This window comes from Pseudomonas sp. Sample_9, assembly GCF_004307535.1.
GTDB classification, from domain to species: domain Bacteria; phylum Pseudomonadota; class Gammaproteobacteria; order Pseudomonadales; family Pseudomonadaceae; genus Aquipseudomonas; species Aquipseudomonas mercuritolerans.
This window is the reverse complement of the sequence record NZ_RAZO01000213.1, coordinates 17,557-74,516: the sequence shown is the minus strand read 5'-3', so window position 1 is coordinate 74,516 and position 56,960 is coordinate 17,557. Positions and strand designations below refer to the sequence as shown.

Below are 56,960 nucleotides of genomic sequence, written 5' to 3'. Positions count from 1 at the left end.
TTTCAGTGTCGCGGCGTACGCCAGGACGAAGTGCACAGCACGTGCTCGGGGAAGCGCCAAGGCGCAGAATCCATATCGTGGGGGCTTTTTACCCCCTGAGTACGGAACCGAAAAGGGGGCATTTTCGGTTATCCAACTTGACGCAACTTTGACGCAACTTTGAGGAGACTTTGAGGTAAAGCGCCCCGACCAACGGTCAGCCACTTACGTGCGTCCTTGCGCTCGGCCAGCACCTCAAAGAGTCGGACATGAAGGCGGTGCACAAGATCGTAGTAGGTTTGCTTCGCCTTTGAGACGTAACCGAGTTCATGCATCTGCGCCGCCCATGTCGGCGCAGGGTCAAAGCCATAACGCAAAACCGCCAACTGTTGCAGCCTCTCACCCCGACCATCTTGACGGGCAATCTCGGAAAGAGCGGCACCAACTTCCTGAGCAACTGCATCTGGACCTGCGCCACCGCCAAGAAGGATCCGTGATCCGGGCGTGCCGCGCGGCGCACAGCCGCCCCACTCCATGATCGTGGCCATCGGGCTGCCCATGCCACCAGCCTCACCGCCTTGTCGGCATTGCTCGCCCCAATGTTTCAGCAACAACTCCATTGACTCAATCACAGCCCTGCCCCCCGCAAAACCGAACCCAACACAGAAAAACCACAACCCGACACAAACCCAACACAAATAAATCCCTTTAAATCCAATGCTTTAATCGAACTTGAGTTGAGTGTGTTGGGTTTGTTGGGTTTATTAGTCTTCGCATAAGAAAAAAATCGTTCTATTGAATTCGATGCAAAGAACGTCATGCATGCGCGTGCGCGACACAAAACCCAACACACCCCACACAACACCCGCGAAGGCATGTAATTAGGGCACTCAAATTGTGTGGGGTATTCAAAATCAACCCGACACACACTCAACACACCCAACACACTTTTGAAAATAGTCATGCTGCAAGCGCCTTGATGTGATCCCAGCTGTCCACGTGCCAGCCCGCCAGCTTGGCCTTCGCCCGCCAATTCTCCACCTGCTTGCCCAGCTCTGCCGCCTTGAGTGATGGGGGCGGGGAAGCATCCAGATCCACAGGAAAGAAAAACGCGCCGAAGCGACGGTTATTGCCATCTGTCCAAGGTATCGCCCGCGTTTTATCCACTTCGGAACTGATAAATAGAGAGAACTTGGTCTGACTCATTACGTGCTCTTTGTTGCGCTGGCACCATTCGAGAAACAACGAATAGAGGTCGGTCGATAGACACGGCCCCCAAAGCCCATGCCCCAGCTCGCTGTACTTCCACAGATGCAAGAATGTTTGCCAGCCGGCCCGACTCAAGGCCACCAAACGCTCACGCGCCTCGGTCGATGGCGGCCGCGTGCGCTGATTGAAGTCCCCTAGATCGACCGACAGTAACCAACCGTAGAGCGCCGCCACCCCACCCTGCTCCAGTTCACGACCAATCGCCTTTTGCCGTGCGACTGGCAGAGTCTCCATAGGCCACATGACTAGCATTCGTCGATCACTGTCGCTGATTGGCCACGGAAGAATCTCGTTGCTGAGAAACACCGCATTCATATGGTTGGCCTCTTCCCAGCCATTAATGAATTTCGACTCCATCCGCACCGTTTTACCAGTGATCAAGTGCTTGATCTTGCCCACCTGGTTGTAACGTTGATCGCGACTGACTACCTCTTCAAAGACCGACCACAATTTGCGGCTTTGCCACGCGTTGAAACTGCTTTCCAACTGCGTCTGACCAACAGTCGCCGCGTATTGGCCATAAAGCATGCCGAGCGCGTCTGCGAACAACAGGCTCTTGCCCGAACCTTCCATAATCGAATGCATCAACACAGCGGTGTCCATCTTGGCGCCCAAGTGCTGCAGCGGATACGCCAGCCAGCGAGTTAGCCAATCGGTTGCCGCTTCATCATGGTTACAAAGAAATGAGATCAGCCAACGCAGGTTGGCACACGCTGCATCATCCCTGACTGGCTCAAGCGGCAACCCGTCAAAGGTGTTGATGTACACCGCAGGATCCTTCGTCATGGTCGGATCAAACACGATGTGTTCAACATCAACGGTGCGGCGCTCGCTGCTGTTCAGCCACAGCGGGTAAGTGTCACCCAGCGCCATCTTCACCGCGCCCTCGGCTATGCGCCGCTTCTTTTCGCGATCCCAAACGTCTTTGGTGCCATCGATGTAAACGTAGCGATCGGTTGGAGACATCCCGAATGCACCGCCTTTCTTCCCAGCCATGCGGCGCGCCTGCTCGATCTCGCGAACATGGTCGTCAGAAATCAGCCTCTTTCCGGTGTCATCCAACCAGGCTTTGGCCAGAGGCTTGCCCACACGAGCTTCGAAGGCGGATTTCTTCATTACCTTCGATTGGTCGCAATCCCACACGTGCGTGGTGCCCTCGACCAACGCAAAACGACGCAGAATGTGGTCCAACGTTATGACCTCCCCCGCCCCCCCGTCAGGAGCAGGAGCGGCCTCGCTGGACGGGCATGTTTCGCCAGAGATCGGCCCGCTCAATTCACCGGATGGGGTGGGGGGAAGATCATTCGGATCTGGACGGGCAGCGTGTTGCATGCCCAACATTCGCGCCGCATCCTTCACAGCCTTCAACTGGTCGCCGCCGTGCTCGAGTAAGCAGAACACTTCAAAGGCGTCATTCTGATGTCCGTTCGCGAGAGGGTCAGCACCGTGGTGTGAATAAACCTTGCCTTCGTCGCTGATTGTCACCCCCGGCAGACCGGTGCTGCTTTGAGGGTACAACCACTTGCTGCCGCGCTTGATATACCCATGAGTTCGCAGAAGCTCTGCAACATCGTGACAACGGTTGAATTCATCGATCACCGAGGGCCGTTTACCGCCACCGAGTGCAGCACGCTTAACGGCTTTGACTGGTGGCTTTGGTAGCGCAACCGCCCATGGACACGCAGCTTCAGCATCCCGCTTAAAAAGCTCCCAATTCTGCCAAATGGTTAGCAGCTCGTGAGTCAGCGTCGGCAGCCCCTCAGTGGCACTCGGTGCGGTTTTCCAGATGTAAGGTTTGCCGGTACCGGGATGAATTGATGGTGGAAATACGTCTTGCACCAACCCCGCACGTAGTTCAAAGACCGTGAAGCGTTTGAACGGCTCGGCTTCGGTCCGTGCAGCAGCTTCTGCGGCAAGATCACCCTGCTCTTTCGCAGACTTGGCCTTGTCCATCAACCCTTTGAAAATCGAACCGTCCGGGTCTTTTTCATTCGGCCATGAAAGTGAATGACGCGTGAGTTCAACGCCTTCCGGAACCTTGAACACTACCCGGAATCGCAGCGGATTCCCGACGATAGTCGGGAACACCACTGTCATCGCATCAAGGTCAAGGCCCAACAGTTCATACAGAACATGACGCGTCCATTGGACGTCATCAACATCCAATGAACAAACGCGGCTCGGCCCCAGCACGACGCCAAGGTTGTGATTTGGGTTTCGTTGCCAAAACGCCTCGGCCGTGTCGGCGTCGGTGATATAGCCTCCGGGCTTATTCCACCCTATGCCTTTCGGAGCCTTCTCACCTGGATCAATCGACACGAGTGCCAAGTCGAAAGTCCTGATGTAACGCTTTGCCCATGTGGCGATGGCTGTTCCTTTGCCCGATTCACTCATCGCCGGGCCTCCCGCAACTCCTGACAAGAGACGCAGGTCTCGCAACCTTCAACCTTCTGCTGTCGAAGCAAAGGGATTGGTTCGTCGCAGTCGTCACAGAACTGCGCGCTAACGCGGCTCGATGGCACGCGGCGACTGCGATGAATAGCAACATCAAGCAAGTATTGCGCCTGCTCGTTTGCGCGGTCGATATCATCAGCCATTGATGCGATCCTCCATCGCCTGACGAGCGCCCGCCATGATCCCAAGGACTTCGCGGATCACATCCATTCCGTGTTTTTCGAGATCCACGACTTCATGAAGCTCCCAGACGTTGTCCGCCGCGCCGTCGTGCATCTTGGCCACGAATTCACCGGTTTCCCCGAGTAGCTTACCAACCGCTTTCAAGGCATCACGGGTTGCCGGTACGGCCACGGGCCGGTACCAAACCGCACCTGCTGGACGCATCAACGCATCCAGCAAGCGTGGATCAGCGGTCAGCCTGATCACTTCCTCAAGCTCATCTGGATTCAGCCAGCGGCGTTCTTCATCGAGCTTGAGTTTCTTCTGAAGGGTGTCGTTGTCCAACACCATTTCAAAGGCAAGGGCGGTGATTCCGCCCTTGTAGTCACGACCAGCGCGATAAATCGCTTGGCGTAGTGGCAGGACCGGACCAGCGTCCGGCAAAAGATCTGTGCGACTCATAACCGTAAATCCCCTGTTTACGGTGTAGCCATAGCCCAGGGTAAACCCTATCCTACGACCACGACCGATGTGCATGTGCTGTGTATCGTCGTAGCTGGGCTGGGGGATTCTTTGGTGAGAGGCCCCAGCTCAGCACCTTTTAAGCTGCCGACTTAAGATCGGCCGCTTCTTTCTCTTGGGTGTATAGGCATTCGATTGCCTTACCCGTTACGTACCGAACATCTGCACCTTTCGCGGCGCGATTGATAGTCGGCTGTGTTGTTCCTACGCGATCTGCAATAACCCTCTGGGACAAACCAGACCGAAGCAGCTCCGCAAGCATTTCTTGGATAGTCATATCGTTCACCGATGCGCTTTTGCATTGGTCGTCACAATACACAAACGTATTGAATGATTCAATACACTCGGCGATACGTTTTTGAATCAAGGCAGAGAAAAAGTGATCGGAGACCGCATCGCCCAACGCATGCAGGAATTGGGGCTGTCGGAAGGCGAGCTCGGCCGACGCTCCGGCGTTCCGCAACCGACGATTCATAGAATTGTGACGAACGCGGTAACCAGCCCACGCCATGAAAATATCGAAAAGATCAGCAAAGCCTTGAAGGTCAGCAGCAACTGGCTTTGGAAGGGAGGCGAACACAAAGACCCGATGATTGATCAGGGCGCGCCATCTGCGAATGAGACCAACGTTGAACCTGGACCAGCTATTAAAGGCTATGTCCCTCTCATCTCTTGGGTTCAGGCCGGCGCATGGTGTGAGATTGAAGACGTTAGGACCCTTGATGATGCGGAGATATGGCTGCCATGCGCAGCATCCCATAGCAGCCAAAGCTATGCCTTGCGAGTACGTGGACTATCCATGTTCAATCAACATGAACGTAGATCCTTTCGAGACGGAGACATCATCTTTGTTGATCCCGCGAAAGATGCGGAGAATGGTTCTCTTGTAATTGCCAAGCTCATGGATAGCCAAGAAGCAACTTTCAAGCAATTGGTGATGGAGGGCAGCCGCCGGTTTCTGAAACCGCTGAATCCAGCATGGCCAGAGCCGATCATTGAGTTAGGGGCCGACGCAATCATTTGTGGCGTAGTATTTTCGAAGCTTGAAATTTTCTAGTACATAACCCAAAACAGGCCCGCAGCGATGTGGGCTTTTTTTGCTTCGTGAAAAAATCAATTCAAATACGTATTGACTGAATCAATACGCATTTGTATCGTTTGCATTGTAAATCTCTCACCAAAGAGTACGAACATGCAAACAACACAGCACAGCAACACTCGTTGCCCGGTGTACCTACACCCATCAGCTTGCACTAACCCAGAAGCCGTAAAAGAGATTCAAAAACTCACCGGCCTACTGGTAATCGTCGCGCCTGGCAATCGCTTAGCACCGGCAAAAGCAAATGTCATCACTCACGGATGCGGACCGTTCGGGGGTGATGCAGCATGAAGCCTCTATTAATTGGCATCGCTGGCGTCGCCCGCTCTGGTAAAGACACCGCCGCGCAGCATCTGGTAAGCCACCATGGATTCCAGGCTTACGCGTTCGCTGACCCACTGCGTGACGGTCTGATGCACATCCTCAACTTGAGCCCTTGTGACTTCGACGGTGCCCAGAAGGAACTGCCGCTGCCATGGCTCGGCCGATCCCCTCGCCAGTTAATGCAATCACTTGGCACCGAGTGGGGCCGTAACAACGTGCATCCCGAACTCTGGCTGCTGCTTGCGGAACAGAATCTCGACCTACTCGCTCGCACCCACGACGAAACACGCGGCTTTGTCGTCAGCGACGTGAGGTTCGAAAACGAAGCGGACTTCATCCGTAAACGTGGCGGCGTGGTGATTCACATGGAGCGGATAGCTGCTCTCACCGTCAACCAGCACAGCAGTGAAAACGGTGTCGCGCGCGCGCCCGGAGATATCTGGCTACCGAATGATGGGCCATTCGAAGAGTTGTTCACCAACCTAAACCATATTGTGGACACCCTGCACACCCGTGCTGCGGCGGCCTGAGGCTGCGTTATGACAAACCGCACCCTGGACGAATCCGCCGCATTGCTCGGACTCAAGCCCCGCGCCTTCCGCACCAGGTTGCGCGAGCTGGGCATTCTCAATAGCAGTGGCGATCTAGCCAGCCAGCACCGTGATCGCGGCTATCTGTATTCGGATCCGCGCAGCACCGTGATTCCGTCCCTCAACAAATGCCGTCATTACTCCGTGGTGATGGTGAAGGAAGAAGGGATCGAATGGCTGGCCAAGAAGCTAGGAATCATCATTACCAAAAAGGACGCCGCTGCATGAAAACCAACAACCTCAATGCCTACACGCAAGCCCTCGGCGCCCTGAAGCTGATCCCGATCTACTTGAACTGCCCGGGGGTAGTCAGCCGCGCAACGCTCGTTGGCGCCTCGACGGAAGCCATCCAATTACTGGAAAGCATGCCCGTACTAAGCACCGAGTTGGCCGAGGTATTCCGCTGCGTAAACAACATGATCCTTGACGGGCAAGTCGCCTACGTTACGCCGACCAACTCGCCTGAGTACCCATTCGGCGCGGTAGTGGCTGACGCCAAGGGCAACATTTGTGCGGCTGCAATGGGCAAAAGTAAGGAAGGCCTCGCCGAGCTGATTCGCCTCAAGTTGCTGCCCCCATTGGAGGGGTTCGGGGAGAACGCAGCGTGAGCAACACACTTGAACAATTGCGACGTCAGTTCGCTACTCCATGCCCGACCCTGGCCGCTGTTCGGGAACAGTACTTCGCACACATTCGCACCGACCGCTACCTACTGGCCGAGATCAAGGCAGGTCGTATCGCGCTGGTCGTGAAGCGTTTGCACGGGTCGGCTCGCGCACAACGAGTGGTGTACCTGCACGACCTGGCCGAGTTCCTCGACGCCCAAGCGGCAAAGCAAGCGGCTTGATTTCAACGGTCGCCTCTGCCGTCCAGGGGCAAACAAATCGCACATCAATAGGCACAGCACATGAAACCTACGGATACGGCCGAATTCATCGGCGAACTCAACGCAGGCGTCTTCGCCAATCAGATCGGTCACGCCCTTTCTGAAGTGGCATCAGGAGTAGTTGATAACGGCAAGGTCGGCTCGGTCACTCTGACCTTCACCTTGAAGCAGATCGCCAACAGTCATCAAGTCACCGTCAATCACAAGCTCGCCTACAAGGTGCCTACCAAACGCGGCAGCCGTACCGAGGACACCACCCTCGATACCCCGATGCACGTTAATGAGGGCGGTCGCCTGACTTTGTTCGCCGAAGCCCCCCGCGCCGGTCAGCTATTCAACCGCGACGACGCACCGATTCACGCGAAGTCCTAAACCGTTCGATTCCAAACCTCTCACCAAAGGAAGTCGATTCAATGGAAGCCAAAGCAATTCAGTTGATTCAGGACACCGCCGTTCTGGCCTATGCCAAGCCGCTGGATACTTTCACCCCAGCGCTGGTATTGCCGTCTGACCAGAAGATCCACAGCATCGAGAAATTTCAAGCCGCTCGTAGCCGGTTCCGCGGCGCGCTCACTACTCACTCGCTGCTGGACTTCGGCAATTACGTTATGACGCAAAGTGCCGAGGTTGTCGCGTCTGGTTTTGTGGACGCCGAAGCAATGTCGTGCACAGTCATTTTCAACCTGGGCGACACCAAGTCACCAGGGCACGGCGACTTCACCGCCACCCTGAACTTGAGAAAAACTGCTGCGTTCCGGGCGCTGGAGCGTGCGGCCTCCATTCAGTTCGCACAGAAAGACCTCAGCGATTGGATCGAGGATTGGGCATCGAATCTCCAAGCCCTCGCGGCTGATGACACTCCCATCGATTTGCGTAAAGCCGCGAGTGCCATCCGCTCCATCAGCATCGAGCAAGCACGCAAGAGCGAACACATCGTCGGCGACCTAAGCGCCTCCCGTTCAGCGATGGACCAGATTGAGGCGAAGTCCTCAGAAGGGTTGCCTGCTGAATTCCTGTTCACCGTCGAGCCATATGAAGGGCTGAAAGTCCAGATCATCCGCCTGCGTGTAGCCGTTCTCACCGGCGGGGACAAACCCCTGTTGCGCCTGCGCTGGATTGGAGAAGAACAGCTTCGCGAAGACTTGGCACAAGAATTCAAGGAAGTCGTGCAGCACGAAGTCGGGGGCGGCGCGCAATTGACTATCGGCAATTTCAACTTGGGCTAACCCATTCATCCGCCCCCCCTCCGCCGGCCTCTCACCAAGAATCCCTGCGGAGGGATCTACTGAGGTACACAGCACATGACTGCAATTCAAATCTGCGCACTCATCGCCCTGATCGTCTTGGCCGGACTACTTGTCTGGGCCGGTTATTTCATGGGGCATAACGACGGTATGTCCGCAGGCATGAAAGAAAGCGATGCGATCCAACGCGCCGAAAGCGCAAAGACCATTCGCGAATTGAAGGCTTCCCTCGACTTCATTAAGGCTGACCACGCCCGACTGGCGCGATTCAGCATGCGTCTTCAAGAAGGACTGTCACTCGGCGAAACCGAACGCCAGACGCTACTCAACATCGCCGAGAAGCTTCGGATTGCCGCCGAGACGTTCGCCGCCTTCCGCACTGGTAAAAAACTCGAAAGAGACACGATTGAGCTGCGTGATAAGGCGCTTGCCATGGCAGCCATTCTTGCTCCGGTGAACACATGACAGCGCTACGCCGAACGGTTCGAATTCGCCGAGGGCAAATGCCACCTCTCGACTTACAAACCATCTGCGACAAGTGCGACACATCGCGAGCACATGGCAACCATCAACAATGCAGCAAGCAGCGCCAAGCCGAAGGTATCGCCCGGCGAGCAGCGGAGAAATCACAATGAGTGCAGCAGAGAAAATTGACTTTCACATCACACCGGGCGCCTGGTTCCGCCAAGACTTGCTGTACCCGGTTTTCGGCCTGAGCACCGAAGCAGTCCGCAAGTACCGCTCCCGAGGCCTGTGGCTTGAAGGCAAGCACTGGCGGTATGACCCTGCCAATGTAATCGTCTACAACCGCGCAGCCATTGAGCGCTGGATGGAAGGGAAACCATGAGCGATAAGATGCCGACCGGCGTTGAGATGAACGGCAAGCAGCTGCGCATATGGTTCATCTTCAATGGCCAACGGTGCCGGGAACCGCTGGAAGGGATCTCGAAAGTAAACAAGGCTGCTATTGCGTATGCGGATAACAAGCGTCGGACCATCCTCACCGAAATCAAAGAGGGTCGCTTCGACTACGCGGCGCACTTTCCGAAATCACCCAGGGCTGCAATGTTCACAGGCACTGGTGGCCCTTCGCTGAAGCGTACAGTGAAGGAAGGCATTGATCGCTGGCTAGAGGTTCAGCGGGCGCTCAAAGCTTCAAGTACCGTCGTCAACTACGTGAGCAAAGCAGTCCACGTCGAGAAGAAATTCGGTAAGCGCCGAATTGTCGACATCAGCAAGAGCGACATCGAGCTGTTTCAAGCTCAGTTGCTGAAGCAAGGTCTGGCCCCGAAGACAGTGAACGACATTTTCACTGTCGTTCGCGGAGTCTGGGCCGACGCATTCGGGGACGGAATACTGAAAGCCAACCCGCTCGACCGGATCAGCAACGTCGGGTCAGACGTCGACCTCGAGCATGCTGACCCCTTCAGTCGCACCGAGATCGTGTTGATCGGTAAAGCGGACCCTGGCCGGCGAGCTGACACCCGAATGATTGAGTTCAACTGCTGGACCGGGCTGTCTCTGTCCGAGCTTATCGGACTGGCTGCTGAAGACGTAGACCTCCAAGCCGGCCTGGTACACGTCCGGCGGGCATTGGTAGTAGGAGAATTCAAAGTTCCCAAGGAACGCTCAAGGGTACGAGTCATTGAGTTGATAGACCCTGCCCTCGAACTTATGAAGGAGATCGTGGCCGCCGCTAAGGACGCACAAGCCGAAGAGATCACGGTTATCCAACGCGACAACATCACTTCCAAGAAAATGAAAGTGAGGTTCCTTTTCCGCAGCTCCACCAGCGGCTTACTCTGGAGCGGCAAAACATTGAGCAACTGGTTTACCGCCCACCTGAAAAAGGCCGAAGTCCGCCACAGAGGTGCCAATCAGTGCCGCCATACATTTGCTAGCCAGATGCTGTCGAGCTATGTGCCAGTCGAATGGGTGGCCAGACAGCTTGGGCACGCCGACACAACAATGGTGAGAAAACATTACGGTAGATGGATACCGAAGGACACCAAGAGCATGGCGGGTATCGTTTCGAAAATGCTTGGCTTTAGAAAGGAATGAAAATACAGGCCCATTAAAAGGGCCTGATTTTATACTAGCAACCGAAAAGAACTGCCAACACTGATCATCTCATTGATACACAGATAATCAGCCTATGAAAAGTTGGCATTGTTAAAAAATTATTTCACTCACATTATCGGTCATTCTTTGGCGCTCACTGGAATTATGCACCAGTAGGGGGTGCAGCCATAAAGTTGAACTCTTGTGAAAGCACTCCTCCGCCAGGGACTTCCCAATTTCTTCAAGCGACTTTCCGCAGTCCGCTCTTAGAGGCTCGGGTTCGCTAGACGTTCCTAACAAAAAAACTCGGTCTCGTACATCTTCTGGAAACCCATCAAAAAAGAGGCGTTTCCTATGGTCAATCCGCCCATCAAAGTCGATCAACAACACCAAATGCCGCGAGCTGTATTGTCGAAGTTTATCGACGTGATCACTGACGAAGCTTTCTAGCACTTTACCCCACCCTCCTACAGATGGAAGTACTTGGATGTTACGAGTTTTTATGTTTGGGTCTAGCAGAAAGCCGTTGGCGATCTGGCGATTGGCATCATCTTCCGCTAACACAAGAACGTGAGGCCTGTAGACGTTCACGCTCATATATTCAATTCTCCACGCATAAGAGACTGTATTACGTCAGTACCTAGATTAAGCTCATCCAGCAATCGTAACTGTGTAGGCTCTAAATGACTCGCCCGACCAATCAACCAAGTATTTTCGTTGGAAAATTTACGAATAGCCTCCTCGTTATGTGTAGTCATCATGATCTGCCCCCGCTGCTCGAAGGCACGGCGTAGCTGAAGAACAAAATGCCCCACTTCCGCTAACGACAGATAGTTGTCCGGTTCGTCCCAGAAGCATAAAAGCGGACCATACGATTTATTTGCAGCAACAATCACAGAGCAAAGGAAGAAACATTTTTCTCCATCCGATAGCTCTTCGAAGTTTACGGGCAACGTGCCTGACTCTGTAGCGAAGTTAACGATAAGACGTTTGTTCTCTTTACCTAAATTCTCGTAACGAAAATCCCTTAGGTCAGGCATTACATCTTGCAAATAAGAAGATATAGACGTGTAGGCTGCTGGATATTGCCCCAGTAATCCAGCTAACCAGTCCACCACATTGTTGCCAGTGGCTGTTGGCCATAGAGTTTCCTCTGATGATTCTCCAAACATCATTTGAGGGATCGGTGAGATGATCACCATTTGTGCCAACCATGCTTTGAAAATATGAACTGGATCGGTCAATGACTGTTCTTGGATGAGCGGCAATGCAATAAGGTGCCAGTCTACAAGAAATCGCGCACCTTCATCAGCTGCTTGATTCTTACGAAGTGAGACTTGCGCCTGTTCACGCCAGTACACAGGCACACCGTCACACTCAAGCTTTTCCTCATGTACCCGCAGCTCTTTGAATTTTTCCGGCAGTTCTAAAACCAGAATATAGCGATAAGTCTTTTGTTGAAGGCGAACCTCGACTTCGAATCGCATAGGTTGACTGGTTTGTGCTGCGAAAAAATCTTGCGGCTTTACCAACAGACCGACACGATTCACACCTCGCCCAATCCCCTGTAAAACCGACAGAGCCTTAGCGATAGAAGATTTTCCAGCGCCGTTCTTACCAACTAACAAAGACGAATGCTTGCCTTCAAACTTCAGCTCAAAGTTTTGAAAGGTTTTGAAATTATGAATGTATAAACGCTGTAACATGTTGAGATCACTCTAAATCGGCGTCGACAAGATTTTCGACTAGCAGGCTCACTCTTGTCACCATACCACTACCTCATGCTGAGTGCATGTTAGGTGAAGGTATGTAGCTTCACAACGAGGCTGTTTCCAAACGACACTGCGAGCAGCAACGCATTAGGTCCGCGCAGCTCGGTGGTAAGTCCATCTGCCGGTATCAGAAGCTTGGGCGTAGGGCAGCCATAGCGGCCATGCGAACGCATTATTTGCCCTAAAAATGCCCTATTCCAAACATCAGAAACGAAAAAGCCCCCGCAATCAGCAATGATTACGGGGGCTTCATCTTTTTCAATAATGGCGGAGAGATAGGGATTCGAACCCTAGGTACCGGTGAAGGTACAACGGATTTCGAATCCGTCCCATTCGGCCACTCTGGCATCTCTCCAACGGCGCGCATCATAACAACACTTTCGTCGGTTGCGAACCCCCCAAACGAAATTTTTTCCGTGCTATCAGATGCTTGCGTCGATTAAAGCGGTACGCCCAGACGAGCGGCGACTTCTTCGTAGGCTTCGATGACGTCACCAAGGCCCTGGCGGAAGCGGTCCTTGTCCATCTTCTTCTTGGTGTCCTTGTCCCACAGACGGCAGCCGTCCGGGCTGAACTCGTCGCCGAGGACGATGGAGCCGTCGCTGAACACGCCGAATTCAAGCTTGAAGTCGACCAGCAGCAGGCCGGCGTCGTCGAACAGTTTGCTCAGGACTTCGTTGACCTTGAGCGACAGTTCCTTCATGCGCGCCAGTTGCTCGGCGGTGCCCCAACCGAACGCCACGACGTGGGATTCGTTGATGAACGGGTCGCCCTTGGCGTCGTCCTTCAAGAACAGTTCGAAGGTGTACGGGTTGAGCTTCATGCCCTCCTCGACGCCCAGACGCTTGACCAGGCTGCCGGCGGCGTAGTTACGCACGACGCATTCGACCGGGATCATGTCGAGCTTCTTCACCAGGCATTCGTTGTCGCCCAGCAGTTTGTCGAACTGGGTCGGCACGCCGGCCGCTTCGAGCTTCTGCATGATGAAGGCGTTGAACTTGTTGTTCACCATACCTTTGCGATCGAGCTGTTCGATGCGCTTGCCGTCGAACGCCGAAGTGTCGTTGCGAAACAGCAGGATCAAGCGGTCAGCGTCGTCGGTCTTGTAAACCGATTTGGCTTTGCCGCGGTAGAGTTCTTCACGTTTTTCCATGATGGGCTCCGCTTGCTAAGTAGGTGGGCTAGGCGATGTGGCGCCAGTCGAGCCCTGAATCTTGATCGGCCAGTTGCAGCCAGTCCGGGTCGCACCCGAGGGTGTCGACAAAACATTGCCGGGCCAGCTGCGGCAGGTTGTTCTTGCTGCTCAGATGGGCCAGGACCAGGTGTTGCAAACCCTGCCAGCCCAACTCGGCCACCAGGAATGCCGCCTGATGGTTGTTCAGATGTCCGCGTTCGCCGCCTACCCGTTGCTTGAGAAAGTACGGGTAGTGACCACGGGCCAGCATGTCGCGGCAATGGTTGGACTCGATCATCAATGCATCGAGGTCCCGATAGCCGTCCAGCACCCGCTCGCAGAACGACCCCAGGTCGGTCAACAGGCCGAAGCGCCGCTGTTCCTGATCGCTGAAAACGTACTGGGTCGGCTCCTGCGCGTCATGGGCCACGGCAATGACCCCGACGTTCAGTGCGCCGATCTGCAGTTGCTCGCCGCCGGCCAGAAAACCAGCCGGTTCAAGCGGTTTGCGCATCCCGCGCAACGTGCCGCGACTGAGGTAGACCGGCAGATTGTAGCGCCGAGACAGCAAACCCACGCCATGCACGTGGTCGGCATGTTCGTGGGTCACGAGTATCGCGCTCAGTTGCGCCGGGTGCACACCCAGGCGCAAGAGACGTCTTTCGGTTTCCCGCAGGGAAAAACCACAATCCACCAGCACGTACGTATCAGCACTGGCGATCAGCGTGCCGTTCCCTTGGCTACCGCTGCCGAGAACGGCAAAACGCATATCGAATCAGCCCAGGTTGTCCTGAATCACGCTCAACACTTTACGCGCGACATCGGCCGGCGCGACGGTGTTGATGTTCTTTTCGACGGTAACCTGGATGTTCTCGCCCACCTTGCTCAGGCGAACCTGATAACGCTCGGCGCGGGCTTCGACTTCTTCCTTGCTCGGCGCACTGCCGAACAGGCTGCTGAAGAAGCCAGGCTTGTCGTCTTTCTTCTCGGCTTTTTCGGCCAGGTTGATGTAGTAAAGGCCCAGGCTGCGGTTGATGTCTTCAACGCGCCATTCGCCCTGTTCCAGCGCACGGCCGACGCTCGACCAGGCGCGGTCCAGATCGGTACCGACGTTCAACACCGGGTTGCCGCTGCCGTCTTCGTTCAGGCTGACACGGCTCGGCGCATCGAAATCACGCGAGGCCAGCATCGACACCGAACCGCCCTTCTCGGAGGTGCGGCTCATGCTCGCGAGCATGTCGTCGACCAGCGCAGCGTCCAGGCCAGTGTTGACCGAACGGTTGGTGAAAGCCACGTCGGCCGTGCTGCCGGCAGGACGCTCGGCGCTGACCACGTAGATCTCACTGGTGTTGCGCTGCACGCCCGGCTCGATGCGCACACGCACGCGGGTTTCGCTGTCGCTGGCGATACCGGCCGCACTCAGGCGTTTGGCCATCGACGCGGACAACTCGTCGGAGTGCTGCCAGGTGGTGGTGAATTCACCGGTCTGCGGACGCTGTTCATCCAGACGGAAACCGTTGTCCTGGAAGAACTGCAGCGCCACTGGCCAGACTTCGGCCGGTGGGTGCTGGGCCACGACCCAACGCGAATCACCGCTCTTCTGCAGCGAGTAATCAGTTGCGTCGGCAACCGCCGAAAGCGGCTGAGGACGCGGCACAACGTACTCGCCCGTCGCGGTGTCATCGGCCACGTTGCGCGGGATCGGCAACAGCGGATCGAGACGTTTGGCAGTACTCACATCCGGTGGCAATTGCATCGGTGCAGTCTGTTGCGCTTGCAGGTAATCGCTTCCACGGTCGCGGAAATAACCTTCCGGCCCCCAGACCCATCCGCAGCCACTGGTGCTGGAGATAATCAAGGCAAGTGCGGAAAGTCCGGCCATTCGCTTCATGCGTTGTACTTCCTCAATTAAACCAGGACGTTGCACTGGCGCAGGGCCGAGCGCAGCGTTTCATGACAAGGGGTGCTCAGCCAGGTCAGTGGCAGGCGGATGCCTTCGTGCATCAGGCCCATTTCGACCAAAGCCCACTTCACCGGAATCGGGTTGGCTTCGATGAACAGGTCCTTGTGCAGCGGCATCAGTTTTTCGTTGATTGCGCGTGCGGTATCGGCGTCGCCCTTGAGCGCGGCCTCGCACAGGTCAGCCATTTCGCGCGGGGCGACGTTGGCGGTGACCGAAATGTTGCCTTTGCCGCCCAGCAGGATCAGCTCGACAGCGGTCGGATCATCGCCGGACAGCACGATGAAATCCTTGCTCACGCCATCGATGATCGCTTTGGCGCGCTTGAGGTCGCCGGTAGCTTCCTTGATGCCGATGATGTTCGGCACGGTGGACAGGCGAATCACGGTCTCGGCCTGCATGTCGCAGGAGGTGCGGCCGGGAACGTTGTAGAGAATCTGCGGAATGTCGACCGCTTCAGCGATGTGCTTGAAGTGCTGGTACAGGCCTTCCTGGGTCGGCTTGTTGTAGTACGGGACAACCAGCAGGCAGGCATCGGCGCCGGCGGCCTTGGCGTTGCGGGTCAGCTCGACGGCTTCGCGGGTCGAATTGGCGCCGGTGCCGGCGATGACCGGAATGCGCCCGGCAACCTGTTTGACCACGGCTTTGATGACGGCGATGTGCTCTTCTACATCAAGGGTGGCCGACTCGCCGGTAGTACCGACGGCGACGATGGCATGGGTGCCGTTCTTAAGGTGGAAGTCCACGAGTTTGCTGAGGCTGTCCCAGTCAAGACGCCCTTGTGCATCCATGGGAGTGACCAGTGCCACCATACTGCCCGCAATCATGAAACCGCTCCTGCCGGAAAAAGAGAGCGGTAATGGTACTGGCGCCAAGATGCTTGCACAAGCGAAGTACTGCGCCGCCGCCATTCCCCTTGGCGCCGCTTTTCGCTACCCTTCAGACTTTGATCGGTACAGATCAGCTTGTACGCCGGGTTTCAGCCTCCCCTTTCGGCCTCCCAGGCCCCGTTCCTGCGTCGCATCGACGCGCTCCCGCACAGTGGAGCGAGCCGCGATCGCTGGCCGGGTCTCTTTTTACGGACCGCCAGAACAGGCACTCCCGGCTACCAATGCCCGTCAACCTACCGACCGCTCATCGCTTTAGGAATGCTGCATGTCCACCCCCACAGTTCGCGAACAATTCCTTGTCATCAGTGCCCTCGGCGCCAACCCCATGGAGCTGACCAACGTCCTGTGCCGCGCCAGCCATGAAAACCGCTGCGCCGTCGTCACCTCTCGCCTGACCCGCCACGGCGAGTGCAGCGCCCTGGTGCTGGAAGTTTCCGGCAGCTGGGACGCCCTCGCGCGCCTCGAAGGCAGCCTGCCGTTGCTGGCCAAGCGTCATGCTTTCACTGTCAACGTGGTGCGCAGCGCCGCTCTGGAAAATCGCCCTCAGGCCCTGCCTTACGTGGCCTACGTCAGCTCGGCTTATCGCCCGGACATCATCAATGAGCTGTGCCAGTTCTTCATGGACCACAACGTCGAGCTGGAAAACCTCACCTGCGACACCTATCAGGCGCCTCAGACCGGCGGCACCATGCTCAACGCCACGTTCACCGTGACCCTGCCGGCGGGCACCCAGATCAGCTGGCTGCGCGATCAGTTCCTCGACTTCGCCGATGCGATGAACCTGGATGCCCTGATCGAGCCTTGGCGCCCACAAAACCCAATGTAAGGAAGCTTTCATGGCCGTTGTCATCGACCAACCGGTTGCGGATTTCACCGCGCCTGCGACCAGCGGGCAGACCGTCAGCCTGTCCGAACTCAAGGGCAAGCAAGTGGTGATCTACTTCTATCCGAAGGACAGCACCCCGGGCTGCACCACTCAGGGCCAGGGCTTTCGCGATCAATATGCGGCGTTCAAGGCTGCCAACACCGAAGTCTTCGGCATTTCCCGCGACAGTTTGAAGTCGCACGAAAACTTCAAAGGCAAGCAGGAATTTCCGTTCGAGCTGATCAGCGACAAGGACGAGGCGGTTTGCCAGTTGTTCGACGTGATCAAGCTGAAGAAGCTGTATGGCAAGGAATACCTGGGCGTTGATCGCAGCACTTTCCTGATTGATAAGGACGGCGTGCTGCGTCAGGAATGGCGTGGTGTGAAAGTGCCGGGGCATGTTGATGCCGTGCTGGCGGCGGCTGAGGCTCTGAATAAAGCCTGATGTTTTTGCTGCGTCTGTAAAGACGCCTTCGCGAGCAGGCTCGCTCCCACAATTGAAATGTAATCACCGTGGGAGCGAGCCTGCTCGCGAATAGCCTCTCTGTAAAATCCGGATCAACCGCTAAAGCAACGGCGCCACCACCGGCTCCTTGCGCGGCCACGCATCGAGCACAGCCTTGAACAGCGTCGCCAGCGGGATCGCAAAGAACACGCCCCAGAATCCCCACAACCCGCCAAACAACAGCACCGCGCAGATGATTGCCACCGGATGTAGATTCACTGCTTCCGAAAACAGCAACGGCACCAGCACGTTGCCGTCCAGCGTCTGAATGATCCCGTAGACCGCCATCAGGTAGATGAACTGATCGCTCCAGCCCCACTGGAACAGCGCAATCAGCAGCACCGGTACGGTCACCACCACCGCACCGACATACGGCACCACCACCGACAAGCCGACCAGCAACGCCAGCAGCGCCGCGTAGTTGAGGCCCAGCGCGATGAAGGCGATGTAGGTCACGCCGCCGCAAATCACGATCTCGATGCCTTTGCCACGTATGTAATTGGCGATCTGCCGGTTCATTTCCTGGGCGACGCGGGTGATCAGTGCGCGCTCGCGAGGCAGATAGCCGCGCACCCACTCGCCGATCATCGCCCGATCCTTGAGGAAGAAGAACACCAGAATCGGCACCAGCACCAGGTAGATCATGATGTTCACCAGCAGCGGCAAACTCGACAACGAGAAAGTCAGAGCCCACTGACCGAATTTGCCAATCTCGCCCCGCGCCGCTTCGATCGCTTGCAGGACTTGCTCGTCAGACACCAGATGCGGATAGCGCTCGGGCAATAGAAGCAGCAGCGATTGCCACTTGGCGAGCATGCCCGGCAACTCGTTGAACAGCGTGATCAACTGATGCCACAGCAATGGCAGCACCACCACGATGAACAGCATCAGCGCGCCCATGAACAGCGCAAACACCAGCCCCACCGCCACCCCGCCCGGCACGCGCAGCCGCTCGAGCGTCACCACCAGGCCCTGCATCAGATACGCCAGCACCATCCCGGCCAACACCGGCGCAAGCATGCCGCCGAGGGTGAGCACGGCGGTGAAGGCAAGAAACAGCAGCACTGCCAGCACCACGGCTTCTTCATCGGAGAAGTAGCGCTGAATCCAGTCGCGTAACACTTTGAACATCAATAATCCCTTCGATTTTTAGCGCGGCGCTTCAGGCTTTTTTCAACCAGTAACGGTAGACGCCAGCCTCGTCTTCTTCGCGCAACAGCGCATGACCGGCGAGTTTGGCAAAGGTACGGAAGTCGCGTTGCGAGCCGGCATCGGTAGCGATCACCTTGAGCACAGCGCCACTTTGCAGTTTGTTGAGTTCCATTTTTGCCTTGAGCAACGGCAAAGGACAGTTCAGGCCACTGGCGTCCAATTCTACGTCATGGGCTACAGCGTCAGTCATTGCGTCACTCCGGTTCGGGTTGTCGAGCTGCCTAGAATATCTGGTCGCGGCTTCGGTGTCCGGCTACAGTAAGGTCTTTGTCCTCCAAGGCTTTGTGCATGACTTTTCTGCGCCCTACCCTGCTGACGCTCGCTTGCCTGCTCGCCTCACCAGGCTTTGCCGACGATCTGCCGTCACTCGGCGACGCCAGTTCTGCCATCGTCTCACCGCAACAGGAATACCAGCTCGGCCGCGCCTGGCTGGCCATGCTGCGCAGCCAGGTTTCCCAGCTCAACGATCCGCAACTCAAGGATTACGTCGAATCCAGCGTCTACAAGCTGGTGGAGACCAGTCAGGTCTCCGACCGACGTCTGGAATTCATCCTGATCAACAGCCCGCAACTCAACGCCTTCGCAGCGCCGGGCGGCGTGGTCGGGGTCAACGGCGGCCTGTTCCTCAACGCCCAGACCGAAGGTGAATACGCCTCGGTGCTCGCTCACGAATTGGCGCACTTGTCGCAACGCCACTTCGCTCGCGGCGTCGAAGCCTCACAAAGAATGCAGGTGCCGATGATGGCCGCGTTGCTGGCGGGTATCGTCATCGCGGCGGCAGGCGGCGGTGATGCCGGTATCGCCACCATCGCCGGCACCCAGGCTGCGGCGTTGCAGGAACAACGGCGCTTCTCACGGCAGAACGAACAGGAGGCCGACCGTATCGGCATCCTCAATCTGGAAAAGGCCGGGTACGACCCGCGCTCGATGCCGACCATGTTCGAGCGTCTGATGCGCCAATACCGCTTCGATGCCAAGCCGCCGGAATTCCTCCTGACTCACCCGGTCACCGAATCGCGTATCGCCGACACCCGCAACCGCGCCGAGCAGGCGAAACCGGGCGGCATCGAAGACAGCATGCGCTACCAGTTGATCCGCGCGCGGGTACAGTTGATCTACGAGGAAACCCCGGGGCTGGGCGCCAAGCGTTTCCGCGCCCTGCTCGATGAGAATCCGAAAAACGACGTGGCGCGTTACGGCCTCGCCATCGCCCAGATCAAGGGCGGCCAGCTCAATGAAGCGCGGGAGAACCTCAAGCAACTGCTGGCCAAGTCACCCAACGAGATCATCTACAACCTCGCGCAGATCGATCTGGACATCACCAACAATCGTCTGCCCGATGCGCAGTCAGGGGTCGACCGCATGCTTGCGCAGTTCCCGGGCAACTATCCGCTGAATCAGGTGCGCGTCGATCTGCTGCTGAAACAGAATCGCGCCGCCGATGCCGAGAAGGCACTCGACAGTCTGCTCAAGTCACGCCCGGATGATCCGGACGTCTGGTATCAGGTTGCTGAAACCCGCGGTCTGTCGGGCAATATTATCGGACTGCATCAGGCGCGCGCCGAGTATTTTGCACTGGTCGGCGATTACCGCCAGGCCATTCAGCAGCTGGACTTCGCCAAGCGCAAGGCCGGCAACAACTTCCCGCTGTCCTCGCGCATCGATGCCCGCCAGCGCGAACTGATGGAGCAGGAGCGTATGGTCAAGGACATGATGGGCTGAGTCTTTCCCGACTAAGACAAAAGCTGCAGACACAAAAAAACCGCCTCTTTCGAGGCGGTTTCGTTTTACCTGCCTGCTGGCTTATTCCGCCAGTTTGAAGGTGATGAAGCTGGCACGGCCCTGACGCAGCACGCGCATCGACACCGAACGGTTCTTCGGCAACGCCTTGGCGATGTCGGTGAACTCCTTGGCCGAGCCGATGGCCTGGTTGTTCAGGTGGGTGATCACGTCACCCGGTTGCAGACCGATCAGGGCCGCAGGACCGTCCTGCACTTCCTTGATCACCACACCACCTTTGAGGTCGTAGGTTTTCTTCTGCTCGGCGGTCAATTCACCGACCGCAACACCGAGGCGGTTGCTGCTGCTTTCAGCGCCGGATTTCGGCAGCGTGTCCAGCTCTTTGTCTTCATCCGGGATCGCGCCGACAGTCAACTCGACATTCTTGCGCTTGCCTTCGCGAATCACTTCCAGATTGGCTTTGGCGCCAGCCTTCAGCGCGCCGACCAGATGCGGCAAGTCGGCCGACATGACGATCGGCTGACCGTTCATGCTCAGGATCACATCGCCTACCTGCAGACCGCCCTTGGCAGCAGGGCCGTCATCCTGGATCTGCGCCACCAGCGCACCAGCTGGCTTGTCCAGACCGAACGATTCGGCGAGGTCCTTGTTCACTTCCTGAATGACCACGCCCAGCCAGCCACGGCTGACTTTGCCACCGCTCTTGAGCTGATTGGAGACATCCATCGCCACGTCGATCGGGATCGCGAACGACACGCCCATGAAGCCACCGGAGCGGGTGTAGATCTGCGAGTTGATGCCGACCACTTCACCGTTCAGGTTGAACAGCGGGCCACCGGAGTTGCCCGGGTTGATCGGCACGTCGGTCTGAATGAACGGCACATAGTTTTCGTTCGGCAGGCTGCGACCGACGGCGCTGACGATGCCTTGGGTCACGGTGTGGTCAAAGCCGAATGGCGAACCGATTGCGACGACCCACTGGCCGGCCTTCAGGTCCTGGGATTTGCCGAGCTTGAGCACCGGCAGATCCTTGCCTTCGATTTTCAGCAACGCCACATCAGAGCGTGGATCGGTGCCGACCAGCTTGGCTTTCATCTCACTGCGATCAGCCAGACGGACGAGGATTTCGTCAGCATCGGCGATCACGTGGTTGTTGGTGAGGATGTAGCCATCCGGCGAAATGATGAACCCCGAACCCAGCGATTGCGCTTCACGCTGGCGGCCATCGCCACGTGGCGAGCGCTGCTGAGGCGGCATGCCGCGCTCGAAGAACTCGCGCAGCATCGGTGGCAGGCCTTCCAGATCCGGCATCTGCTGATTCACGCGACGGTCCGGCAGTTTCTGCGTGGTACTGATATTCACTACCGCTGGCGACGCTTGTTCGACCAACTGGGTGAAATCAGGCAGATCGGCCGCTTGCGCAGCAGGAACCGCCTGACCGAGCAACAGCACGGTGGCGAAGATGGAAAGGTAAGACTTCAAACTTGGTATCGACATACAGCTCCCGTTACGACGAGCAGGGTTAAGCGATATGGAGCAAAGGAACACCGGAAACCACAGACCGGCATTTTTGTTCCGGGAACAACAAACAAGGCCAGAGCCGTGAGGCTCTGACCTATAAAAAATTTTCAGGGGTTTTGCAAATGAAAATGCTCAGCAAACATTTCGACGTCTCGACGACGAAGTGGAAATGACTGAAATCAGCTCACTGCTTGCTGGTCGCAGCGCCATCGTTGTTACGCATCGATAGGGCGATTCGTTCGGCGGTGCCAATCGGAATTTCACCGACCACCGTGACCATCATTTCACCCTGCGGCGTGGTCAGGCGACGGGATACCGCGACGGTCGGGCCCAACTGAGTGCGGGTGTCAGTGACGGTTGCGCCATTCAACGGTTCAAGGAACACCGAGAAACGCGCCAGACCATCGTCATACATCAGGCTGCTGACTTGGGTCTTGGTCTGCGCATCCTTGTGCGAACTGCTGCTGGTCAGCTCAAAGCCTGGCGGGAGCCAGTCCGAACGCCAGTTTTGCACGGTTTTAGCTGCAGAAGCCTTGTCGCTTGCAATGTTGATCGGCTTGCAATCAGGGTCCGCCAACAAGTCCTTGTCCGACGGGATTTCATCCGTGTCGAGGCTGGTGAACTGGAAACGCTCGAGCAACTGCCCTTTGTCATTCAACAGCAACGACTTGAGTGGCAGCCCGGTTCTCTTGTCCAGATGCAACTCGAAACCGTAACGGTGCTGATCACGAGGGGTCAGCGAGACGATCACTGCCTCACGGCCAGCCACGCGCGACTTGCCAATGACGGCAAGGTCATACCAATTCTTCAGCTTTTTGGGATCCAGCGCACGGGCGGCAGCGTTGGGTGAGTCACCCAATCCCGCAATCAGGGTGCCGCTGACGCATTGAGTACGTCCATCAATGCGCACGACTTCCTGAGCCGAGCCGTCGAGCTGCAATAACCGCTCGCGGACCTGGCCATTCTGGACGCGATGCCAGATGTTGTGCGTGGAAAAACTGCCGTTGCGCTCGTAAACGAAAGTGCCGTGGAAGCTTTGCTGCTGCTCGGCCTGGCCCAGACGGGTCAACCAGTCCTGGGCCTCGTCAGCGTGGGCTGGAACAACGAACCAGCCACTGAGCAGAAGCGAAAGTAGAGGGATGGCGCGCATGATCCTCCTTAACGGTTTTCCAGGCTTGCGGCACGTGCGTATGGCAGCGCGCTTTCAGTTCCTTTGAGTGCAGCCTGCTGAGCGTGCTGACGCAGGTAGCCTGGCAGACGCTGATCATGCCAGCCTGGCTGACCTTGCAGAACGCCGTTAGCCATAGGGCCAGTCGCTTCCGAGCTTTCGCTGTAACCAGCCAGAACTGCCGGACCTTTGACCTGTGGAGTGGCCAGAGTAGGCTGATTCGACTGTTGGGCCAGCTCAACACCAGCAATTTCGTTCTGGTTGTACAGGCGAACACCGGCCAGAACGGCCACGGTTACCGAAGCGGCAACAGCGAGGCGACCCAGGTTACGCCATGGGCTGCGGGATACTTTGGCCGGAGCCGTTTCGTCTTCCAGCGCAGCGGACACTGCCGCAGCGATATCCAGACGCGGAAGCAGCAGATCCTTGTGCATGGCTGCCCGAGCGATCTGGTAACGAGCCCAGGTCTCACGGGTATCTACATCATCCAGTGCGCTGAGCACTCGACGCAATTCCAGTTCGTCCGCTTCGTTATCCATCACTGCGGACAGCGATTCCTGCAGGGCTTCACGACTCATGGCGTTCCTCTCTTGGCTGTCGCCGCTGTCTCAGTTTTCCTGCAACAACGGTTGCAGGGCTTTATCGATGGCCTCCCGAGCGCGGAAAATCCGGGAGCGCACGGTACCCACCGGACACTGCATGACGCTCGCAATGTCCTCGTAACTCAGACCATCGAATTCACGTAAAGTTAAAGCCGTACGCAAATCCTCTGGCAGTTGCTGGATGGTCCGATGGACAGTGCCTTCGATCTCATCCCGCAGCAATGCACGTTCCGGTGATTCGAGATCCTTGAGGCCGTGATCGCCATCGTAGAACTCTGCATCCTCTGAACTTACATCGCTATCCGGCGGCCGACGGCCGCGGGAAACCAGGTAGTTCTTTGCCGTGTTAATGGCAATACGGTACAGCCACGTATAAAACGCACTGTCACCGCGGAAATTTCCAAGTGCCCGATACGCCTTGATAAAGGCTTCCTGAGCAACGTCCTGGGCTTCATGGGTGTCGTGCACAAAACGCACGATCAACCCGAGAATTTTGTGCTGATATTTCAGCACCAGCAGATCGAAAGCTCGCTTGTCGCCACGCTGTACGCGTTCGACCAGCTGCTGATCCTCTTCCTGGGTTAGCATGAACACTCCTCGATAAGCCCGGAGGAGACTTGCATTACTAAACGACCAGACTTGCAAACATAGACTCGGGCTTTTCGCAAAAGTTCTCCCCCTCCAAGCAAGTTTCCTGCGGGCTCTGATTTGGCACGCACGAAAAACGCAGCGCGGGTTGAACCGGCTGCGCGAATAATCTTGTTATCGGTTTCGCCGGCAGGAATCCAAACGCAGATTCCGCACTGAAGCCGACACTGTCCCTGGTTTCTGGCACCGTCTATTGATCTTGGGCCTTTGGCAAAAGTTCCAATTATTTATAGCCGTACCCACCTGACATTGCGCAACCCTGCTCGGAAAAGACTGTTTCAGCGCCGATACAGGTGTCTATTCCCGAAACCGCCGAAAAAAACTTCCGACGAAGCACAGCGCTTTTTACTGCGCAGTAGTCTCACAATGCCATCTGGGCCCGGCTATTGTGCCGCCCAACCCCTCTATATACTAGTGGGCTGTGTGGCTGTCTTGACTCGCCAATCCAGCTGTCTTGCGCCAACCCCTTCCCGGGTCGCTTTGAGCGGAATCCTGAAATGAGCCAACAGTTCCAACACGATGTTCTGGTGATTGGCAGCGGTGCTGCCGGTTTGACTCTCGCTTTGACCTTGCCCGGTCATCTGCGCATTGCCGTATTGAGCAAAGGCGATCTCGCCAACGGTTCGACATTCTGGGCCCAGGGCGGCGTCGCCGCGGTGCTCGACGATACCGATACTGTCGAATCCCATGTCGACGACACCCTCAATGCGGGCGGCGGCTTGTGCCATGAAGACGCCGTACGCTTCACCGTCGAGCACAGCCGCGAGGCCATTCAATGGCTGATCGACCAAGGCGTACCGTTCACCCGCGACGAACAGTCCGGCACTGAAGACGGTGGTTTCGAATTTCACCTGACCCGCGAAGGCGGCCACAGCCATCGACGCATCATCCATGCTGCCGACGCCACCGGCGCGGCGATCTTCAAGACCTTGCTGGCCCAGGCCAAAGAGCGTGAAAACATCGAATTGCTGGAACAGCGCGTCGCCGTCGATCTGATCACCGAACGCCGCTTGGGCATGGAAGGCGATCGTTGCCTGGGCGCTTACGTGCTGAACCGCACCACGGGCGAAGTGGACACCTACGGCGCACGTTTCGTGATTCTGGCTTCGGGCGGCGCGGCCAAGGTCTACCTTTATACCAGCAACCCCGACGGCGCCTGCGGTGACGGCATCGCCATGGCCTGGCGTTCCGGTTGCCGCGTGGCGAATCTGGAATTCAACCAGTTCCACCCGACCTGCCTGTATCACCCGCAAGCCAAGAGTTTCCTGATCACTGAAGCGTTGCGTGGCGAAGGCGCGCATTTGAAGCTGCCCAACGGCGAGCGCTTCATGTATCGCTTCGATAAACGCGCCGAGCTGGCGCCTCGTGACATCGTCGCGCGGGCCATCGACCATGAAATGAAGCGTCTGGGTGTCGACTGCGTTTATCTGGACATCAGCCACAAGCCTGAATCGTTCGTCAAAAGCCACTTCCCGACTGTTTATGAGCGCTGCCTGGGCTTCGGCATCGACATCACCAAACAACCGATCCCGGTGGTCCCCGCCGCGCACTACACCTGTGGCGGGGTGATGGTCGATCAGTACGGTCGCACCGATGTACCCGGCCTCTACGCCATCGGCGAAACCAGCTTCACCGGCCTGCACGGCGCCAATCGCATGGCCAGCAACTCACTTCTGGAATGCTTCGTTTATGCCCGTTCGGCAGCGGCGGACATTCTTGCGCAACTCGACGACGTTGCGGCGCCAAGCGCCCTGCCCGTCTGGGATGCCAGTCAAGTCACCGACTCAGATGAAGACGTGATCATTGCGCACAACTGGGACGAATTGCGCCGATTCATGTGGGACTACGTCGGCATCGTGCGCACCAACAAGCGTCTGCAACGGGCGCAGCACCGGGTGCGTCTGCTGCTGGATGAGATCGATGAGTTTTACAGCAACTATAAAGTCAGCCGCGACCTGATCGAGTTGCGCAACCTGGCACAGGTTGCCGAATTGATGATCAGCTCAGCCATGGAACGCAAGGAAAGTCGCGGGCTGCATTACACCCTCGACTATCCGGACATGCTGCCCGAAGCGCTCGACACTATTCTGGTGCCGCCCACCTACGCCGGCTGAACTTGAGCCGCACTCGCAGGCGTCGGTGCAGATCCGCCGCCTGCGAGTCACGTGGCACGCAGATCGACCTGACCCGCCACTCTCCGCGCAGGCGAAAGCGCAGCACCACGATCAATGGCAGCGCCAGACTGTCCGGGCGCAGTTGCACCGCTTGCCAGCCATCAGCCTGATTCCACACCTGCCAGCCATCGCCGTCGCGCCGCAAGCCGCAAAATGCTTTCGGATGATTCAACAGAATCTGCCGTGGCAGCACCCAAAAACCGTGCAGCGCACAGACGCAAGCGCCGAGCAGGCTGGCCCAGAGTGGAATCGACAGCAGAAACAACGAACCCATGGCGAACGCCTGGGCCGACAGATACGCCGCCAGCAACTGCCGTGAGGCATGCCAGCGGCATTCGAACGTATTACTTGGGCTGGACACGATCCAGAATCATCCGGACCATGCGTTGCAGCTCGGGGTCTTCCGACTCGCTGCGCTCCATGAACCAGCCGAACATGTCCTGATCCTCACAGGTCAGCAAACGCACGTACAGATCGCGATCCACTTGATTCAACGTCGCGTAAACCTCCTGCACGAACGGCACCAGCAGCACGTCAAGCTCAAGCATGCCGCGACGGCTGTGCCAAAAGAGGCGATTCAGTTCAACTTGTTCGACCATGGAGCCCTCCTCGAATTTGCCGGGCAGTATACAGCCCCGGCGCGGGCCGCACAGTCGGCTTTGGTCGGGGACCCCTGATCCTTTATCAACTACCCATTTCAACCCTGCCCCCTTATGATGTGCCCCAGTCTATTTACCCTGCGATGACCCATGGCCGATTCTGCTTTTTTCTGCACCCTGTCTCATGAAGGCGTACTCGCGGTTCGCGGTGCGGACGCCGGAAAATTCCTGCAAGGCCAGTTGACCTGCAATATCAATTACCTGAGCGACACCCGCGCCAGCCTCGGCGCCCGCTGCACGCAGAAAGGCCGGATGCAGTCGAGCTTCCGCATCCTGCTTGAGGGCGACGGCGTGGTGATGGCGATGGCCAGCGAGCTGCTCGAGCCGCAACTGGCCGACCTGAAAAAGTACGCGGTGTTCTCCAAATCGAAACTGACCGATGAAAGCGCCGCCTGGGTGCGCTTCGGTCTGGCGCATGGCGATGCAGCCCTGACCAGCCTCGGTCTGGCACTGCCCGCCGAAACCGACAGCGTTGTGCGCCATGAAGGCCTGATCGCAATTCGCGTCTCGCCCGAGCGCGCCGAACTCTGGGTGCCTGCCGCTCAGGCGCCAAACATTCAAAGCCAACTGTCCGCCACGCTGGCTGAGGGCGAACTGAATCAATGGCTGCTGGGCCAGATCCGCGCCGGTATCGGCCAGGTCATGCCTTCCACTCGCGAACTGTTTATCCCGCAGATGCTCAATCTGCAGGCGGTCGGCGGGGTGAGTTTCAAGAAAGGCTGCTACACCGGCCAGGAAATCGTTGCGCGCATGCAGTACCTGGGCAAGCTCAAGCGTCGGCTGTACCGCTTGCGCCTCGAAGCAGCAGAGTTGCCGGAGCCCGGCACTCAGTTGTTCGCGCCCAGCCATAACAGCTCGATCGGCGAAGTGGTGCTGGCGGCCAATGCCGAGGGAAACATTGAACTCCTGGCCGTGTTGCAGGCCGAAGCTGCCGAAGCCGGTGATTTGCGTCTGGGCGCCCTCGAAGGCCCCGCGTTGCACGTGCTCGACCTGCCTTACGAACTGGATCGCGACCGCGAAATCCAGCGTTGATCGCAGCATTGTTGCAACACCCTAGAGAGTCCAAATGAGCGAACTGGCGGAAAAGGTCCAACAGGATTTGGTTGCGGCCATCGATAACGATGACCTGGTCCTGCCAACGTTGCCGGAAGTGGCCCTGCAGATTCGCAAGGCCGCCGAGGATCCGGAAATCAGCGTCAGCGATCTGAGCAAAGTCATCGGCCGCGACACCGCGCTGTCGGCGCGCCTGATCAAAGTGGTCAACAGTCCGCTGCTGCGCGCCGCGCAGGAAGTCACCGACCTGCACACCGCCATTACCCGTTTGGGCATCAACTACAGCAGCAACCTGGCGATCGGTCTGGTGATGGAGCAGATCTTCAACGCCCGCTCCGAGGTGGTCGAACAGAAGATGCGCGAAGTCTGGCGCAGCAGTCTGGAAATCGCTGGCGTCAGCTATGCGCTGTGTCGTCGCCACACCCAGCTCAAACCCGATCAGGCGGCACTCGGCGGGTTGGTGCATCAGATTGGCGTGTTGCCGATTCTGACTTACGCCGAAGACCACAATGAACTGCTCTCCGATGCGGTCAGCCTGACCCATGTGATCGAGCAGATTCACCCATTGCTCGGCGAGAAATTGCTGCGGGTCTGGGAGTTTCCCGAGCGCCTGGTGCATTTGCCATTGCTCTATCAAGACTTCAGCCGCGACTCGACGCGCATCGATTACGTCGATGTCGTGCAAGTAGCCAATTTGTATTGCCGCAAGGACACCGATCATCCGTTTGCGCGGATTGACCCGTTTAGCGTGCCGGCTTTCAGGAAGCTGGGGATTGATCCGGAGAACAAGCAGTTCTGCGCGGATCTGGAAGAATCGCGGTCGATGTTCTACTGACCTGTGGTGAGGGGATTTATCCCCGTTGGGTTGCGAAGCGACGCTGAACTCTGCGACCCGTTTTTTTCCAGACAGATTGTGATCGCTGAACTGCGACTGCTGCGCAGCCGAGCGGGGATAAATCCCCTCGCCACAAAAAACCCTTGCCACAAAAGTATTACCCGGCAATAAAACTGACCCGCACCTTCAACCCCGCCTGCTCGCCATCATGCAAGGTGATCTGCGCCAGATGCGCGCGACAGATCTCGCCGACAATCGCCAGGCCCAGACCTGAACCGGCAACCTGCTGATTGCGCCGATAAAACCGTTCGAACACCCGATCACGCTCGTGCAGCGGGATGCCCGGCCCGTCATCTTCAACCTCAAGCACCGCCGGGGCCATCACCCGCAGAATCACGTTGCCGCCCGGTGGCGTATGCGCCAGCGCGTTGTCCACCAGATTGCTCAGCAGCTCATTGAGCAGCGTCGGCTCACCGCGCAGCCACACCGGTTCATCCGCCTCCAGCGCCAGCGCCACGCCGCGCTTGTGCGCCAAAGGCGCCATGGCCATGCCCAGCTCTCGGGCCAACTGGCTCAGATCGAGCAACTGCGCGCCGCCCTCGGCAATCGCCCGCGCACCGTTTTCGACCCGGGCCAGCGACAGCAGCTGATTGGCCAGATGAGTCAGGCGATCGGTGCTTTGTGCGGATGATTCCAGCGTGGTGCGCCAGGTTTCCGGCTCGTTCGAGCGCAGGCCCAGTTCCAGCCGTGCTTTCAGTGCAGCCAGAGGTGTGCGTAATTCATGGGCAGCATCGGCAATGAACTGCGCCTGCCGTTCGAACTGGCCGCGCAGACGCTCGGTGAAATGATTGAGCGCGCGCACCAACGGCCCCAATTCATGCTGCACTTCCACCAGCGGCAGCGGCCGCAAATCGTCGGGCTGGCGTTCCTCAACAGCGGTTCTTAACCGCTCCAGCGGGCGCAGCGCCGCACTCACCGCGAACCACACCAGCAGCAATGCACCCACGGCCAGCATGCCCAAGCGCAACAGGGTGTCAGCCGCCAGACTGCGCGCCATACTGACCCGCGCTTCGTCGGTTTCAGCCACGCGGATTTCCGCCATGCCGTTCATGTTCGGCTCGCTTACCGCTTTGAGCAGGCTGACCACACGCACGTTCTGGCCGTTGTACTTCGCGTTGTAGAAGCGCGCGAGCGCCGGATAGCTGTCGGTACGCGGCGTGCCGGGCGGTGGTCCGGGGAGGTTTTCGTAACCGGAGATCAGCTTCTGGTGAATGTCGTTGACCTGGTAATAGATGCGCCCGGCGCTGTCATAGGCGAAGGTATCAAGCGCCACGTAAGGCACGTCGGCGCTGAGGCTGCCGTCGCGTTGCGACAACCCGGCAGCGATGGTCCGTGCCGAGGCCAGCAGCGTGCGGTCATACGCGGTGTCGGCGGCCTCGCGACCGTTCCAGTAAGCGCTCAAGCCACTGGCGAGCATCAGCACCACCAGCAACCATCCAAGGTTCCACAGCAACCGCCAGCGCAGGCTGCTGGGCTTATGCATCGCGGCTTTCCAGCAGATAGCCGAGGCCCCGGAAGGTGACGATGGCTACGGGCTGGCCGTCGAGTTTCTTGCGCAAGCGGTGCACGTAGATTTCGATGGCGTCGGGGCTGGCTTCTTCGTCGAGGCCGAACACCTGCGCGGCCAGTTGTTCCTTGCTCATCACTCGCCCCGGCCGCGCGATCAACGCTTCCAGGACAGCCTGCTCGCGCGAGGTCAGGGTCAGCAGTTCGTCGCCGAGGGTGAAGCGCCGCGTATCGAGGTCGTAAGCCAGCACGCCACAGCGCTGCTGACGCTCGCCGCCAAGGACACTGCGGCGCAGCAAGGCTTTGACTCGCGCTTCCAGTTCCGTCAGTTCGAACGGCTTGGCCAGGTAGTCGTCAGCACCGAGATTGAGGCCATGCACGCGATCCTTGACGTCGCTGCGCGCGGTCAGCATCAACACCGGCAGGTTTTTGCCGCGTGCACGCAGCCGCGCCAGCACCTCGAAACCGTCCATGCGCGGCAGGCCTACGTCGAGGATCGCTACGGCGTATTCCTCACTGCCCAACGCCAGGTCGGCGGCCACGCCATCGTGCAGCACATCCACGGTCAGACCGGTGCTCTTGAGCGCCTGAGCGACGCTTTCGGCCAGTTGCAGATGGTCTTCGACAAGCAGGACACGCATGGATTTGTACCTCGTTCAGGGTTGGCCGACGCCGCGCTTTGCCGCGGAGTTTACAGCCGCAACCGCCGCTGTGAAGCCCGAAAACCGTGAAAGACAACTGAAAGGTTGTTGAAAGGTTAGCCGGTTAGAGTCGGCCCACGGACAGTTTCGACTGTCGCCGCTGCTGCCACACAGCGCAACGAAAAACGCCATGAAGCGTTTTCGACTCATAAGAACAATAACGGAGTACCCCAGCATGCCCTCCATGCGCACCAAGGCTTTAATGCCTGCTCGCCTTGCTCGATTCCACCATTGCACTGTCGGTTTCTCGCCGCAGTCCTATATCCCCTCCGTTGTTTCAGTCCTTGCGCGCGCGCCGCGAGAAAACTGCGCCTGCCGCTAAGCTTTAGCGTTGCCCTTTGGTCATTCGGTCCATCCATAACAACAACTCCTCTGGAGACTCAAATGAACGTATCACTGCGTAAAGTCGCTCTCGCCGCTGGCGCGATGCTGTTTGCCGGCCAACTCATGGCCGAGCCGAAACGTCCGGAATGCATCGCCCCCGCCTCCCCCGGCGGTGGTTTCGACCTGACCTGCAAACTGGTGCAGAGCGCACTGGTCAACCAGAAGCTGTTGAGCAAACCGATGCGCGTCACCTACATGCCCGGCGGTGTCGGCGCGGTGGCATACAACGCAGTAGTGGCGCAACGTCCGGCGGATGCCGGAACGCTGGTGGCGTGGTCGAGCGGTTCGCTGTTGAACCTGGCTCAGGGCAAGTTCGGTCGCTTCGATGAAACCAACGTGCGCTGGCTCGCTGCCGTCGGCACCAGCTACGGCGCCATCGCAGTGAAAAGCGATTCGCCCTACAAGACCCTCGACGATCTCGTTCAGGCGTTGAAGAAAGATCCAGGCTCGGTGGTCATCGGCTCCGGCGGCACCGTCGGCAGCCAGGACTGGATGCAGACCGCACTGATCGCCAAGGCTGCCGGGATCAACCCGCGCGAGCTGCGTTACGTGGCACTCGAAGGCGGTGGTGAAATCGCCACGGCCCTGCTCGGCGGCCACATCCAGGTCGGCAGTACCGACATCTCCGACTCCATGCCGCACATCCAGAGCGGTGACATGCGTCTGCTCGCGGTGTTCTCGGACAAGCGTCTCGACGAACCGGAAATGAAGGACATCCCGACCGCTCGCGAGCAAGGCTACGACATCGTCTGGCCAGTGGTGCGCGGCTTCTACCTCGGGCCAAAAGTCAGCGACGAAGACTACGCCTGGTGGAAAGACGCGTTCGACAAACTGCTGGCTTCCGACGAGTTCGCCAAGCTGCGCGATCAGCGTGAGCTGTTCCCGTTCGCCATGACCGGCCCGGAACTGGACACCTACGTGAAGAAGCAGGTCGCCGACTACAAAGTGCTGGCCAAAGAGTTCGGCCTGATCCAGTGATCGTCTCTGTCTAGTGGCTGCGTCTCCTACGCGGGGACGCAGCACAGGAGCTCCCATGCTTATTCAACGCATTTTCGCCTCGGTGTTGCTGCTGGTGTGTGCCGGCCTGGCACTGATGGCGTGGCCGTACCAAGCGGCTTTTTCCTATGAACCGGTCGGCCCGCGCGCCTTTCCGCTGCTGATGCTCGGCCTGATGGGGCTGGCGCTGCTGTACATGGTGTTTCGCCCGGCGCCGATCAAACACAACCCGGATGAGCCGCCGCTGGATCGCGAAACCCTGACCAAGATCGGTCTGTGCGTGGTGTTGCTGCTGGTGTTCGCCGGCACCTTCGAACCCCTTGGCTTCATCGTGGCCAGCATCATTACCGGCGTACCGATGGCCCGTCTCTATGGCGGCCGCTGGCTGCCGAGCGTGGTGATCATCAGCCTGATGGCGGTTGGTCTCTATCTGCTGTTCGATCGCTTGATGGATGTTCCGCTGCCCCTCGGCCTGCTCAGCGTCCTGGAGAACTGATATGGATACCCTTGGCTATTTGGGTCAGGGCTTCGGCGTCGCGCTGAGCCCGTACAACCTGGTGACCGCACTGTGCGGCACCCTGATCGGCACCGTCGTCGGCCTGTTGCCGGGCCTTGGTCCGATCAACGGCGTGGCGTTGCTGATTCCGATCGCGTTCGCGCTCGGCCTGCCGCCGGAGTCGGCGCTGATCCTGCTCGCGGCGGTCTATCTGGGCTGCGAATACGGCGGCCGGATCAGCTCGATCCTGCTGAACATTCCGGGTGAAGCCTCGACTGTAATGACCACCCTCGACGGCTACCCGATGGCCCGCAAAGGTATGGCCGGTGTCGCGCTGTCGCTGTCGGCGTGGAGTTCGTTCATCGGCGCGTTCATCGCCACCTGCGGCATGGTCCTGTTTGCCCCGCTGCTGGCGAAATGGGCGATTGCCTTCGGGCCTGCGGAATACTTCGTGCTGATGGTGTTCGCAATTGTCTGTCTCGGCGGCATGGCCGGTGATCGACCGTTGAAGACCTTTATTGCGGCGCTGATCGGTCTGTTCCTTTCCACCGTCGGCATCGACGCCAACAGTGGCGTGTACCGTTTCACCGGCGACAACATTCACCTGACCGACGGCATCCAGTTCGTTGTGCTGGTGCTGGGTCTGTTCTCGATCAGCGAAATCCTTCTGCTGCTGGAAAAAACCCACCACGGCCAGGAAGCGGTGAAAGCCACCGGCCGGATGATGTTCAACTTCAAGGAAGCGGCGTCGGTGTTCGTCGTCAACGTGCGCTGCGGCGTGCTCGGTTTCATCATGGGCGTGCTGCCCGGTGCTGGCGCAACGCTCGCCAGTGCCGTGGCCTACATGACCGAGAAGCGCATCGCCGGCACCAGCGGCAAATTCGGTGAAGGCGATCCCCGTGGTCTGGCCGCGCCGGAAACCGCTATCGGCGGCGCGGCGTGCGGCGCTCTCGTTCCGATGCTGACCCTCGGCGTTCCGGGTTCGGGCACCACGGCGGTGATGATCGGCGCGCTGTCGCTGTACAACATCACCCCGGGTCCACTGCTGTTCCAACAGCAACCGGACATCGTCTGGGGCCTGATCGCTTCGTTGTTCATTGCCAACGTGATGCTGGTGATCCTCAACATCCCGATGATCCGCGTGTTCACCCGCATCCTCGCCGTGCCGAACTGGGCGCTGGTGCCGATCATCGCGATCATCACCGGTATCGGCGTTTACGCGGTGCACGCGACCACCTTCGATCTGTTCCTGATGATCGGTATCGGCATCTTCGGTTACATCCTGCGCAAGCTGGATTTCCCGCTGTCGCCGCTGCTGCTGGGCTTCATCCTCGGCGGTCTGATGGAGCAGAACCTGCGTCGCGCCCTGTCGATCTCCAATGGCGCGCTGGAGATTCTCTGGTCGAGTCCGATCACCTTCGGTTGCTGGATCCTCACCGCGATCATGCTGCTGATGCCGCTGATCCGCATCTGGCGCAAGCGTTCGGCGGCACGGCGCGTCATTGCCGATGTCTGATCGCTTGTCCCTGAAAGCCTGGTGGGGCACCCCGCTGGTCGGTCTGCTTGGCGGTTTCATCGCCAGCCAGATCGGCTGGCCGCTGCCGTGGATGGTCGGCTCGTTGCTGGCGATCATCCTGGTGCGCTGCCTGACGCCGTGGCAACTGGCGGAAATCCCTGGCGGGCGCAAGTGCGGCCAGTGGATCGTCGGCATCGGCATCGGCCTGCACTTCACCCCGTTGGTGATGGAACAGGTGCTCAGTCATTTCGGTTTGATCTTCTTCGGTGCATTGGTTACCAGCCTGTCGGCGGTGGTCGGCGTGTGGCTGATGCGCCGCACCGGCGAGGACCGCGCCACGGCTTTTTTCTCAAGCATGCCCGGTGGTTCCGGGGAGATGGTCAACCTCGGTGCGCGCAACGGTGCACTGCTCAGCCATGTCGCGGCCGGGCAGAGTCTGCGGGTGTTGGTGGTGGTGTTGTGCGTGCCGGCGGCGTTCAAGTATCTGCTCGGTGACGGCACGCCGATTTCTCACGCCGGCAGTGTCGATTGGCGCTGGCTGGCGATTCTGTTTCCGGCGGGCGCCCTGCTCGCCTGGCTCTGGCAGCGTCTGCGCCAACCCAATCCATGGCTGTTCGGGCCGTTGCTGGTCAGTGCGGCGGTGAGCATTACGTGGGATTTGCACATCGGTTTGCCCAATGGCGGCAGTCAGATCGGCCAATGGCTGATTGGCAGCGGTCTGGGCTGTCACTTCAATCGGCAGTTCTTCCGCCGCGCGCCGTCGTTCATGGGCCGGACGTTGATCGGCACCGCGCTGACCATGTTGATCGCGTCGCTGGCGGCGTTGGGCTTGAGTGCGTTGACCCATCTGGATCTGCGTTCGCTGACCCTGGGCATGATGCCCGGCGGGATTGCCGAAATGAGCCTGACCGCGGAAACCCTGCAATTGTCGGTGCCGCTGGTGACGGCGATGCAGGTGATGCGGCTGTTGTTCGTGCTGTTTCTGGCGGAGCCGTTGTTCAGGTATTGGAACCGTCATCCCGCGTAAGACTGAAAACCGAGTTGCCCTTTTCGCGAGCAGGCTCGCTCCCACGGGGTTTTGTGGCTTGCACACAATTGCTGTGGGAGCGAGCCTGCTCGCGAAGGGGCCAACCCGATCGAGACATCAAATCGGTGGCAAGCGCCAGTCGATCGGCGTTTCGCCATTCTGTTCGAGAAACTTGTTGGTCCGGCTGAAATGCCCACAGCCCAAAAACCCGCGATATGCCGACAACGGCGACGGATGCACCGAGGTCAGCACCAGGTGCTTGGTCGCGTCGATCAGCTTCTGCTTGCTCTGCGCATGGGCGCCCCAAAGCATGAACACCAGATGCGGCTGCCGTTCGCTGACCACCTCAATAATGCGGTCGGTGAAGTGTTGCCAGCCCTTGTCCTTGTGCGCGTTGGCGTTGGCGCGCTCAACCGTCATGGTGGTGTTGAGCAGCAGCACGCCCTGTTCGGCCCAGCTCTGCAGGTAGCCGTGGTTGGGAATGTCGATATTGAGGTCGCGCTTCAGCTCTTTATAGATGTTGACCAGCGACGGCGGCGCCGGCACGCCCGGTTGCACCGAGAAGCACAGACCGTGGGCCTGGCCCGGGCCGTGGTAAGGGTCCTGGCCGAGGATCACCACTTTCACCTTGTCCAGCGGCGTTGAGTTCAGCGCATTGAAAATCATCGGTCCCGGCGGATAGATCTCCTTGCCGGCCGCCCGCTCCTGCTGCAGAAAGCTGCGCAACTCTGCCATGTAAGGCTGGTCGAACTCAGCACGCAGTGCCTCCTTCCAGCTCGGTTCGAGTTTGATACGGTCGTCAGCAGTCATGGTCATTTCCGGCAAAAACAATGGGGCGAACCCTAGGAAAGCCGACCACGCTTGTCAATTGATCTGACGCAGATCCGGCACTTTCCCCCATAGCGATCATACTGTTCGCTCAAATTCCCGATCGAGGTCACGATGAATCTGCACTTCGAAGAACTGACCGGCACCGACGGCGCCCGCATCGGCATCGCCAGCCTGGATGCCGAAAAATCGCTGAACGCGCTGTCCCTGCCGATGATCAACGCGCTCAGCGACAAATTGAACGCCTGGGCCAATGACCCGCAAATCGTCTGCGTGCTGCTGCGCGGTATCGGCAGCAAAGCCTTCTGCGCCGGTGGCGAAGTGCGCAGCCTGGTCGAAGCCTGCCGCGCTCACCCCGGCGAAGTCCCGCCGTTGGCCGCGCAGTTTTTCAGCGCGGAATATCGCCTCGATTACAGCCTGCATACCTATCCGAAGCCGCTGATCTGCTGGGGTCACGGTTATGTGCTCGGTGGCGGCATGGGCCTGTTGCAGGGCGCGAGCACGCGGATCGTCACGCCGAGCAGCCGTCTGGCGATGCCGGAAATCACCATTGGTCTGTATCCGGACGTCGGCGCCAGTTGGTTTCTCGCCCGATTGCCGGGCAAGCTCGGCTTGTTTCTCGGCCTGACCGGCGCGCACATCAACGGCCGTGATGCGCTGGATCTGGATCTGGCCGACCGCTTCCTGCTCGACGAACAGCAACCGCAATTGATCGAAGGCTTGCTGCAATTGAACTGGCAGGAACAGACCGCCATGCAGCTCAACAGCCTGCTCAAGGCTCTGCAGCAGGAGGCACTTGGGCAAATGCCCGAAGCGCAGTGGCTGCCGCGTCGTCAGCAGATCGACGAACTGCTCGATGTCAGCGACGTTGCCTGTGCGCGGAAAGCCATCAGCCTGCACCGCGACAGCAGCGATCCGTTGATTGCCCGCGCGGCGAAAACCATGACCGAGGGCTCGCCGCTGACCGCGCATCTGGTCTGGGAACAGATCAGCCGCGCGCGGCACATGTCGCTGGCCGAAGTATTCCAGATGGAATACACCCTGAGCCTCAATTGCTGCCGTCATCCGGAATTCAGCGAAGGCGTGCGCGCGCGTTTGATCGACAAGGATCAGAAGCCGCACTGGCACTGGCCGGATATCAATAACGTGCCGGATGCGGTGGTCGAGGCGCACTTTCATAAAGTCTGGGAGGGGCGGCATCCGTTAGCGGATCTGCCCCAGTATTGAGGTGACGCGAGGCCCGCGATGGCGACTGGAATGCCATCGCGGGCCGGCTCAATCGGTCATCTTGTCAGACATTCAGTTCGTAGAACTCAATGATTTCCTTCATGGCCCGCTGCGCTTCATCGTCGCCCTTTAGCAAAATATCCTCGACATCCCTTAATGGCGGGAGAGGATGCAGACGCTCGGCAATCTGCGTCGCGCTGTAGTCTTGAATCGCTGTTCCTTCGCTGACTCTTATGAAGCCAATAGCGCTTTCACCAGCGGCAAAATGACTGGAAACCCGGATTTTCGGCGCCATGCCGTAATCCACCACAATCACCAGATCATCGCGCTCACGATGAAACTTCAGGTTGTCGATCGTCAGCCTGCGTTCGGAAAAATCGATCCCGTCCCGGCCGCCTCCGTTGTTGATGATCACGTCTCTGCCGAGGCCATCGTATCGGTAGATATCATTTCCGGCACCGCCGGCCAGCGTGTCGTTGCCCGGCCCACCCACCAGCAGATCATCACCGGGGCTGCCCGTGAGCACGTCATCCCCGTGCATGCCTCGGATCTCTCCCGCGCCGCTTATGGTGTCGTTGCCGCGACCGCCCACGAGTGGCAGCGCTCGTCCGTCTCGCAGGGAGGTTGAACGGGTGGGATGGTTGACGATGACACCCGTATGAAAAGTCTCGGGCGCAGGGCCGAGCTGACTCGATTCCAGCAGTTGCTTCAAACTTGCGACCGACCCATCGGCGAACTTGACGAGCTCAATACCGGCCCCCTCAAGTTCACCGTTGTGGGGCAAGACGATGCGGACTTTTTGCGTCCCGCCCCATTGGATATCGAGTGTCGGATGAAGCATTTTCGCTCTCGGCGGGTTGCGGTAAGTCGCGCGATCCGGGTTGGGCTCCAGCTCGACATGGGTGGTCTCTATCAGCGCAGCACCCCAGCTCAATTGCAGTGCATCGCGCTGCGCGCCTGCTGGAAGAACGACCGTGTCCTGATCGATCAATCCGTACTCGTCTTTCCACCCCGCTGCGCCAACTTCTGCTCGGTGGAAAACAGGGTTGAGCACGTCCGCAATCGTGGTTGTCGCCCCGGCATGCGCTTGCACGACGTAGGTGTCGGCGCCGTCTTCGCCGTAGAGCCAGTCATCACCCGATCCGCTGAGCAGATAGTCGGCGCCCTCGGAGCCGAGCAAGGTATCGTCACCTGCACCGGCGGATAAAAACGCGCCCGGTGTTCTGTCGCCGACAGTGCCGTAGTCAAGTGGGGAGCCTGCATAAGCGACGATCAGATCGTCTCCCGCGCCGCCGTGGAAAACGTTTTCCACTTCGACGTTGATTCGCCCGCCGGCATCGTCGCCATGGACGACTTTGCGTTTGATCGTTTCAGTTGTGACATCCCAGCGAAACGCCTTGGGGACTGTTGCGCCCGAACTGAAGCTTGCTGCCGGGTAGACGTACCAGCCTTCAAGCGCGCCGGATTGCTTTCGGTCCTCAACCAATACGTCGCCCGTATTGAAGGAAAACCCGTTGGCCGAGCCGGATCGATAATAGCGAGGCGCCTGACTTGAGGAGGCGACTGCTCCCTCGGCTTTCACCGGTTTATGTTCGACACGGGTTGTGGTTGTCGACTGCCTTTCACTGACTACGGCTTGCCCTGCATCCGCCTTCATCCATGGCGGCGTTTCAGACAGTGTCCCCGCTTCGACGCTGCCATCGATCAGCTCGGTGTGAGTGGTGTAACCGGTGTCGCTGGTGGTGACATGACTGCGCACCCAGACGCCTTGCTCATTCAAGGTAAAACCTGTGGCGTGTTTGCGGGCGGAGCGTTTTGACTGGATTTGCGCGAGGAACTCATCGGTCCAGTTCACCGTTTGAACAGATGCCACCGGGCCTTGCGCCGCAGCGGTGACATCGTCTGGCTGAACCGGATCCTCAACTTTGCTTTCAGGGGTTGCCGAGGCGGTGACAGGTTCCGGTACGGGTGGCTCGGCCGTCTCTATCGGTGGCAATGTTTTGCGCAGGACATCTGCGTAATCAAGTACCACGCCGTCGTTGAAACTGAATGTGGAAGACTTCCACTTCTCGTGATTCTTGATGAGTATCGCGTCGCCCGTTCCATTGGCCAGTCGCAACACCGTACCGACGGAAACTTCGATAACGTCGGCCTTAAGGCTTTGCGCGCAAAACCCTGCACCGAACCTGATGATGTTGCGGCCGCCGGCATCGGTGACGATATCCAGGCCGTCGCCAGCGCCGAAATAGTAGATGTCGGCGCCATCCATGCCATCCAGCACGTCAGCACCGGGACCGCCATCAAACACGTTGTCGCCAGAATCGCCGCGAAGGTAGTCCGTCCCTTCCCCGCCCAGCAGGGTGTCGTTGCCACCACCTCCGAGCAGCGTGTCGTTACCTGAGCCACCGTGCAGATAATCGGCATTCTGCTCGGCCTCAGCGCTGTTTTCGTAATCGCCGGCAAGAATGTCGTCACCCGCACCGCCGTCCAGCGTGTCGGCACCGAAACCACCCTGTAACGTATCGTTTCCTTCGCCGCCCTGAAGCAAATCATCGTTGATGCCGCCCGGCTGCAGGTCAGACACATCGCCATCGAGAAAATCAGCCCCTGAGCCACCCGCCAGCGTATCCGCGCCACCCATGCCGCGCAGGGTGTCATCCCCCGCGCCGCCATCGAGAAAGTCGTTGCCGTGATAGCGAACCGGATGCTCAGGGCTATCGCCGATCAGATCGTCATTACCTTCGCCGCCGAAAAGCAAATCATCGCCAGCGCCGCCCCAGAGCGTGTCATCGCCGGAGCCACCGTCCAGCAGATCATCGCCAAAAAAATGCGCGGCATCGCCTTCGACGCCATCCAGTACGCCGTCATCACCCTGCAAAATGTCGTTGCCAGGGCCGCCATACAAAGCGTCGCTGCCACCGTTACCGCCGAGTGAATCATCACCACTGCCGCCGTCCAGCACATCGTTGCCATGGTGTCTGCTGGGCAGGCCACCGCCCCAATCGAGGTTGTCACCAAGCATCACGTCGTTGCCGCTGCCACCGGCCAGGGTGTCGTTACCTTGATCGCCTTTGAGAAAATCGTCGTCAGCTCCGCCGTCAAGCAGGTCCTCCCCCCAGCCGCCGTCGATAAAATCCCTGCCACCCTGCCCGTACAGCACGTCGTCACCGCCCTCGGACGCACTGTTTATCGAGGCCTTTGAAAAGACCGTTCGGTGACTGGTGACACCACCAGCTATGGGGACGTCAGCGCGTTTGACCGCCCAACCTTGTTCCAGCGCACCGGTGGTTTCGTCTCCTGACAAGACATCGTCACCAGCACCGCCGATCAAGGTATCCCGGTCATTGCCACCGAGCAGAACATCTCGGGACGCCGTACCGATAAGCAAATCGTCACCTTGCCCGCCGTCGAGCCAGTCGCCACGATTCGCCTTGCCCTTGGCGTCACCGTCGGCCATGGCCTTTTCGATTGTCGTCTGCTTGTCGCCGAATAACCGATCGTTTCCAGCCTTGCCGAACAATCGATCAGAACCACCCAGGCCGAGAATGACGTCGTCTGCGGCGGAACCGTAAAGTACGTCGGCCTTGTTGCGCTGTTTGACCTTGGGCAGCAGCACCACGTTGCCCAGCTCATCAAAGGAGGGCTGATCGCCAGGGACGGTGGGATCAGCGTCTTTGGCTTTCCAGTCGCCCTGAAGCGTCAAATCCGCAGCAGTGAGCGGCTGCCCCTCGTATTCAGGGAGGCGGATGCCAAGCATTCCGGGCTGGAAGTTTTTGATCACCACCAGATCGCCCTGGCCGTATTTGATGTTGAGGGTGTTTTCAACAAGCGTCAGGGTGATGGACCGATCCTCGGTAGACCAGATATTGCTCAGAGGCGCGCGGCGTTTGAGATGGGGAATCGGCGCGCCGTTGATCCACAGTTGCCCATCGGCGTTGGCATCAAGAATCTCGTCGATGCCATCGCCGCTGGCGAATTCATAACGGTCGTTGCCTTCGCCTCCGATCAAGGAGTCGTTACCCTTTCCTCCGATCAGAACATCGTCACCGGCCATTCCGTACAACCCATCATTGCCGTCACCTCCGGTTAGCGAGTCATTGCCGCGACCACCTTCAATGACATCGTGACCGGCCATCCCATCGATGGAGTCATTGCCCTCGCCGCCATACAGATGATCGGCATTGGCGCCACCGGCGAAAGATCGCCCACCGTCGTCACCGAACATGGCCAGCGGATTCAAAACGCCGGTGGTCATCGGCGCCTGTTTGCCTGAGGCGAGATCGGAGTAGGAAAACTGCTGCAGCGAGTGTTCGCCAAACGAGCCTTGGGTTCGCGCAATCAACCGCGCCAGCATTTGCGCTCGATCCGCCAGCCACTGCGCGGTGATAAAACCTTCGCCAGTGTGCGGATCGTAAAGCTCGAGGTTGCGATCGGGATAACCGTCGGCTCGTTCTATGACGACTTCACTGAGTTGCTGCAAAGAGTTGCGCAACGCCACACCGAGCGGCGTCGCCTCGCCTGCCAGTTTCGCCCATGCATTGGCATTGCCGAACTCGCTTATTGTCCGGGTGACGATGCTTTGCGACTGCTCTGGGGAGAATGCCGAGAAGAAGGCGTAAGCGTTGCTGGCGAAGGTTTCGTTGGTGGTGGGTATGGCAGCAGAATCGCCGTCGTAAGTGCGCTTGAACATGTCGAGAAATTCGTTCTGGCCGTAGCGCAAGATCAGCTCGACCACGGCGGCAACAGGCGTGCCTTTGACTACATGTTGAATCAGCGGATTCACACTGCCACTGGCCAGCGCGATATTGATTTGCTCCGGCACCACTGAAAGCAGACTTTGCAGTGGATTGATGCCGAAATTATTGATCGCCGCTCGCAGGCCGACGCTATAGGAATCGATGGCGAAGAGAATGTTTTTATAGTCGTCGAGCCGGTTGGGTTTTGCCTGAAGGGGTGGGCCGTCATCTTCCCCGTTCGAATCACCGGCGGAGATCAACCGCCAGGTTTCATAGGGAGGCTTACCGCCCAACAGGCTGAAACCGATCGTTCCAGACCAGCCGGCGTTACGCTTGACGGCGGTGTCGTCCTCCCCGCAGACCTCCTTGAACAGGGCCTCGCCAATCGCGCTGGCGTCGATTTCTGCGATCTGGCTGATTGACGGAACAGTCCAGGGTGCCAGTTGACCGGCAAGGGATCCGTTGATCAGGGTATTGATGAAGTTGACGGCAACCTGGTTGGATGAAAGCTGCATCAGGTCTTCACTGAAAATTGTATTCAGTCTCAGTTCACCTTGGCGGGAGGTGTAACCACGAATCAGGGCAGAGTAGGCACCGTTTCCACCGTTGGCATCAATGGCCACGGCAAGCCAGAGTCTGGCGCTTTTCAGCACGTCTCCAGCCTCTTTATCGGCAGCTGCAACGTCAGAAACTTTCTCACCAATAATATCGAACAGCTTTTGGTACAGGGGGGCGCAGCTTGCCCCTGCTAATTCCAATGCAATGTACTCCACACCCTCAGAATTTAATGTCATGCCTTTGCAATTATTTGCCGCATTGAAAATTTCCGATTTTTCCATATCGTTACAAACATAACTCATTGTTACTTCCTTGTAATAACAGAGCGTGAAAGATAATCACTGAGATACTTGAGCATCTCAGGTGCTTCGCGTAATGACGACAGACCAAGACCTACACTACCGTGCCCTCCAGCGAAGTCGAAGTTATCCAGATTGACCGTGCAGAAGAAATTCAGCTTGCCGAAATCCAGATTCTCCAATTCAGCCCTACCAAAACCTGCCAGCTTTTTGTCAGTCAGTTGCTCTTCGGAAGCCGGGCGAATCAAGCCGTCACACTTGATCAGCCGAGGGGTTCCGTCTCGCCGCGGCCAACCTGCAATGACAAAATTTCGTACGGATGACACATTCTTGAAATGCGGTGGCGGAGCATTCAGCCAAACTTCCAGCCCCGGATAATTCTTTAGTTTCACAATCAACTCATCCGGCCAGTTGACGTGCCGATAACCGCGCTCATGGGGTTCGGTGGTTTCTTTTCTGGTAAAAAGCCCGGCATTCAATTTATAAAGCCGCCAGCTTTCGGGGATCGGTTCCAGGCGCTGATCCTGATACCGATGCAGCCCCGTCCCGGTCCACCAGAAAAGCCCCTTCAGAGCAATCGCCAGACACGCTTTCTTGTTCACCATCTCAGGCATGCCAACGTAAAACTCGGGGACTAGCGTCTTATCTATATAGGCGCCGCCTAATATCGGCACTTGCTTCATGCTCGCCAGCTTGCTCTGACAAGCTTTTTCGTCTGCCTGGTGAATAGCCGCCGACTCGGCAGATTGTTCTTTGCGAATATAAAATTCCGCTACGCAATAACAGACATAAAAGAACAACCCACACTTCAATAACCTTTTGACCCACTTGATCGCCTGCTTACGCGACTTCCTGGACATTTCAAACCTCCCGCTCAAACTGCGGAACGGTTGGTATGTCGTTATGCCCGGATATCGCGCTTGCGAAAACCTCAAAATATTGGCTCACGCCTGATTTCACACTGAACCGACCTGCCGTCAACTTCGCAGCGCTGGCAAGACCATCGTACTCACCTGCCGACTTCAAAACCTTGCTTACACTTCTGGCAACTGCTTGATGGTCGAAGAAATCCACCAATATTCCATTAGCCCCATCGGCAATGACTTCCCTTACCGGAGCCGTATCCGACGCAACAACCACACAACCAGACGCCATCGCCTCCAGTAACGACCAGGACAAGACAAACGGATACGTCAAATAAACATGGACTTTGGAACATGCGAGAACCGCGCGGTAAGTCTGGTAAGGAAGTTTCCCTGTGAAATGCACTCTGGAGTGATCGAAACTGACCTCCGCCTCCATCCTGCTGCGCCAATCCGGGTACCCGACCGGCTTACTCCCATAACTGACACCATCACCGCCAACCACTATGATCTGCGCATCGGGGCACTCGGCCTGAACAAGCGGGATCGCTCGCATGAAACTGTGAAAGCCGCGATAAGGCTCAAGGTTTCTGGCGATATAGGTAACGATCGGCTGTCCGGCTTTGAGCTCGATTCCATTGGGCAATCTGACTGCCCCGACTTTCGCCAGGTCAGAACTTTGAACCACACCTTCATGGATGACCCGAATCGCCGACCGGTAAGCGGCCGGAAACAGGCTGCGCTGCCACTGGGTCGGCGCGATTGCGATATCACATTGTTGAAGATTCAACAGATGCAGCGAGTTGAGCACGCGCAGCCGTGACGACTCCCTTGCGGCTCGGCGGAATTCAGGGTCGAACCCGCAATCGGCGCCCTGCGCTCGATAGTAATACTCGCAATAGTGAACAAGCGGCGTATCGGGGTAGACGTCCTTGGCGAACAGCGTTTCTCCCCATCCGGGATGAGCAAGAATTACATCTGGCTGATAACCCGAACGTTTCAGCCGGCCCAGAATTTCAAAAACCTCGTGCCCGTCAATCACTGCTTGTTCGTAGCGGATCAGATACGGGTGAATATTGCCGGGCGCTCGCCCCGTCGCTCGATATCGATGGGTGTTCACACCGGCGACGCCCGGTGCCGTGTCCCGGCCTATCGCCACAACCTCATCACCGCGCTCCAGCGCCGCCAGCACCACATGACGGAACTGACCGGGAAAATTTTGATGAATAACCAGTAGCTTCATAGCGCTGAACGTCCATTTTTCGCCGCTATCGAGCTGAGGATTGCTCGCCTCGTTCGGCATCCACGAACGCTAACAAACACCACGAAATGAAACTGTAGGACGCTTCCGGGATTGCCTTGGGAGATGGCCCACGGACCCCTTTTTTGCCGGGCAAAAAAAAGCGGCGCTTGATGCGCCGCTTGTTCGTTGCGGTGATTTACCAGCGGTTGCCACGGCCGTTGTAGTCACGGCGACCGCTGTGACGATCATAGTTGCCGCGACCCCGGTGGTCATTGTCCCAACCGCCGCGACGGTGGCCGTCCCAGCGTCCGCGATCGTTGCCGTGCCAGCGACGGCTTTCGTAATAACGCGGGGCCGGTTGATAGTGCCTTGGCGCCTGGTAATAACGCGGTTGCTGGTAGTACCGCGGCGCTGGCTGGTAGTAGCGCGGCTGAGTGTAATAAGTGCCGCCGCTGCGGTAATAGGAGCCGCCACCGCTGTAATAGGCCGGTGCGGGTGATGTGTAGACCTCTGACCTGTAGTAGCTGTCTCCGTATGAATAAGGGACGCATCCGCCAAGGGAAAAAAGCATCACGGCAAGCAATAGGATTCGGCGATACATGGCGGCCTCCTGGACCGCGGGTTGGCCACACCAGCGACGCTGGCAGGCGACCGTCAGCAATTGCGTGACTGTCGAAGAATCAGACAGCGATTTCGGAATCTGGTGCGTTCCTGCAACAAGTTGAAACAAGTGATTATGAAATCTTGTTTACCCGCAAAATCAGCGACCAATGAAGCGTAAACGCGCTGCATGACGGTGCAACCGCGCACCACCACGATGCGCTGTCGCTCGCCCCGCTCACTTCGGCAATCCAGCAGATCCCCGCCGCAGAGGCCTCGGCGCGACTTGGCACGCCTCTCGCTTTAGCAAACCCGTGCAGGAGTCATCACAGGTTCGCGGCACCACAATTTGCAATGGCTGACTAGGGTTCCGGCTCGCAATCGCGAGTGGCTGGTCCGAGAGTTGGCGACCTCCAGTTGAGGTTACACGGCGGGACAAAAGCCCGGGAGACAAGCCACCGTTCGCGGTGCCGCGTTGCCTTCCTGTCCGCCCTCGATCAACTGGAGAATCCGCAATGATCCGACTACGTTTCCCCGCCCTGCTCGCCGCCGCTTTCGCCGCGCTCATCAGCACGCAGCCTTCCGCCGCCCAGAAAGACCACTTCAGCGTGTGCTGGACGATCTACGCCGGCTGGATGCCATGGGAATACGCCGGCAGCCAGGGCATCGTCGACAAATGGGCGAAGAAATACGGGATCAAGATCGACGTCGTGCAGCTCAACGACTACGTCGAATCAATCAACCAGTACACCGCCGGCCAGTTCGACGGCTGCACCATGACCAACATGGATGCGCTGACCATTCCGGCTGCCGGCGGCGTTGACAGCACCGCGTTGATCGTCAGCGATTTCTCCAATGGCAACGACGGCATCGTGCTCAAAGGCGAAGGTAAAAAAGTCGCTGATCTGAAAGGCATGGACGTCAATCTGGTCGAGCTGTCGGTCTCGCATTACCTGCTGGCTCGCGCGCTGGACTCGGTGGACCTGACCGAGAAAGACCTGAAAGTGGTCAACACCTCCGACGCCGACATTGCCGCCGCGTTCAACACCGACGACGTCAACGCCGTGACCACCTGGAACCCGATGCTCTCGGATATCAAGGCCAAACCCGGCGTCACCGAAGTGTTCAATTCCAGCCAGATCCCCGGCGAGATCATGGACATGATGGTGGTCAACAGCGCCACCCTCAAAGACAACCCGGCGCTGGGCAAAGCGCTGACCGGGGCGTGGTTCGAAGTGGTCGCTTTGATGAACGCGAAAAATGCCGCGAGCAAAGCTGCGCTGGAACACATGGCCAAGGCCTCGGGTACTGATCTCGCCGGCTTCCAGGCGCAACTGGACACCACAAAACTGTTCGCCACGCCGAGCGAAGCGCTGAATTTCGCCACCAGCAAACAACTGCCGGACACCATGCGCAAGGTCGCCGAATTCTCCTTCGAGCACGGCCTGCTCGGCGAAGGCGCGAAGGACCCGAGCGCGGTGGGCATGTCCTTCGCCAACGGCGTGACCAGCGGCGACACCGCCAATCTCAAGCTGCGTTTCGATCCGACCTACGTGCAGATGGCCGCCGACGCCAAGCTGTAAGCCACGGAGGATTTGGCCATGCGCCTGATCAATCGCCACCCTGATCGCCCGAGTCGCCTGTTGCTGGTGATCCTGCCGTTCGCGCTGGTGCTGTTCGCCTATTTCACAGGCTCGGCCGAGCGCCTGGCGGACAACCCCAACGACAAACTGCTGCCCAGCGCCGTGCAGATGAGCGACGCGGTAAAACGCCTGGCCTTCAACGCCGACAGCCGCACCGGTGAATACCTGCTGTGGCAAGACACTGCGTCCAGTCTGCGGCGTTTGGCCATCGGCCTCGGCATCGCGGCGCTGGCGGGTCTTTGCCTCGGTATTGCGGCGGGCACCCTGCCGCTGTTCGGCGCGCCGTTGTCGCCGTTGCTGACGGTGCTGTCGATGGTGCCGCCGCTGGCGATCCTGCCGATTCTGTTCATCGTCTTCGGGCTGGGCGAGTTGTCGAAAGTCATGCTGATCGTGATTGGCATCACCCCGGCGCTGGCACGGGATCTGGAACAGCGTGCCCGTGACATTCCGGTCGAACTGCTGATCAAGGCGCAGACCCTCGGCGCCTCGACCTGGACGCTGATGCTGCGCGTGGTCTTGCCGCAGCTGTTGCCGCGCTTGCTGATCTCGCTGCGCTTGATGCTCGGTTCGGCGTGGCTGTTCCTGATCGCCGCCGAAGCGATCGCCTCCACCGATGGCCTCGGCTACCGAATCTTTCTGGTGCGGCGCTACCTGGCGATGGATGTGATCCTGCCCTACGTGGTGTGGATCACCCTGCTCGCCTGGCTGATGGACTGGGGCCTGAAACAGCTGACCCAGCGCGCTTTCCCTTGGTACGAGGGAGCGGCGAAATGAGCTTCATCACAGTAAAAAACGTCTGGCAGCAATACGCCGATCAAGTGGTTCTGGAAGGCTTGAACCTGAGCGTCAACGAAGGCGAGTTCTGCACCTTGGTCGGCGCCTCCGGTTGCGGCAAATCGACCTTCCTGCGCCTGCTGCTCGGCCAGGAAAGCGCCAGTCGCGGGGAGATTCTGCTCGACGGCCAGCCCTTGGCCGGCGAACCGGATGCCAGCCGTGGCGTGGTGTTTCAACGCTACTCGGTGTTCCCGCATCTGAGCGTGCTCGACAACGTCGCCCTCGGTCTCGAATTGCCGCGTGCGCCCTTGCTTGGCCGGCTGTTCGGCAACGCCAAACGCGATGCTCGCGAGCAGGCTGCAGCCCTGCTGACAAAAGTCGGCCTCGGCCATGCGCTGGACAAGTACCCGGCACAGCTGTCCGGAGGCATGCAGCAACGATTGGCCATCGCCCAGGCGCTGATCATGAAGCCGCGTGTGTTGCTGCTCGACGAGCCCTTCGGCGCACTCGATCCGGGCATTCGCAAAGACATGCACGCGCTGCTGCTGGAGCTGTGGCGCGAGACGCAACTGACGGTGTTCATGGTCACCCACGACCTGTCCGAAGGCTTCAGCCTCGGCACGCGTCTGCTGGTGTTCGACAAGGTGCGCCTCGACCCGCACGCCCCCGGCGCCTATGGCGCTCGCATCACTTACGACATCCCGTTGAACAGCGACCGCCGCGCCCAGCGCGCCGCCGTCGAGGCCCTGCCGCTGCCGCTGGCGGGCACCCTTCGCACTGCTTGAGAGGACTGCTCCAATGACTGATTCAATCCAACTCTTCCCACCCTTCGCTGAAGAACTGCTGCCGGGCGGCGGCCACCGTTCATTCGTGCTCAAGCGCGGCCAATTGCTGCGCCTGACTGACCTGCGCGGTGGCGCCAATGTCAGCCTGACCTTGCTCAATGCCAATGAAAAAACCGAGCGGCTGAACCTGCCCGACAGCCTCAAATGCCAACACACCGCCAAGCTCACCGCCGGCCACTGCCTGTACTCGGACATGGGCCGCGTGCTCGCCGCGATCACCGCCGACACCTGCGGCTGGAGCGACAGCCTCGGCGGTGTGCTGTGCGCGCAAGAGGTCGCAGAAAAATACGGCCAGGGCCGCTACCAGGAACTGCGCAACGGCTTCTTTCGCAACGGCACCGACAACCTGCTGGTGGAGCTCGGCAAGTGGGGCCTGGGCCTGTCCGACCTGCTGATGACCCTCAATCTGTTCAGCCGCGTGAACGTCGATGAGGCCGGGCGTTTCCACTTCGTCGAGGGCAATTCGAAGGCCGGCGACTACATCGAGTTGTATGCGCCGATGGACACCCTGGTGGTGCTCACCGCCCTGCAACATCCGATGGACCCGTCCCCCGAATACGCCCCGAAACCCTTGAAGCTGAGCTGGATGAACGCCGACGCCAGCGTCGCCGAACACTGCCGCACTTCGCGCCCGGAAAACGAGCGCGGCTTTATCAACACCGACCGTTTGTTCGCCTGAGGATCGCAGCCATGTCACTCGCAATCGCCACTTCGCACAAGCAAGCCGACAGCGCGATCTACCGCGCGACCATTCCCGCCGGCGAGCCTTGGCTGATGGAGGTCAAGGCCGGGCAGACCCTGCGCATCCTCGATCTGGAAGGCAATCAGGCAGTCGACACCTTGTTCTACAGCCTCGCCAACCCCAAGGAACGCTACGATGTACAACGCACCTTGCGCCGGCAGAACAGCGTCTACCTGAGCACCGGCAGCGTGCTGTATTCCAACCTCGGCCAGCCGATGCTGACCATCGTTGCCGACACTTGCGGGCGCCACGACACCCTCGGCGGCGCCTGCGCGCAAGAGAGCAACACCGTGCGCTACGCCCTGGAAAAACGCTACATGCACAGCTGCCGCGACAACTACCTGCGCGCCTGTGCCCACGACGGTCGTCTGGGCAAAAGCGACATCGGCCCGAACATCAATTTCTTCATGAACGTGCCGGTAACGGCGGATGGCGGGCTGACGTTCGAGGACGGTATTTCCGCGCCGGGCAAGTACGTCGACTTGCGCGCGGAGATGGACGTCATCGTGCTGATTTCCAACTGCCCGCAGCTGAACAATCCATGCAATGCCTACAACCCGACCCCGGCGGAGTTGCTGGTATGGAACTGACCATCAGCCGTTTACGCCGTTGGCTTTTTGCCCTGTGCCAGGCGCGTTCCGGGCAGTGCCTGAAATCCACCAGACAACCCTGAACCCTGTGGGAGCGAGCCTGCTCGCGAATGCGCAGTGTCATTCAGCATTGATGTGGCTGATCCACCGCCTTCGCGAGCAGGCTCGCTCCCACAGGGGGGTTGTGGTGGGTTTGAGTGAAGTGTGTTTTTTCCATCCGGGACGGCCCGGATGTCTGTCGAAAAACAGCGGGACGGCCCGCTCCCCCTTCAGGGGTTATGCCATGTTCGAAAAAATCCTCATCGCCAACCGTGGCGCGATTGCCTGTCGCATCCTGCGCACGATCAACGTGCTGAAGGCCCAAGGCGTCGCCGTGTACTCAGAAGCCGATGCTGCCAGCCTGCACATCTCCCAGGCCGCTGAAGCGTACAGCCTCGGCGAAGGCGCGGCGTCCGCGACGTATCTGGCGATCGACAAAATCCTCACGATCGCCAAACAAAGTGGCGCCACGGCGATTCATCCCGGCTACGGATTTCTCTCCGAGAACGCAGCGTTCGCCGAAGCCTGCGAAGCGCAGGGCATCGCCTTCATCGGCCCGACGCCGGAGCAATTGCGGGTGTTCGGCCTCAAGCACACTGCTCGCGCGTTGGCCAAACAGCACGGCGTACCGATGCTCGAAGGCACCGACCTGCTCGACAGCCTCGATTGCGCGCTGAGCGCCGCCGAACAGGTCGGCTACCCGGTGATGCTGAAAAGCACCGCTGGCGGCGGTGGCATCGGCATGCGCGTGTGCCGCAGCGCCAGTGAATTGAGCGAATCATTCGAAGCGGTGAAACGCCTCGGTCAGAACAACTTCAGCGACGCCGGGGTGTTCATCGAGAAGTACATCGAACGCGCGCGGCATCTGGAAGTGCAGGTGTTCGGCGACGGCTGCGGTGAAGTCATCGCTCTCGGCGTGCGCGACTGTTCAGTGCAGCGGCGCAACCAGAAAGTCCTCGAAGAAACCCCGGCGCCAAACCTGCCAGAAGGCATGGCCGATGAGCTGTGCGCAGCGGCGATCAAACTGGCGCAAGCGGTGAATTACCGCAGCGCCGGCACCGTCGAATTCGTCTTCGACAGCGAGGCCCAGCGCTTCTATTTTCTCGAAGTGAACACACGCTTGCAGGTCGAGCACGGCGTCACCGAACAGGTGTGGGACGTGGATCTGGTGCGCTGGATGATCGAGCTGGCCGCCGGTGATCTGCCGCCGCTGAATGAGTTGTATCAGGGCCTGGAACCGCAGGGCCATGCGATTCAGGCACGTCTGTACGCGGAAGATCCGGGGCGTGATTTCCAGCCGAGCCCGGGCCTGCTGACCGCTGTACAATTTCCGCCAGCCAACGGCGTTGAGTTGCGCATCGACACCTGGGTCGAGGCCGGCGTGGAAATTCCGCCGTATTTCGATCCGATGATTGCCAAGCTGATCGCGTGGGCGCCGAGTCGCGAACAGGCTCGCGCCGAACTCCATCAGGCATTGGGCGATAGCCTGCTGTATGCCGTGGAAACCAACCGCGATTACCTGCGCCAGATTCTGCTCGATGCTCCATTCGCCAGCGGTCAGCCGTGGACCCGTTGTCTGGAAAATCTGCTGTATCACGCCAACACCTTCGAAGTGCTCAGCGCCGGCACGCAGACCAGCGTGCAGGACTATCCCGGACGCCTCGGCTATTGGGCCGTCGGCGTGCCACCCTCGGGGCCGATGGACAGCCGAGCGCTGCGCCTGGGCAATCGTCTGCTCGGCAATGAACAAGGCGCCGCCGCACTGGAAATCACCATGAGCGGGCCGATCCTGCGCTTCAATTGTGACGCGGTGGTCGCGGTGACCGGCGCGCCGATTGCCTTGACCCTTGACGCTGAACCGGTGCCGATGAACACCGCGCTGCTGATCCCGGCCGGCGCGACGTTGCAGCTGGGCAGCATCAGCGGCGCCGGCGCGCGCAGTTATCTGTGCCTGCGCGGCGGCTTGCAGGTGCCGGATTATCTGGGCAGCAAAAGTACCTTCACCCTCGGCCAGTTTGGCGGGCATGGCGGGCGCGCGTTGAGGGCCGGTGATGTCTTGCATGTGCCGGCATTGACCGAGCGCAGCGCCGGCCAGCAACTGGCCGAACAGCACATCACGGCGCTGCCGAGCGTGCGCCAGATCCGGGTGATCTACGGTCCGCACGGCGCACCGGAATACTTCAGCGAAAACTACATCGCCACATTCTTCGCGACCCAGTGGGAAGTGCATTTCAACTCCAGCCGCACCGGCGTGCGCCTGATCGGACCGAAGCCTGAGTGGGTGCGTGAGGATGGCGGTGAAGCGGGTCTGCACCCGTCGAACATCCATGACAATCCGTATGCGATTGGTGCGGTGGATTTCACCGGCGACATGCCGGTGATTCTCGGCCCGGATGGCCCGAGTCTGGGCGGGTTTGTCTGCCCGGTGACGGTGATCGAGGCGGATCTGTGGCAGCTGGGGCAGCTCAAGGCGGGCGATAAAGTCCAGTTCATTCCGGTCGACCTCGGCACCGCCCGCGATCTTGCTCTGAAATGGGATCTTCCCTGTGGGAGCGAGCCTGCTCGCGAAAGCGTCGGCCCAGACAAATCGATATTGACTGACACGGCCTCTTCGCGAGCAGGCTCGCTCCCACAGGGTTTAGTGTCGCCTGTGGTGTTGGCGTTGGGTCAAGGCGATCAGCGACTGGTTGCACGGGTTTCTGGCGACACTCATCTACTGCTGGAAATCGGCGCGCCGGAGCTTGATCTGGTCCTGCGCTTTCGCGCCCACGCGCTGATGCAGGCGCTGGAAAGCCAAGCCCTGCATGGGGTGATCGACCTCACCCCGGGCATTCGCTCGCTGCAAGTGCACTACCAGCCCGAGCAACTGCCGCTGGCCGATCTGCTCGGCATCATTGCCGGCGAATGGGACGCGGTGTGCGCTGCCAAGGACTTGCAAGTGCCGTCGCGCATCGTGCACTTGCCGCTGTCGTGGGACGACCCGGCCTGTCAGTTGGCGATCGAGAAATACATGACCACCGTGCGCAAGGACGCGCCGTGGTGCCCGAGCAATCTGGAGTTCATCCGGCGCATCAACGACCTGCCGAATCTCGACGAAGTGCAGCGCACGGTGTTCGATGCGAGTTATCTGGTGATGGGCCTTGGCGACGTTTACCTCGGCGCGCCGGTGGCCACGCCGCTCGACCCGCGTCATCGTCTGGTGACCACCAAGTACAACCCGGCACGCACCTGGACCGCCGAAAATTCGGTCGGCATCGGCGGCGCCTACATGTGCGTGTACGGCATGGAAGGCCCGGGCGGTTATCAGTTTGTCGGGCGCACTCTGCAGATGTGGAATCGCTATCGCGAAGTCGCCGCGTTCGATGGCAAACCGTGGCTGCTGCGCTTCTTCGATCAGATCCGCTTCTACCCGGTCAGCGCCGAAGAACTGCTGCGCATCCGCCGCGATTTCCCGCTGGGGCGCTTCGATCTGAACATCGAACACAGCCAGCTCAACCTCGCCGACTATCAGGCATTTCTCAGCCAGGAAGCCGAGGGCATCAGCGCCTTCCGTGCGCAGCAACAGGGCGCGTTCAAGGCTGAACGCGAGCGCTGGATCGCCAGCGGCCAGGCGCATTTCGACAGTGAAGAAGCAGTGCCTGACGCCAGCGAAGAAGCACCGCTGCAAAGCGGTGAACACAGCGTCGACAGCCACATCGCCGGCAATCTCTGGCAGGTGCAGGTCGCGGCCGGCCAGCGTGTCGCGGCGGGCGATGTGCTGGTGATTCTCGAGTCGATGAAGATGGAAATCCCTGTGCTCGCGCCGCTGGCCGGCGTGGTGCGAGAGATCCGCGTGCAACCCGGTTCGGCGGTGCGCGCCGGACAACGGGTGGTGGTGCTGGAACTCGACTGAAGCCATTTTTTATGAGGATCAACCGATGAATCTGCAACTCGATGCACTGCGCCAGGCCTATCGCAATGGCGACACCACACCGCGCCAACTGCTGCTGCAATTGCGCGAAAAAGCCGCTGCCCTGAATCCCGACTATCACCTGTTCATTCACTTGCTCAGCGTCGATGAACTGGAGCCGTATCTGGCCGCCCTCGACGGTCGTGACCTCGACAGTCTGCCGCTGTATGGCGTGCCGTTCGCGATCAAGGACAACATCGATCTGGCCGGCATTCCCACCACAGCCGCGTGCCCGGCGTTTGCCTATGTGCCGCAGCAGTCGGCGACCATCGTCGAGCAGCTGTTGGCGCTGGGGGCGATTCCGCTGGGCAAGACCAATCTTGATCAGTTCGCCACCGGCCTCAATGGCAGCCGCTCACCTTATGGTGCGTGCCCGAATAGCGTTTTGCCCGAATATCCGTCTGGCGGCTCCAGCGCCGGCTCGTCGCTGGCGGTAGCGTTGGGTGTGGCGAGTTTTGCCTTGGGCACTGACACCGCCGGTTCCGGGCGAGTGCCGGCGGCGCTGAATAATCTGGTGGGATTGAAGGCGAGCAAAGGCCTGATCTCCACCGCCGGCGTGCTGCCGGCGTGCCGCACGCTGGACTGCGTAACCACCTTCACCGCCACTGCTCGCGAGGCCAGTCAGTTGTTGGCGTTGACAGCCAAACATGATCCTCGCGATGAATACAGCCGACGCAACCCGGCATGGAACGACGGCTCGGCGTTCGGCGCGCCACGGCCGTTTCGCTTCGGCGTGCCACGGGCGCAGGACCTTGAATTTTTCGGCTGCAACGAAGGGCCGCAACTGTTCGCAGCGGCCATCGAACGGCTCAAGGCTTTGGGTGGCGAACCCGTCGAGCTGGACCTGTCACCGTTTCTGGAAGCAGCGCGTTTGCTCTACGACGGGCCGTGGGTCGCCGAGCGTTACAGCGTCGCCGGTGAGCTGCTGGAGCAGAACCCCGAAGCGGTGCTGCCAGTGATCCGAGCGGTGCTGGCCAAGGCTCCGGCAGTGACCGGCGTGCAGACCTTTCGCGCGCAATATCGATTGCAGGCGCTGAAGGCACTCTGCGACGAGGCCCTGGAAAATCTCGACTGCGTGCTGACGCCGACCATCGGCCGCCCGGTGACCCTGGCCGAGCTTGAGGCCGAGCCGGTGCTGCGCAATTCCGAACTTGGCTATTACACCAACTTCATGAACCTGCTCGACTACGCCGCCGTCGCCGTGCCGACCGCGTTCATGAGCAACGGTTTGCCGTGGGGCGTGACGTTGTTCGGGCGGGTATTTACCGATCAGTATCTGTTGAGCGTGGCCGATGCCTTGCAGCGCCAGCAGGACACTGCCCTGCCAGCTCCGGCGAACCCTGCGCGCAATGACCGCGCTCGATTGGTGGTGTGTGGCGCGCATCTGCAAGGGCTGGCGTTGAACTGGCAACTGACCCAGCGTGGCGGGCGCTTGCTGGAAACCACGTTCAGTTCGCCGGACTATCGACTGCACGCCCTCGCCGGCGGCCCGCCATTGCGGCCGGGCATGGTACGGGTCAAGGACGCCGGCGTGGCGATTGCCGTGGAAGTGTGGGAATTGCCGAGCAGCGAATTGGGCTCGTTTCTCACCGGAATTCCGGCGCCGCTCGGGTTGGGCAAGGTGCAACTCGCGGATGGACGCTGGGAGAGCGGGTTTATCTGTGAGCCGTATGGCCTGGAGGATGCGGTGGATATCAGTCATTTGGGGGGATGGCGGGCATACCTCAAAACCCTGGCCTGAATCTGTCGCCCTGTGGGAGCGAGCCTGCTCGCGAATGCGGTATGTCATTCAACATGGATGTGGCTGACCCACCGCTTTCGCGAGCAGGCTCGCTCCCACAGGTTCTGGCGCACCACCCCCGAATAAAGGAACGACCATTCACGCCGCACAGGGAGCAGTTATTTGCGCGCAGTGCCACTAGAATGCATCCCATCGGGCCACTGCCAACGGATCTGCCATGCCGCTTCGT

At 59.1% G+C, this 56,960-nt stretch carries 54 protein-coding genes, 1 tRNA gene and 1 riboswitch; of the genes, 28 read left to right on the top strand and 27 right to left on the bottom strand.

The window, feature by feature from the left end; genetic code table 11:
* Positions 1-128 precede the first annotated feature (128 nt).
* Genes D6877_RS12000 through D6877_RS11980 form a run of 5 tightly spaced genes read right to left on the bottom strand, consistent with a single transcriptional unit; the run spans position 129 to position 4,326 of the window.
* The gene (locus D6877_RS12000) at positions 129-599 is read right to left on the bottom strand and encodes a hypothetical protein (RefSeq protein WP_241662889.1); all 471 of its coding nucleotides are present in this window, start codon (positions 597-599) and stop codon (positions 129-131) included.
* 8 nt (positions 600-607) lie between these two features.
* The gene (locus D6877_RS11995; RefSeq protein WP_130910903.1) at positions 608-943 is read right to left on the bottom strand and encodes a hypothetical protein; all 336 of its coding nucleotides are present in this window, start codon (positions 941-943) and stop codon (positions 608-610) included.
* Complete coding sequence (locus tag D6877_RS11990; RefSeq protein ID WP_130910902.1) at positions 940-3,642, bottom strand: bifunctional DNA primase/polymerase; 2,703 nt, start codon at positions 3,640-3,642, stop codon at positions 940-942. Before D6877_RS11990 ends, D6877_RS11995 begins: the two co-directional genes overlap by 4 nt.
* Positions 3,639-3,845 carry a TraR/DksA C4-type zinc finger protein gene (locus D6877_RS11985; protein ID WP_101158491.1) on the bottom strand — a complete coding sequence of 69 codons (207 nt, stop codon included), beginning with the start codon at positions 3,843-3,845 and terminating at the stop codon, positions 3,639-3,641. The genes D6877_RS11990 and D6877_RS11985 overlap by 4 nt, the downstream gene beginning before the upstream one ends.
* Entirely contained in the window at positions 3,838-4,326 is a 489-nt protein-coding gene (locus tag D6877_RS11980; protein ID WP_034156300.1) for a phage regulatory CII family protein, read from the bottom strand. The genes D6877_RS11985 and D6877_RS11980 overlap by 8 nt, the downstream gene beginning before the upstream one ends.
* Positions 4,327-4,744: 418 nt before the next feature.
* On the opposite strand from D6877_RS11980, the gene D6877_RS11970 reads away from it, so the two are divergent.
* The 10 genes from D6877_RS11970 (at position 4,745) to D6877_RS11920 (ending at position 10,590) form a co-directional block, all read left to right on the top strand.
* Positions 4,745-5,443, top strand: a complete 699-nt coding sequence (locus D6877_RS11970) for a S24 family peptidase (protein WP_241662888.1) — start codon at positions 4,745-4,747, stop codon at positions 5,441-5,443.
* A 329-nt stretch (positions 5,444-5,772) separates the two neighbouring features.
* Complete coding sequence (locus D6877_RS11960) at positions 5,773-6,339, top strand: deoxynucleotide monophosphate kinase (protein ID WP_130910900.1); 567 nt, start codon at positions 5,773-5,775, stop codon at positions 6,337-6,339.
* Positions 6,340-6,348: 9 nt separating this feature from the next.
* Entirely contained in the window at positions 6,349-6,627 is a 279-nt protein-coding gene (locus tag D6877_RS11955; protein ID WP_095667284.1) for a hypothetical protein, read from the top strand.
* Positions 6,624-7,007, top strand: coding sequence for a hypothetical protein (locus D6877_RS11950; protein WP_130910899.1), 384 nt, complete (start codon positions 6,624-6,626; stop codon positions 7,005-7,007). Before D6877_RS11955 ends, D6877_RS11950 begins: the two co-directional genes overlap by 4 nt.
* Entirely contained in the window at positions 7,004-7,246 is a 243-nt protein-coding gene (locus tag D6877_RS11945; RefSeq protein ID WP_073473050.1) for a pyocin activator PrtN family protein, read from the top strand. Before D6877_RS11950 ends, D6877_RS11945 begins: the two co-directional genes overlap by 4 nt.
* 60 nt (positions 7,247-7,306) lie before the next feature.
* Positions 7,307-7,657, top strand: a complete 351-nt coding sequence (locus D6877_RS11940; RefSeq protein ID WP_073473053.1) for a hypothetical protein — start codon at positions 7,307-7,309, stop codon at positions 7,655-7,657.
* Between the two features lie 41 nt (positions 7,658-7,698).
* Entirely contained in the window at positions 7,699-8,511 is an 813-nt protein-coding gene (locus D6877_RS11935) for a DUF2303 family protein (protein WP_130910898.1), read from the top strand.
* A 75-nt stretch (positions 8,512-8,586) separates the two neighbouring features.
* The gene (locus D6877_RS11930) at positions 8,587-8,994 is read left to right on the top strand and encodes a hypothetical protein (protein ID WP_130910897.1); all 408 of its coding nucleotides are present in this window, start codon (positions 8,587-8,589) and stop codon (positions 8,992-8,994) included.
* Positions 8,995-9,160: 166 nt separating this feature from the next.
* Positions 9,161-9,376, top strand: coding sequence for an excisionase family protein (xisR, locus tag D6877_RS11925; RefSeq protein WP_130910896.1), 216 nt, complete (start codon positions 9,161-9,163; stop codon positions 9,374-9,376).
* On the top strand, positions 9,373-10,590 hold the full coding sequence (locus D6877_RS11920; RefSeq protein WP_130910895.1) for a DUF3596 domain-containing protein: 1,218 nt from the start codon (positions 9,373-9,375) through the stop codon (positions 10,588-10,590). The genes xisR and D6877_RS11920 overlap by 4 nt, the downstream gene beginning before the upstream one ends.
* A 111-nt stretch (positions 10,591-10,701) precedes the next feature.
* Here the strand turns inward: D6877_RS11920 and D6877_RS11915 are convergent, their stop codons facing one another.
* The 7 genes from D6877_RS11915 to dapA form a co-directional block, all read right to left on the bottom strand.
* A complete protein-coding gene (locus tag D6877_RS11915; RefSeq protein ID WP_130910894.1) occupies positions 10,702-11,187 on the bottom strand; it encodes a hypothetical protein in 486 nt (161 codons plus the stop codon).
* Positions 11,184-12,296 carry an AAA family ATPase gene (locus D6877_RS11910; protein ID WP_130910893.1) on the bottom strand — a complete coding sequence of 371 codons (1,113 nt, stop codon included), beginning with the start codon at positions 12,294-12,296 and terminating at the stop codon, positions 11,184-11,186. The genes D6877_RS11915 and D6877_RS11910 overlap by 4 nt, the downstream gene beginning before the upstream one ends.
* A gap of 331 nt (positions 12,297-12,627) precedes the next feature.
* Positions 12,628-12,717, bottom strand: a tRNA-Ser gene (locus D6877_RS11905).
* An 84-nt stretch (positions 12,718-12,801) separates the two neighbouring features.
* The gene (gene purC, locus D6877_RS11900; RefSeq protein WP_016771262.1) at positions 12,802-13,515 is read right to left on the bottom strand and encodes a phosphoribosylaminoimidazolesuccinocarboxamide synthase; all 714 of its coding nucleotides are present in this window, start codon (positions 13,513-13,515) and stop codon (positions 12,802-12,804) included.
* 28 nt (positions 13,516-13,543) lie between these two features.
* A complete protein-coding gene (locus tag D6877_RS11895; RefSeq protein ID WP_024012002.1) occupies positions 13,544-14,305 on the bottom strand; it encodes an MBL fold metallo-hydrolase in 762 nt (253 codons plus the stop codon).
* Positions 14,306-14,311: 6 nt separating this feature from the next.
* Positions 14,312-15,427: an outer membrane protein assembly factor BamC gene (bamC, locus tag D6877_RS11890; RefSeq protein WP_016771264.1), complete on the bottom strand. Its 1,116-nt coding sequence runs from the start codon at positions 15,425-15,427 to the stop codon at positions 14,312-14,314.
* Positions 15,428-15,444: 17 nt separating this feature from the next.
* Positions 15,445-16,323: a 4-hydroxy-tetrahydrodipicolinate synthase gene (gene dapA, locus D6877_RS11885; protein WP_016771265.1), complete on the bottom strand. Its 879-nt coding sequence runs from the start codon at positions 16,321-16,323 to the stop codon at positions 15,445-15,447.
* Positions 16,324-16,651: 328 nt separating this feature from the next.
* On the opposite strand from dapA, the gene D6877_RS11875 reads away from it, so the two are divergent.
* Together D6877_RS11875 and D6877_RS11870 are read left to right on the top strand one after the other, a co-directional pair.
* Positions 16,652-17,212 carry a glycine cleavage system protein R gene (locus tag D6877_RS11875; protein ID WP_042607411.1) on the top strand — a complete coding sequence of 187 codons (561 nt, stop codon included), beginning with the start codon at positions 16,652-16,654 and terminating at the stop codon, positions 17,210-17,212.
* 10 nt (positions 17,213-17,222) lie between these two features.
* Entirely contained in the window at positions 17,223-17,696 is a 474-nt protein-coding gene (locus D6877_RS11870) for a peroxiredoxin (protein WP_041478861.1), read from the top strand.
* 120 nt (positions 17,697-17,816) lie between these two features.
* Here D6877_RS11870 and D6877_RS11865 read toward each other — a convergent pair whose 3' ends face one another.
* Together D6877_RS11865 and D6877_RS11860 are read right to left on the bottom strand one after the other, a co-directional pair.
* Positions 17,817-18,887 carry an AI-2E family transporter gene (locus D6877_RS11865; protein WP_016771268.1) on the bottom strand — a complete coding sequence of 357 codons (1,071 nt, stop codon included), beginning with the start codon at positions 18,885-18,887 and terminating at the stop codon, positions 17,817-17,819.
* Between the two features lie 31 nt (positions 18,888-18,918).
* Positions 18,919-19,158 carry a sulfurtransferase TusA family protein gene (locus D6877_RS11860; RefSeq protein ID WP_016771269.1) on the bottom strand — a complete coding sequence of 80 codons (240 nt, stop codon included), beginning with the start codon at positions 19,156-19,158 and terminating at the stop codon, positions 18,919-18,921.
* A 98-nt stretch (positions 19,159-19,256) separates the two neighbouring features.
* Between D6877_RS11860 and D6877_RS11855 the strand changes: the two genes are divergently transcribed.
* Positions 19,257-20,690 carry a M48 family metalloprotease gene (locus D6877_RS11855; protein WP_130910891.1) on the top strand — a complete coding sequence of 478 codons (1,434 nt, stop codon included), beginning with the start codon at positions 19,257-19,259 and terminating at the stop codon, positions 20,688-20,690.
* Positions 20,691-20,771: 81 nt separating this feature from the next.
* Here D6877_RS11855 and D6877_RS11850 read toward each other — a convergent pair whose 3' ends face one another.
* The 4 genes from D6877_RS11850 to rpoE form a co-directional block, all read right to left on the bottom strand.
* Positions 20,772-22,205, bottom strand: coding sequence for a DegQ family serine endoprotease (locus tag D6877_RS11850; protein ID WP_130910890.1), 1,434 nt, complete (start codon positions 22,203-22,205; stop codon positions 20,772-20,774).
* Positions 22,206-22,413: 208 nt separating this feature from the next.
* Positions 22,414-23,379 carry a MucB/RseB C-terminal domain-containing protein gene (locus D6877_RS11845; RefSeq protein WP_130910889.1) on the bottom strand — a complete coding sequence of 322 codons (966 nt, stop codon included), beginning with the start codon at positions 23,377-23,379 and terminating at the stop codon, positions 22,414-22,416.
* 8 nt (positions 23,380-23,387) lie between these two features.
* The gene (locus D6877_RS11840; protein ID WP_130910888.1) at positions 23,388-23,975 is read right to left on the bottom strand and encodes an RseA family anti-sigma factor; all 588 of its coding nucleotides are present in this window, start codon (positions 23,973-23,975) and stop codon (positions 23,388-23,390) included.
* 30 nt (positions 23,976-24,005) lie between these two features.
* Positions 24,006-24,587, bottom strand: coding sequence for an RNA polymerase sigma factor RpoE (rpoE, locus tag D6877_RS11835; RefSeq protein ID WP_003172477.1), 582 nt, complete (start codon positions 24,585-24,587; stop codon positions 24,006-24,008).
* Positions 24,588-25,144: 557 nt separating this feature from the next.
* Between rpoE and nadB the strand changes: the two genes are divergently transcribed.
* Positions 25,145-26,761 (top strand): L-aspartate oxidase, encoded by a 1,617-nt coding sequence (gene nadB, locus D6877_RS11830; protein ID WP_130910887.1) that lies wholly within the window; start codon positions 25,145-25,147, stop codon positions 26,759-26,761.
* Here the strand turns inward: nadB and D6877_RS11825 are convergent.
* Positions 26,730-27,182 carry a protein YgfX gene (locus D6877_RS11825; RefSeq protein WP_130910886.1) on the bottom strand — a complete coding sequence of 151 codons (453 nt, stop codon included), beginning with the start codon at positions 27,180-27,182 and terminating at the stop codon, positions 26,730-26,732. The two genes, nadB and D6877_RS11825, sit on opposite strands and share 32 nt — an antisense overlap.
* A complete protein-coding gene (locus D6877_RS11820) occupies positions 27,166-27,420 on the bottom strand; it encodes a succinate dehydrogenase assembly factor 2 (protein ID WP_007911418.1) in 255 nt (84 codons plus the stop codon). The genes D6877_RS11825 and D6877_RS11820 overlap by 17 nt, the downstream gene beginning before the upstream one ends.
* Positions 27,421-27,570: 150 nt before the next feature.
* Between D6877_RS11820 and D6877_RS11815 the strand changes: the two genes are divergently transcribed.
* Both D6877_RS11815 and D6877_RS11810 read left to right on the top strand, forming a co-directional pair.
* Positions 27,571-28,512, top strand: a complete 942-nt coding sequence (locus D6877_RS11815; protein WP_130910885.1) for a folate-binding protein YgfZ — start codon at positions 27,571-27,573, stop codon at positions 28,510-28,512.
* Between the two features lie 34 nt (positions 28,513-28,546).
* Positions 28,547-29,368 carry an HDOD domain-containing protein gene (locus tag D6877_RS11810; protein WP_016770675.1) on the top strand — a complete coding sequence of 274 codons (822 nt, stop codon included), beginning with the start codon at positions 28,547-28,549 and terminating at the stop codon, positions 29,366-29,368.
* A gap of 157 nt (positions 29,369-29,525) precedes the next feature.
* On the opposite strand, the gene D6877_RS11805 is transcribed toward D6877_RS11810, so the two are convergent.
* Positions 29,526-30,911, bottom strand: coding sequence for a sensor histidine kinase (locus D6877_RS11805; protein ID WP_130910884.1), 1,386 nt, complete (start codon positions 30,909-30,911; stop codon positions 29,526-29,528).
* Positions 30,904-31,575: a response regulator gene (locus D6877_RS11800; protein ID WP_024011992.1), complete on the bottom strand. Its 672-nt coding sequence runs from the start codon at positions 31,573-31,575 to the stop codon at positions 30,904-30,906. Before D6877_RS11800 ends, D6877_RS11805 begins: the two co-directional genes overlap by 8 nt.
* Positions 31,576-32,019: 444 nt before the next feature.
* On the opposite strand from D6877_RS11800, the gene D6877_RS11795 reads away from it, so the two are divergent.
* Genes D6877_RS11795 through D6877_RS11780 form a run of 4 tightly spaced genes read left to right on the top strand, consistent with a single transcriptional unit; the run spans position 32,020 to position 36,054 of the window.
* Positions 32,020-32,997 (top strand): tripartite tricarboxylate transporter substrate binding protein, encoded by a 978-nt coding sequence (locus tag D6877_RS11795; protein WP_016771275.1) that lies wholly within the window; start codon positions 32,020-32,022, stop codon positions 32,995-32,997.
* Between the two features lie 55 nt (positions 32,998-33,052).
* Positions 33,053-33,511, top strand: a complete 459-nt coding sequence (locus D6877_RS11790) for a tripartite tricarboxylate transporter TctB family protein (RefSeq protein WP_016771276.1) — start codon at positions 33,053-33,055, stop codon at positions 33,509-33,511.
* 1 nt (position 33,512) lies between these two features.
* Entirely contained in the window at positions 33,513-35,027 is a 1,515-nt protein-coding gene (locus D6877_RS11785; RefSeq protein ID WP_016771277.1) for a tripartite tricarboxylate transporter permease, read from the top strand.
* Positions 35,020-36,054 carry an AbrB family transcriptional regulator gene (locus D6877_RS11780; RefSeq protein WP_130910883.1) on the top strand — a complete coding sequence of 345 codons (1,035 nt, stop codon included), beginning with the start codon at positions 35,020-35,022 and terminating at the stop codon, positions 36,052-36,054. The genes D6877_RS11785 and D6877_RS11780 overlap by 8 nt, the downstream gene beginning before the upstream one ends.
* A gap of 117 nt (positions 36,055-36,171) precedes the next feature.
* Here the strand turns inward: D6877_RS11780 and ung are convergent, their stop codons facing one another.
* Positions 36,172-36,864: a uracil-DNA glycosylase gene (gene ung, locus D6877_RS11775; RefSeq protein ID WP_024011989.1), complete on the bottom strand. Its 693-nt coding sequence runs from the start codon at positions 36,862-36,864 to the stop codon at positions 36,172-36,174.
* Between the two features lie 132 nt (positions 36,865-36,996).
* Between ung and D6877_RS11770 the strand changes: the two genes are divergently transcribed.
* Positions 36,997-38,109 (top strand): enoyl-CoA hydratase/isomerase family protein, encoded by a 1,113-nt coding sequence (locus D6877_RS11770; protein ID WP_130910882.1) that lies wholly within the window; start codon positions 36,997-36,999, stop codon positions 38,107-38,109.
* 64 nt (positions 38,110-38,173) lie between these two features.
* Here the strand turns inward: D6877_RS11770 and D6877_RS11765 are convergent, their stop codons facing one another.
* The 4 genes from D6877_RS11765 to D6877_RS11750 all read right to left on the bottom strand — a co-directional run bounded on the left by D6877_RS11765 (position 38,174) and on the right by D6877_RS11750 (position 46,409).
* Positions 38,174-43,705 carry a calcium-binding protein gene (locus D6877_RS11765; protein WP_130910881.1) on the bottom strand — a complete coding sequence of 1,844 codons (5,532 nt, stop codon included), beginning with the start codon at positions 43,703-43,705 and terminating at the stop codon, positions 38,174-38,176.
* Positions 43,706-43,707: 2 nt separating this feature from the next.
* Complete coding sequence (locus D6877_RS11760; RefSeq protein WP_130910880.1) at positions 43,708-44,562, bottom strand: hypothetical protein; 855 nt, start codon at positions 44,560-44,562, stop codon at positions 43,708-43,710.
* Position 44,563: 1 nt separating this feature from the next.
* Entirely contained in the window at positions 44,564-45,808 is a 1,245-nt protein-coding gene (locus D6877_RS11755) for a glycosyltransferase family 4 protein (protein WP_130910919.1), read from the bottom strand.
* A 196-nt stretch (positions 45,809-46,004) separates the two neighbouring features.
* Positions 46,005-46,409 carry a hypothetical protein gene (locus D6877_RS11750; RefSeq protein ID WP_130910879.1) on the bottom strand — a complete coding sequence of 135 codons (405 nt, stop codon included), beginning with the start codon at positions 46,407-46,409 and terminating at the stop codon, positions 46,005-46,007.
* A gap of 350 nt (positions 46,410-46,759) precedes the next feature.
* Positions 46,760-46,860, top strand: a riboswitch (guanidine-I (ykkC/yxkD leader).
* Positions 46,861-46,923: 63 nt separating this feature from the next.
* On the opposite strand from D6877_RS11750, the gene D6877_RS11740 reads away from it, so the two are divergent.
* From D6877_RS11740 to atzF, 7 genes are all read left to right on the top strand, one after another.
* Positions 46,924-47,991 carry a putative urea ABC transporter substrate-binding protein gene (locus D6877_RS11740; RefSeq protein ID WP_130910878.1) on the top strand — a complete coding sequence of 356 codons (1,068 nt, stop codon included), beginning with the start codon at positions 46,924-46,926 and terminating at the stop codon, positions 47,989-47,991.
* 18 nt (positions 47,992-48,009) lie between these two features.
* Entirely contained in the window at positions 48,010-48,825 is an 816-nt protein-coding gene (locus D6877_RS11735; RefSeq protein ID WP_024011982.1) for an ABC transporter permease, read from the top strand.
* Complete coding sequence (locus D6877_RS11730) at positions 48,822-49,610, top strand: ABC transporter ATP-binding protein (protein ID WP_130910877.1); 789 nt, start codon at positions 48,822-48,824, stop codon at positions 49,608-49,610. The genes D6877_RS11735 and D6877_RS11730 overlap by 4 nt, the downstream gene beginning before the upstream one ends.
* 13 nt (positions 49,611-49,623) lie before the next feature.
* Positions 49,624-50,349 (top strand): urea amidolyase associated protein UAAP1, encoded by a 726-nt coding sequence (locus tag D6877_RS11725; protein WP_122505800.1) that lies wholly within the window; start codon positions 49,624-49,626, stop codon positions 50,347-50,349.
* 11 nt (positions 50,350-50,360) lie between these two features.
* Positions 50,361-51,002, top strand: coding sequence for an urea amidolyase associated protein UAAP2 (locus D6877_RS11720; RefSeq protein ID WP_130910876.1), 642 nt, complete (start codon positions 50,361-50,363; stop codon positions 51,000-51,002).
* Between the two features lie 283 nt (positions 51,003-51,285).
* A complete protein-coding gene (gene uca / locus D6877_RS11715; RefSeq protein WP_130910875.1) occupies positions 51,286-54,933 on the top strand; it encodes an urea carboxylase in 3,648 nt (1,215 codons plus the stop codon).
* A 25-nt stretch (positions 54,934-54,958) separates the two neighbouring features.
* Positions 54,959-56,731, top strand: a complete 1,773-nt coding sequence (gene atzF / locus D6877_RS11710; protein ID WP_130910874.1) for an allophanate hydrolase — start codon at positions 54,959-54,961, stop codon at positions 56,729-56,731.
* The last annotated feature ends 229 nt before the right edge of the window (positions 56,732-56,960 follow it).

Coding starts and splice junctions, on each gene's coding strand:
- D6877_RS12000 (WP_241662889.1), bottom strand. CDS start 599: ATGGAGTTGTTGCTGAAACATTGGGGCGAGCAATGCCGACAAGGCGGT.
- D6877_RS11995 (WP_130910903.1), bottom strand. CDS start 943: ATGACTATTTTCAAAAGTGTGTTGGGTGTGTTGAGTGTGTGTCGGGTT.
- D6877_RS11990 (WP_130910902.1), bottom strand. CDS start 3,642: ATGAGTGAATCGGGCAAAGGAACAGCCATCGCCACATGGGCAAAGCGT.
- D6877_RS11985 (WP_101158491.1), bottom strand. CDS start 3,845: ATGGCTGATGATATCGACCGCGCAAACGAGCAGGCGCAATACTTGCTT.
- D6877_RS11980 (WP_034156300.1), bottom strand. CDS start 4,326: ATGAGTCGCACAGATCTTTTGCCGGACGCTGGTCCGGTCCTGCCACTA.
- D6877_RS11960 (WP_130910900.1), top strand. CDS start 5,773: ATGAAGCCTCTATTAATTGGCATCGCTGGCGTCGCCCGCTCTGGTAAA.
- D6877_RS11955 (WP_095667284.1), top strand. CDS start 6,349: ATGACAAACCGCACCCTGGACGAATCCGCCGCATTGCTCGGACTCAAG.
- D6877_RS11950 (WP_130910899.1), top strand. CDS start 6,624: ATGAAAACCAACAACCTCAATGCCTACACGCAAGCCCTCGGCGCCCTG.
- D6877_RS11940 (WP_073473053.1), top strand. CDS start 7,307: ATGAAACCTACGGATACGGCCGAATTCATCGGCGAACTCAACGCAGGC.
- D6877_RS11935 (WP_130910898.1), top strand. CDS start 7,699: ATGGAAGCCAAAGCAATTCAGTTGATTCAGGACACCGCCGTTCTGGCC.
- D6877_RS11930 (WP_130910897.1), top strand. CDS start 8,587: ATGACTGCAATTCAAATCTGCGCACTCATCGCCCTGATCGTCTTGGCC.
- xisR (WP_130910896.1), top strand. CDS start 9,161: ATGAGTGCAGCAGAGAAAATTGACTTTCACATCACACCGGGCGCCTGG.
- D6877_RS11920 (WP_130910895.1), top strand. CDS start 9,373: ATGAGCGATAAGATGCCGACCGGCGTTGAGATGAACGGCAAGCAGCTG.
- D6877_RS11915 (WP_130910894.1), bottom strand. CDS start 11,187: ATGAGCGTGAACGTCTACAGGCCTCACGTTCTTGTGTTAGCGGAAGAT.
- D6877_RS11910 (WP_130910893.1), bottom strand. CDS start 12,296: ATGTTACAGCGTTTATACATTCATAATTTCAAAACCTTTCAAAACTTT.
- purC (WP_016771262.1), bottom strand. CDS start 13,515: ATGGAAAAACGTGAAGAACTCTACCGCGGCAAAGCCAAATCGGTTTAC.
- D6877_RS11895 (WP_024012002.1), bottom strand. CDS start 14,305: ATGCGTTTTGCCGTTCTCGGCAGCGGTAGCCAAGGGAACGGCACGCTG.
- bamC (WP_016771264.1), bottom strand. CDS start 15,427: ATGAAGCGAATGGCCGGACTTTCCGCACTTGCCTTGATTATCTCCAGC.
- dapA (WP_016771265.1), bottom strand. CDS start 16,323: ATGATTGCGGGCAGTATGGTGGCACTGGTCACTCCCATGGATGCACAA.
- D6877_RS11875 (WP_042607411.1), top strand. CDS start 16,652: ATGTCCACCCCCACAGTTCGCGAACAATTCCTTGTCATCAGTGCCCTC.
- D6877_RS11870 (WP_041478861.1), top strand. CDS start 17,223: ATGGCCGTTGTCATCGACCAACCGGTTGCGGATTTCACCGCGCCTGCG.
- D6877_RS11865 (WP_016771268.1), bottom strand. CDS start 18,887: ATGTTCAAAGTGTTACGCGACTGGATTCAGCGCTACTTCTCCGATGAA.
- D6877_RS11860 (WP_016771269.1), bottom strand. CDS start 19,158: ATGACTGACGCTGTAGCCCATGACGTAGAATTGGACGCCAGTGGCCTG.
- D6877_RS11855 (WP_130910891.1), top strand. CDS start 19,257: ATGACTTTTCTGCGCCCTACCCTGCTGACGCTCGCTTGCCTGCTCGCC.
- D6877_RS11850 (WP_130910890.1), bottom strand. CDS start 22,205: ATGTCGATACCAAGTTTGAAGTCTTACCTTTCCATCTTCGCCACCGTG.
- D6877_RS11845 (WP_130910889.1), bottom strand. CDS start 23,379: ATGCGCGCCATCCCTCTACTTTCGCTTCTGCTCAGTGGCTGGTTCGTT.
- D6877_RS11840 (WP_130910888.1), bottom strand. CDS start 23,975: ATGAGTCGTGAAGCCCTGCAGGAATCGCTGTCCGCAGTGATGGATAAC.
- rpoE (WP_003172477.1), bottom strand. CDS start 24,587: ATGCTAACCCAGGAAGAGGATCAGCAGCTGGTCGAACGCGTACAGCGT.
- nadB (WP_130910887.1), top strand. CDS start 25,145: ATGAGCCAACAGTTCCAACACGATGTTCTGGTGATTGGCAGCGGTGCT.
- D6877_RS11820 (WP_007911418.1), bottom strand. CDS start 27,420: ATGGTCGAACAAGTTGAACTGAATCGCCTCTTTTGGCACAGCCGTCGC.
- D6877_RS11815 (WP_130910885.1), top strand. CDS start 27,571: ATGGCCGATTCTGCTTTTTTCTGCACCCTGTCTCATGAAGGCGTACTC.
- D6877_RS11810 (WP_016770675.1), top strand. CDS start 28,547: ATGAGCGAACTGGCGGAAAAGGTCCAACAGGATTTGGTTGCGGCCATC.
- D6877_RS11805 (WP_130910884.1), bottom strand. CDS start 30,911: ATGCATAAGCCCAGCAGCCTGCGCTGGCGGTTGCTGTGGAACCTTGGA.
- D6877_RS11800 (WP_024011992.1), bottom strand. CDS start 31,575: ATGCGTGTCCTGCTTGTCGAAGACCATCTGCAACTGGCCGAAAGCGTC.
- D6877_RS11795 (WP_016771275.1), top strand. CDS start 32,020: ATGAACGTATCACTGCGTAAAGTCGCTCTCGCCGCTGGCGCGATGCTG.
- D6877_RS11790 (WP_016771276.1), top strand. CDS start 33,053: ATGCTTATTCAACGCATTTTCGCCTCGGTGTTGCTGCTGGTGTGTGCC.
- D6877_RS11785 (WP_016771277.1), top strand. CDS start 33,513: ATGGATACCCTTGGCTATTTGGGTCAGGGCTTCGGCGTCGCGCTGAGC.
- D6877_RS11780 (WP_130910883.1), top strand. CDS start 35,020: ATGTCTGATCGCTTGTCCCTGAAAGCCTGGTGGGGCACCCCGCTGGTC.
- ung (WP_024011989.1), bottom strand. CDS start 36,864: ATGACTGCTGACGACCGTATCAAACTCGAACCGAGCTGGAAGGAGGCA.
- D6877_RS11770 (WP_130910882.1), top strand. CDS start 36,997: ATGAATCTGCACTTCGAAGAACTGACCGGCACCGACGGCGCCCGCATC.
- D6877_RS11765 (WP_130910881.1), bottom strand. CDS start 43,705: ATGAGTTATGTTTGTAACGATATGGAAAAATCGGAAATTTTCAATGCG.
- D6877_RS11760 (WP_130910880.1), bottom strand. CDS start 44,562: ATGTCCAGGAAGTCGCGTAAGCAGGCGATCAAGTGGGTCAAAAGGTTA.
- D6877_RS11755 (WP_130910919.1), bottom strand. CDS start 45,808: ATGAAGCTACTGGTTATTCATCAAAATTTTCCCGGTCAGTTCCGTCAT.
- D6877_RS11750 (WP_130910879.1), bottom strand. CDS start 46,409: ATGTATCGCCGAATCCTATTGCTTGCCGTGATGCTTTTTTCCCTTGGC.
- D6877_RS11740 (WP_130910878.1), top strand. CDS start 46,924: ATGATCCGACTACGTTTCCCCGCCCTGCTCGCCGCCGCTTTCGCCGCG.
- D6877_RS11735 (WP_024011982.1), top strand. CDS start 48,010: ATGCGCCTGATCAATCGCCACCCTGATCGCCCGAGTCGCCTGTTGCTG.
- D6877_RS11730 (WP_130910877.1), top strand. CDS start 48,822: ATGAGCTTCATCACAGTAAAAAACGTCTGGCAGCAATACGCCGATCAA.
- D6877_RS11725 (WP_122505800.1), top strand. CDS start 49,624: ATGACTGATTCAATCCAACTCTTCCCACCCTTCGCTGAAGAACTGCTG.
- D6877_RS11720 (WP_130910876.1), top strand. CDS start 50,361: ATGTCACTCGCAATCGCCACTTCGCACAAGCAAGCCGACAGCGCGATC.
- uca (WP_130910875.1), top strand. CDS start 51,286: ATGTTCGAAAAAATCCTCATCGCCAACCGTGGCGCGATTGCCTGTCGC.
- atzF (WP_130910874.1), top strand. CDS start 54,959: ATGAATCTGCAACTCGATGCACTGCGCCAGGCCTATCGCAATGGCGAC.